General features: G+C 61.8%; 36 protein-coding genes and 2 pseudogenes (1 of these 38 cut by a window edge). 22 read left to right on the top strand and 16 right to left on the bottom strand.

The genetic code is table 11. From position 1 onward, the window contains the following. The 6 genes and pseudogenes from AACY45_RS12565 to AACY45_RS12540 form a co-directional block, all read right to left on the bottom strand. Positions 1 to 133, bottom strand: a pseudogene (locus tag AACY45_RS12565) (peptide ABC transporter permease); the annotation flags it as partial. A 72-nt stretch (positions 134 to 205) separates the two neighbouring features. Beyond that, positions 206 to 1,801, bottom strand: a complete 1,596-nt coding sequence (locus AACY45_RS12560; protein ID WP_339545773.1) for an ABC transporter substrate-binding protein — start codon at positions 1,799 to 1,801, stop codon at positions 206 to 208. A 76-nt stretch (positions 1,802 to 1,877) separates the two neighbouring features. After that, positions 1,878 to 3,293 (bottom strand): OprD family porin, encoded by a 1,416-nt coding sequence (locus AACY45_RS12555; protein ID WP_339545772.1) that lies wholly within the window; start codon positions 3,291 to 3,293, stop codon positions 1,878 to 1,880. Between the two features lie 170 nt (positions 3,294 to 3,463). Continuing rightward, positions 3,464 to 5,065, bottom strand: coding sequence for an ABC transporter substrate-binding protein (locus AACY45_RS12550; protein WP_339545771.1), 1,602 nt, complete (start codon positions 5,063 to 5,065; stop codon positions 3,464 to 3,466). A gap of 302 nt (positions 5,066 to 5,367) precedes the next feature. Continuing rightward, complete coding sequence (locus tag AACY45_RS12545; RefSeq protein WP_339545770.1) at positions 5,368 to 6,993, bottom strand: ABC transporter substrate-binding protein; 1,626 nt, start codon at positions 6,991 to 6,993, stop codon at positions 5,368 to 5,370. 378 nt (positions 6,994 to 7,371) lie between these two features. Next, entirely contained in the window at positions 7,372 to 8,088 is a 717-nt protein-coding gene (locus AACY45_RS12540) for an SIMPL domain-containing protein (protein WP_339545769.1), read from the bottom strand. A 228-nt stretch (positions 8,089 to 8,316) separates the two neighbouring features. Between AACY45_RS12540 and AACY45_RS12535 the strand changes: the two genes are divergently transcribed. The 8 genes and pseudogenes from AACY45_RS12535 to AACY45_RS12500 all read left to right on the top strand — a co-directional run bounded on the left by AACY45_RS12535 (position 8,317) and on the right by AACY45_RS12500 (position 16,815). Next, the gene (locus AACY45_RS12535) at positions 8,317 to 9,579 is read left to right on the top strand and encodes an ATP-binding protein (RefSeq protein ID WP_339545768.1); all 1,263 of its coding nucleotides are present in this window, start codon (positions 8,317 to 8,319) and stop codon (positions 9,577 to 9,579) included. Continuing rightward, entirely contained in the window at positions 9,572 to 10,132 is a 561-nt protein-coding gene (locus AACY45_RS12530) for a response regulator transcription factor (RefSeq protein ID WP_339545766.1), read from the top strand. The genes AACY45_RS12535 and AACY45_RS12530 overlap by 8 nt, the downstream gene beginning before the upstream one ends. 96 nt (positions 10,133 to 10,228) lie before the next feature. Next, positions 10,229 to 11,956 carry an ABC transporter ATP-binding protein/permease gene (locus AACY45_RS12525; protein WP_339545765.1) on the top strand — a complete coding sequence of 576 codons (1,728 nt, stop codon included), beginning with the start codon at positions 10,229 to 10,231 and terminating at the stop codon, positions 11,954 to 11,956. A gap of 89 nt (positions 11,957 to 12,045) precedes the next feature. Next, the gene (locus AACY45_RS12520; RefSeq protein ID WP_095169322.1) at positions 12,046 to 12,795 is read left to right on the top strand and encodes a FadR/GntR family transcriptional regulator; all 750 of its coding nucleotides are present in this window, start codon (positions 12,046 to 12,048) and stop codon (positions 12,793 to 12,795) included. A 320-nt stretch (positions 12,796 to 13,115) separates the two neighbouring features. Then, positions 13,116 to 14,027 (top strand): 5-dehydro-4-deoxyglucarate dehydratase, encoded by a 912-nt coding sequence (gene kdgD, locus AACY45_RS12515; protein WP_339545764.1) that lies wholly within the window; start codon positions 13,116 to 13,118, stop codon positions 14,025 to 14,027. Between the two features lie 58 nt (positions 14,028 to 14,085). Next, positions 14,086 to 15,531: an aldehyde dehydrogenase family protein gene (locus AACY45_RS12510; RefSeq protein WP_339545763.1), complete on the top strand. Its 1,446-nt coding sequence runs from the start codon at positions 14,086 to 14,088 to the stop codon at positions 15,529 to 15,531. A 46-nt stretch (positions 15,532 to 15,577) separates the two neighbouring features. Continuing rightward, a pseudogene (locus AACY45_RS12505) lies at positions 15,578 to 15,763 on the top strand (hypothetical protein); the annotation flags it as partial. Between the two features lie 110 nt (positions 15,764 to 15,873). Continuing rightward, the gene (locus AACY45_RS12500) at positions 15,874 to 16,815 is read left to right on the top strand and encodes an AEC family transporter (RefSeq protein WP_339545762.1); all 942 of its coding nucleotides are present in this window, start codon (positions 15,874 to 15,876) and stop codon (positions 16,813 to 16,815) included. A gap of 28 nt (positions 16,816 to 16,843) precedes the next feature. Here the strand turns inward: AACY45_RS12500 and AACY45_RS12495 are convergent, their stop codons facing one another. The 6 genes from AACY45_RS12495 to gatC all read right to left on the bottom strand — a co-directional run bounded on the left by AACY45_RS12495 (position 16,844) and on the right by gatC (position 22,075). Beyond that, positions 16,844 to 17,236, bottom strand: coding sequence for a carboxymuconolactone decarboxylase family protein (locus tag AACY45_RS12495; protein ID WP_339545761.1), 393 nt, complete (start codon positions 17,234 to 17,236; stop codon positions 16,844 to 16,846). After that, a complete protein-coding gene (locus AACY45_RS12490; RefSeq protein ID WP_339545760.1) occupies positions 17,233 to 18,294 on the bottom strand; it encodes a calcium/sodium antiporter in 1,062 nt (353 codons plus the stop codon). Before AACY45_RS12490 ends, AACY45_RS12495 begins: the two co-directional genes overlap by 4 nt. Positions 18,295 to 18,342: 48 nt before the next feature. Continuing rightward, complete coding sequence (locus AACY45_RS12485; protein ID WP_339545759.1) at positions 18,343 to 18,714, bottom strand: septal ring lytic transglycosylase RlpA family protein; 372 nt, start codon at positions 18,712 to 18,714, stop codon at positions 18,343 to 18,345. A 149-nt stretch (positions 18,715 to 18,863) separates the two neighbouring features. Continuing rightward, positions 18,864 to 20,309, bottom strand: coding sequence for an Asp-tRNA(Asn)/Glu-tRNA(Gln) amidotransferase subunit GatB (gene gatB / locus AACY45_RS12480; protein ID WP_339545758.1), 1,446 nt, complete (start codon positions 20,307 to 20,309; stop codon positions 18,864 to 18,866). A 10-nt stretch (positions 20,310 to 20,319) separates the two neighbouring features. Then, a complete protein-coding gene (gatA, locus tag AACY45_RS12475; RefSeq protein ID WP_339545757.1) occupies positions 20,320 to 21,771 on the bottom strand; it encodes an Asp-tRNA(Asn)/Glu-tRNA(Gln) amidotransferase subunit GatA in 1,452 nt (483 codons plus the stop codon). A gap of 16 nt (positions 21,772 to 21,787) precedes the next feature. After that, positions 21,788 to 22,075, bottom strand: a complete 288-nt coding sequence (gene gatC / locus AACY45_RS12470; protein WP_020297123.1) for an Asp-tRNA(Asn)/Glu-tRNA(Gln) amidotransferase subunit GatC — start codon at positions 22,073 to 22,075, stop codon at positions 21,788 to 21,790. A 210-nt stretch (positions 22,076 to 22,285) separates the two neighbouring features. Between gatC and mreB the strand changes: the two genes are divergently transcribed. From mreB to tldD, 8 genes are all read left to right on the top strand, one after another. Beyond that, complete coding sequence (gene mreB / locus AACY45_RS12465; protein WP_002555108.1) at positions 22,286 to 23,323, top strand: rod shape-determining protein MreB; 1,038 nt, start codon at positions 22,286 to 22,288, stop codon at positions 23,321 to 23,323. Between the two features lie 142 nt (positions 23,324 to 23,465). After that, the gene (gene mreC, locus AACY45_RS12460) at positions 23,466 to 24,503 is read left to right on the top strand and encodes a rod shape-determining protein MreC (protein ID WP_339545775.1); all 1,038 of its coding nucleotides are present in this window, start codon (positions 23,466 to 23,468) and stop codon (positions 24,501 to 24,503) included. Beyond that, positions 24,503 to 24,985, top strand: a complete 483-nt coding sequence (gene mreD / locus AACY45_RS12455; protein WP_339545756.1) for a rod shape-determining protein MreD — start codon at positions 24,503 to 24,505, stop codon at positions 24,983 to 24,985. Before mreC ends, mreD begins: the two co-directional genes overlap by 1 nt. Before the next feature lie 43 nt (positions 24,986 to 25,028). Then, positions 25,029 to 25,646, top strand: a complete 618-nt coding sequence (locus AACY45_RS12450; protein ID WP_339545755.1) for a Maf family protein — start codon at positions 25,029 to 25,031, stop codon at positions 25,644 to 25,646. A gap of 45 nt (positions 25,647 to 25,691) precedes the next feature. Then, positions 25,692 to 27,149, top strand: coding sequence for a ribonuclease G (gene rng / locus AACY45_RS12445; protein WP_095169337.1), 1,458 nt, complete (start codon positions 25,692 to 25,694; stop codon positions 27,147 to 27,149). 69 nt (positions 27,150 to 27,218) lie between these two features. Continuing rightward, positions 27,219 to 31,022 (top strand): YhdP family protein, encoded by a 3,804-nt coding sequence (locus tag AACY45_RS12440; RefSeq protein ID WP_339545754.1) that lies wholly within the window; start codon positions 27,219 to 27,221, stop codon positions 31,020 to 31,022. A gap of 70 nt (positions 31,023 to 31,092) precedes the next feature. Next, positions 31,093 to 31,941 carry a carbon-nitrogen hydrolase family protein gene (locus AACY45_RS12435; RefSeq protein ID WP_339545753.1) on the top strand — a complete coding sequence of 283 codons (849 nt, stop codon included), beginning with the start codon at positions 31,093 to 31,095 and terminating at the stop codon, positions 31,939 to 31,941. Between the two features lie 16 nt (positions 31,942 to 31,957). Continuing rightward, the gene (gene tldD / locus AACY45_RS12430) at positions 31,958 to 33,400 is read left to right on the top strand and encodes a metalloprotease TldD (RefSeq protein WP_095169340.1); all 1,443 of its coding nucleotides are present in this window, start codon (positions 31,958 to 31,960) and stop codon (positions 33,398 to 33,400) included. Positions 33,401 to 33,448: 48 nt separating this feature from the next. Here tldD and yjgA read toward each other — a convergent pair whose 3' ends face one another. After that, on the bottom strand, positions 33,449 to 33,973 hold the full coding sequence (gene yjgA, locus AACY45_RS12425) for a ribosome biogenesis factor YjgA (protein WP_095169341.1): 525 nt from the start codon (positions 33,971 to 33,973) through the stop codon (positions 33,449 to 33,451). 108 nt (positions 33,974 to 34,081) lie between these two features. Here yjgA and pmbA point away from each other — a divergent pair, with 108 nt between their 5' ends. From pmbA to AACY45_RS12395, 6 genes are all read left to right on the top strand, one after another. Beyond that, complete coding sequence (gene pmbA, locus AACY45_RS12420) at positions 34,082 to 35,428, top strand: metalloprotease PmbA (RefSeq protein WP_339545751.1); 1,347 nt, start codon at positions 34,082 to 34,084, stop codon at positions 35,426 to 35,428. Positions 35,429 to 35,581: 153 nt separating this feature from the next. Beyond that, positions 35,582 to 35,977: a FagA protein gene (locus AACY45_RS12415; protein WP_339545750.1), complete on the top strand. Its 396-nt coding sequence runs from the start codon at positions 35,582 to 35,584 to the stop codon at positions 35,975 to 35,977. Continuing rightward, the gene (locus AACY45_RS12410; RefSeq protein WP_339545749.1) at positions 35,970 to 37,346 is read left to right on the top strand and encodes a class II fumarate hydratase; all 1,377 of its coding nucleotides are present in this window, start codon (positions 35,970 to 35,972) and stop codon (positions 37,344 to 37,346) included. The genes AACY45_RS12415 and AACY45_RS12410 overlap by 8 nt, the downstream gene beginning before the upstream one ends. Before the next feature lie 27 nt (positions 37,347 to 37,373). Further along, the gene (locus AACY45_RS12405) at positions 37,374 to 37,811 is read left to right on the top strand and encodes a hypothetical protein (protein WP_339545748.1); all 438 of its coding nucleotides are present in this window, start codon (positions 37,374 to 37,376) and stop codon (positions 37,809 to 37,811) included. Between the two features lies 1 nt (position 37,812). Then, complete coding sequence (locus tag AACY45_RS12400; RefSeq protein WP_339545747.1) at positions 37,813 to 38,424, top strand: superoxide dismutase; 612 nt, start codon at positions 37,813 to 37,815, stop codon at positions 38,422 to 38,424. A 31-nt stretch (positions 38,425 to 38,455) separates the two neighbouring features. Beyond that, complete coding sequence (locus tag AACY45_RS12395) at positions 38,456 to 39,352, top strand: ZIP family metal transporter (protein WP_339545746.1); 897 nt, start codon at positions 38,456 to 38,458, stop codon at positions 39,350 to 39,352. Between the two features lie 47 nt (positions 39,353 to 39,399). On the opposite strand, the gene AACY45_RS12390 is transcribed toward AACY45_RS12395, so the two are convergent. The 3 genes in view from AACY45_RS12390 to ptsN are tightly spaced (at most 15 nt apart) and all read right to left on the bottom strand, a layout consistent with a single transcriptional unit that may run on beyond the window. Continuing rightward, positions 39,400 to 39,672 carry an HPr family phosphocarrier protein gene (locus AACY45_RS12390; protein ID WP_339545745.1) on the bottom strand — a complete coding sequence of 91 codons (273 nt, stop codon included), beginning with the start codon at positions 39,670 to 39,672 and terminating at the stop codon, positions 39,400 to 39,402. Positions 39,673 to 39,687: 15 nt separating this feature from the next. Then, positions 39,688 to 40,545, bottom strand: a complete 858-nt coding sequence (gene rapZ, locus AACY45_RS12385) for an RNase adapter RapZ (RefSeq protein WP_339545744.1) — start codon at positions 40,543 to 40,545, stop codon at positions 39,688 to 39,690. A 2-nt stretch (positions 40,546 to 40,547) separates the two neighbouring features. Continuing rightward, a protein-coding gene (gene ptsN, locus AACY45_RS12380) for a PTS IIA-like nitrogen regulatory protein PtsN (RefSeq protein WP_339545743.1) crosses the window boundary here: on the bottom strand, positions 40,548 to 40,722 show its 3' end. The gene runs 290 nt beyond the window's last position; 175 of the gene's 465 nt are visible here — the last part of the coding sequence; the start codon falls outside the window, past its right edge; it ends in the stop codon at positions 40,548 to 40,550.

Genomic DNA, 40,722 nt, shown 5'->3' with positions numbered 1-40,722 from the left:
CGACCCGGCGTTCTCCCATCATGACTTCCACAGGGTCGCCGGGAATCATGCGAATCAACGCGAAAGTCAGCAGGGTGATGCCGAAGAACGTGGGGATCAACAACCCCAATCGGCGGGCAATAAAACTAAACATCTTGTGGTGTACCTCATCAGCCGGTTAGGCGTACCGGTCAGCCCAGAATCAGGCTGTGGCCGGCGTTTTTTTCTACTTCACCTGGGTGGTGGCGAAGTTATTGGTGGTCAGCGGGTTCATGTAATAACCGTCTACGTTCTTGCGCAGGGCGGTAAACATCTTGGGATGAGCCTGATCAACCCACACCACTTCGTCGTGCAGGATAGTCAGGGCTTTTTCATAGAGGGCGGCGCGTTCGGCGGTACCGGTCGTGGCCCGGGCCTGGGTGATCAGCGCCTGGAATTGCGGGTTGCACCAGCGGCTGTAGTTTTCGCCGTTCTTGGCAGCTTCGCAACTCAACAGCGGACCGAGGAAGTTATCCGGGTCACCGTTGTCGCCGCTCCAGCCGGCAGATACCAGGTCGTGTTCGCCTTTCTTCGCACGCTTGAGCATTTCGGCCCACTCCATGACACGAATGTCGATGGTGAGACCGACCTTGGCCAGGTCCGCCTGGATCAACTGGGCGCCCAGTTGCGGGTTGGGGTTGGTTGGGCCACCGGCGTTGCGGGTGTACAGGGTGAACACGGTGCCGGGTGGAACGCCGGCTTCCTTGAGCAGGGCGCGTGCCTGGTCGAGGTCCTGGGGTGGGTTCTTCAGCGTGGTGTTATAGCCCAGTAGCGCCGGCGGGTAGGGGTTGACCGCGGCAATCGCGTTGCCTTTGCCGTACAGGGTGTCGACGTAGGTCTGTTTGTCCAGGGCCAGCTCGATGGCCCGGCGCACCCGTACATCGCTCAGGTATTTGTGGCTGGTATTGATCGCGGTATAGCCGGTGGACATGGCCGCGATGCTGGCGACCTGCAGGGCCGGGTCGGCCTGGATGCTCGGGACGTCATCGGGTTTGGGGTAGAGCGCTACCTGGCATTCATTGGCCTTGAGCTTCTGCAGGCGGGTGTTGTTGTCCGGGGTGATGGCAAAGATCAGCGGGTCTGCCGGCGGCTTGCCACGGAAGTAGTGCGGGTTGGCCTTGTAGCGGACCTGCGCATCCTTGGCGTAGCGCTGGAAGATGAACGGACCGGTGCCGATCGGCTTGCTGTTGAGGTCGGCCATCTTGTCGGCCTTTTGCAGTAACGCGGCGTACTCGGCCGAGTGAATCGAGGTGAACGCCATGCCCAGGTCAAGCAGGAAGGGGGCTTCAGGTCGATTCAGGGTGAACCTGACGGTTAACTCGTCGACTCTTTCGACGCGCTTGAGCAGGTTCTGGAAGTCCATGCTTTCAAAGTAGGGAAAGCCGACAGCCGATTGCTTGTGCCACGGGTGGTTGGGGTCCAGTTGACGCTGGAAGCTCCAGACCACGTCGTCGGCATTGAGCGTGCGCGTCGGTTTGAAGTAGTCGGTCGTGTGGAACGCGACGCCTGGGCGCAGGTGGAAGGTGTATTGCAGGCCGTCCGGGGTGATGTCCCAGCTTTCGGCCAGGGCCGGCTGGATCTGCGCGGTACCGGGCTTGAAGTCCACCAGGCGGTTGAACAGGGTCTCTGCTGCTGCGTCGGCCGTTACGGCAGTGGTGTAGAGCACCGGGTCGAAACCTTCCGGGCTGGCTTCGGTGCAGACCACCAAGGGGTTGGCCGAAGCACCGATGGCTGTCATCAGCACGGTGGCTGCGACAACTGCGCGCAAGGGAAGCATCTTCATATTAACCCTCCGTATTCCATGAGCCAGATTAGTCGTTGGGACCGATTCGTCGAATCGGCCCCGCGGTTGTCACGTCTTAGAGGACGTTGAACGGAATGGTGGTGACCAGGCGGAACTCGTTGATGCTGCCGTCAGCCTGGTTTTCGCTCGCCCGGTGCGCGGTGTAGGTGGCGCGAACGGTGGTGGCTTTCAGCGGACCGCTTTGAATGGCGTAAGTGCTGCCGATGCCATATTCATAGTGGTGTTCACCGTCTTGCGACTGGATGCCGTCGTAGCCGGTGCCGGTGTAGTGGGTGCCGTCGATGCCCCAGCCGCGTGCCTGGTAGATGTTGAACTTGAGACCCGGTACGCCGTACTCGGCCATGTTCAGGCCGTAGGAAACCTGGAAGGATTTCTCGTTCGGGCCGTTGAAGTCCGACAGCAGGGAGTTGGCCAGGTAGATGCCGTTGGTTTCGTGCAAGTAGTCGAAGTATTCGTTCCCGTTCACTTGCTGGTAGGAGAAGGTCAGGGTGTGAGCCTGGTGGGTCAGGCCCAGCGACAGGGAGTAGGTGTCGTTGTCGATGTTGCCCAGCTTGGCTTTGCCTTCTTCCTGGGTCTTGTAGTAGTTCAGGCCGGTGGTCAGGCTCAGCACCGAGCTGTCGCCCAGCACGTGGGTGGCGCCGAAGTAGTACTGGTTCCAGATGTCTTCGGCCTGGGTGGCCCAGAGGCTGGTGGTCAGGCTGGCGAACGGCGAGTAGCTGATGCCGGCGGTGTTGACGTGATCGGCTTCGGCATCGATGGCGCCGTATTCGGAGCGGAATTTGCTCAGGCTCTCTTCGGTACGCGGTGAGTTGCGATCGAAGGTGGCGACGTCGAAGGCCAGGTTGCTCAGCTCTTCACTGTGCAAGGCCACACCCTGGAAACTCGAAGGCAGGGCACGGTTGCCGATGACATCGACTTGCGGGCTGCTGAAGTTCATGCGCCCGGCAGTCAGGGTGGTATTGGAGATGCGAGCCTTGACGTTGGCCAGGCCCAGCTTGCTCCATTGGCCCTGGGCGTCGCCGCCTTCTTTGGTCAGGGTCCGGTTGTTGCCTGCGCCAGGGCGAGTGCCCGGAGCGCCGCCGTTGTTGGAGGCCAGGTTTTCCCGATCACGTTCCAGTGCGACAGCGTTGTAGGCCGCCAGCTCGGTGCTGAAGCCCACGGTGCCCTGGGTGAATCCGGAGTTGTACTTGACGATGGTGCCCTGGACCCAGTTGATCCGGCGATCGGTGGGGGTCGAGACGCCGTCTTTTTTGTAGGCGAACTTGCCGCCGCGCTTGAGTTGTTCGTTGGCGTACCAGTTACGGGTACTGCCGTCGATCTTCTGGCCTTCGATGAAACCGGTGGCCTCGGATTGGGCATTGCTGGTGTTGACCGTCACCGGGGTGAACGCCTGGCTCTGGGGTTCGGCATAGGCGGTCGCGGTGATGCTGCTGATGGCCAGGGCCAATAGGGCGGAGTTGCTCAGTTTCATCAGTGAAGCTCCTTTTTTTCTCTTGTTATTGCCGGTCTCTTGCAACAAGCCGGCTACTTAGGGTGGAACTCATTCAAGGCATCGCAAACGTTTGCATGGGGCGATAACGCCGAATTCAGGCAACAGTCTGGCGTGAGGGCGAAAATCGCCCCCAGGTTGTGGCTAATCAGTTATTGGTCGATCCCGACACCGGAGAACACGTTACGACCGAAGGGACTGACTCTAAATCCCTCGACTTTGGCGCTTAATGGCTGGTTGACCGTGGAGTGGGCGACTGGGGTAATTGGCACCTGCTGCTTGAGCAACTGCTGGGCCTGTTTGTAGAGCGCCGTGCGCTGCTCGCGGTCGGTCACGATCTTGGCCTGCTTGATCAGCTTGTCGTAGTGCGGGTCGCACCACATGGAGTAGTTATTGCCGCCAATCGCATCGCAGCTGTACAGGGTGCCCAGCCAGTTGTCCGGGTCGCCATTGTCGCCGGTCCAGCCGATCAGGCTGATGTCGTGCTCGCCGTTCTTGGTGCGCTTGATGTACTCGCCCCATTCGTAGCTGACGATCTTCACTTTCAGGCCGATTTTCGCCCAGTCTGCTTGGAGCATTTCGGCCATCAGCTTGGCGTTCGGGTTGTACGGGCGTTGCACCGGCATGGCCCACAGAGTGATTTCGGTGCCTTCCTTGACGCCGGCCGTCTTGAGCAGCGCCTTGGCTTTTTCCGGGTCATAGGCAGCATCCTTGATGCTGTCGTCGTAGGACCACTGGGTCGGCGGCATAGCGTTCACCGCCAGTTGCCCGGCGCCCTGGTACACGGCGTTGAGGATGCCTTGCTTGTTCACGGCCATGTCCAGCGCCTGGCGTACTTCGAGCTGGTCGAAGGGTTTGTGCTGGACGTTGTAGGCGATGTAGCCGAGGTTGAACCCGGGTTTTTCGATCAGTTGCAGCTTCGGGTCTTTTTTCAGCGCCTCGACATCGGCCGGGCGTGGATGCAGGGTGACCTGGCACTCGCCGGCCTTGAGTTTCTGCACCCGTACCGAGGCATCGGTGTTGATCGCAAAAATCAGTTGGTCAAGTTTGACCCGGCTCGGGTCCCAGTACTGTTTATTGCCCGCATAACGGATCTGCGAGTCTTTCTGGTAGCGCTGGAACACGAACGGCCCGGTGCCGACCGGCTTCTGGTTGATCTCGCTGGGTTTGCCCGAGGCCAGCAACTGGTCGGCGTATTCGGCGGAGAGAATCGCGGCGAAGCTCATGGCGATGTTCTGGATGAACGCGGCGTCGACCGAGTTCAGGGTCATGACCACGGTCAGGGGCCCGGTTTTTTCAACCTTGGCGATGTTCTTGTTCAGGCTCATCCCGTTGAAGTACGGGAACTCGGTGGGGTAGGCCTTGCGGAAGGGGTGTTCGGGATCGAGCATGCGGTTGAAGGTGAACAGCACGTCGTCGGCGTTGAAATCCCGGCTCGGGGTGAAGTACTTGGTGGTGTGGAATTTCACCCCTTCGCGCAGGTGGAAGGTGTAGGTGAGGCCGTCGTCGGAAATATCCCAGCGGGTTGCCAGGCCCGGTACGACGCTGGTGGCGCCTTTCTCGAACTCGGCCAGCCGGTTGTACAGGGGCTCGGCGGCATCGTTGTCGGTGGCGGTGGTGTATTGCGCAGTGTCGAAGCCCGCCGGGCTGCCTTCGGAGCAAAACACCAGGCTGTTGCCGGCGGCCTGGCTGATGGAGGTGGCGGCCAACAGGCCGGTGCCCAGCAGGGCGGAGATAACCAAGGTATGGCGCATGACACTCCCTCTCTTATTGGAAATAAACCATGAGCCCTCGTCCCGTCCGGGGACGTGCGGGCATCACGGGTGCAGAACCACGGGCTTCAGCGATTGCCGTTCCAGGCGCAGTACGGTCGGACCCTCGACGTTAGTGAGTCGAATGTCGGGCGGTAAATGCGAAAGGCCTTAAATACAGGTAAGAAAAGGCGATACGTCCCAAACCTGTGGCAGTAGGCCGCAGTGATTTGGGATGTAGGTCAATTCCGCTGTCTTGGCAGATAGAGCCGCGGCGACGTCAGCGACGTCGCCGCGGCAATACCTTATTTGCTGACGCTGACGCCGTAGAAGGAGTTCAATCCAAACGGGCTGATCTTGAAGTCCTGCACGGTATTGCGCATGGGTTGATACACCGTCGAGTGCGCGATAGGTGTCATCGGGACTGCATCTTTGAGGAGGTGTTGCGCCTGCTTGTACAGCTCGGTGCGTTTGGCGACGTCGGTGGTGGCCTTGGCTTCCTTGATGATGGTGTCGTACGGCTTGTCGCACCATTTCGAGAAGTTGTTGCCGCTCAGGGAGTCGCAGCCGAACAGTACGTTCAACCAGTTGTCCGGGTCACCATTGTCACCGCTCCAGCCAATGATCATGGCCTGGTTCTCGCCACCTTTGGAACGCTTGATGTACTCGCCCCATTCGTAGCTGACGATGTTGACTTTCAGGCCGATTTTCGCCCAGTCCGACTGCAGCATTTCTGCCATCAGCTTGGCATTCGGGTTGTACGGACGCTGGACCGGCATGGCCCACAGGGTGATTTCGGTGCCCGGCTTGATGTCTGCCTTTTTCAGCAGTTCCTTGGCCTTTTCAGGATCGTACTTGGCGTCCTTGATGGTGTCGTCATAGGACCACTGGGTCGGCGGCATGGCGTTGACGGCCAGTTGGCCAGCGCCCTGGTAGACCGAGTCGATGATTTGCTGCTTGTTCACCGCCATGTCCAGCGCCTGGCGCACTTCCAGCTTGGCCAGTGGGTTGGCGTCGGTACGGCCCTTGAGGACCGGCATCACGTTGTAGGCGATGTAGCCGAGGTTGAAACCGGCCTGGTGCGGCAGTTTCAGGTTCTTGTCTTCACCCAGGGCCTTGAGGTCGGCCGGACGTGGGAAGAGGGTGACCTGGCATTCGTTTTTCTTCAGCTTCTGGATACGCACCGACGGGTCGGTGGTGATGGCGAAGATCAGGTTGTCGATCTTGACGTCTTCAGGCTTCCAGTAGTCCTTGTTGCCGGTGTAACGGATGTTGGAGTCTTTCTGGTAGCTCTTGAACACGAACGGGCCAGTGCCGATTGGCTTCTGGTTGATGTCGCCCGGCTTGCCTTCCTTCAACAGTTTGTCGGCGTATTCGGCAGACTGGATCGAGGCAAAGCTCATGGCCAGGTTCTGGATGAATGCGGCGTCTACCGTGCCCAGGGTGAACTTGACGGTCTTGTCGTCGATTTTTTCGATGTGCTTGATGTTGGTGTCCATCCCCATGTCCGTGAAGTACGGGAACTCGGTGGGGTAGGCTTTGCGGAACGGCAGGTCCTTGTCGATCATGCGGTTGAAGGTAAACAGCACGTCGTCGGCGTTGAATTCACGGGTCGGCTTGAAGTACGGCGTGGTGTGGAACTTGACCCCTTCGCGCAGATGGAAGGTGTAGGTCAGGCCATCCGGGGACACGTCCCAACTGGTGGCCAGGCCAGGAACAACGGCGGTGCCGCCACGTTCGAACTGGCTCAGGCGGTTGAACATGGTCTCTGCCGAGGCGTCGAAGTCGGTTCCGGTGGTGTACTGGCCAGGATCAAAACCAGCCGGGCTCCCTTCGGAGCAGAACACCAGGTTAGTCGCAGCGGAGGCGAAAGGTGCGCTAGCGAGCAAGCTGGCGCCGACTAAAAACGGAATGACCGCGTGTTTAAGCATGGTGGCCTCATGATTTGTTGTCATTTTTGGAATTAGAGGACGACCTCGTGAGTCGACCTGCGGATACTTATGCAGGGCCTATACCCAATGCAAGATCCAGAGCGGCTACAAGTCTTAAACAGTGGTACGAACGTACCTTAATGTCGCATTCTTATAAACTTTGACGCATTTGATCGTTTGCGTAGGGTTTTTTCGGTGCGATAGGTGCACCAAATGGGTGCTGAAGGCACAGTGGGCGCACTTTGACGGAGCGAGGTGTTACCGAACCATACGTACAGCCTAGTCGGAGATTTCGAGATGGCGAGGGGGGAGGGGGAGGGGAAATCTGTAGGAGCTGGCCGGGCGGCGTTCCGCTTTCCCGGCCAGCTCCTACAAGCGTTACGGCATCAACACTTCAATAGAGCCGTCGGCCGACATGCTGACCTGGCTGGTGCCGGCTTCTACTTGCGGGGTCACCGGGGCGGAATCCATGGCGGCGGCTTTCATCATCATTGGCGCGCGCAGGTAAGGCTGTGGATAACCATTGCTGTTGAGGTTCAGGTTGACGATTTTGTAACCTTTGCCGCCCAGGGCTTCGGTGGTCAGTTGGGCGCGAGCCTTGAAGGCGTTGACCGCTTCCTTGAGCAGCGCATCCTCGCTGGCCTTGCGGGTCGGGGTGGCGATGGCGAAGTCCATGCCGGCCATCTTCAGGTCGCCCAGCAGTTCGCCGGTGAGTTTGGACAGGGCGGCGAAGTCCGAGCTTTCCAGGCGCAGTTCGGCACGCTCACGCCAGCCGGTGATCTTCTGGCCCTTGTCGTCGTAGATCGGGTAGCTGTTGCGGCTGCCCTGGCGCAAGGTCACGTCCTTGACCTGCCTGGCCTGGCTCAGCGCCTTGTTCATCGCGGTGCTCACCACGGCCGCCAGCTTGGCCGGGTCGGCATTCTGCTCTTCGGTATAGAGGGTCACGATCATCAAGTCGCGGGCCACTTCCTGGCTGACTTCGGCGCGCAGGGAAATCTGGTTGTAGTGCAGCTCGTCCGCGGCCAGGGCCGGGAGGCTGGCCAGGGTGCCGGCACTGAGGGCGAGAAGGGCGGCGCTGCGGCGAAATGTATTCATGAAAGCTCCTTGGATGATGCGCAGGGGTAACGGTGCGAGCCTGCGTAGAACCATCAGACTCTAGCTTCTATTGTCCGGTTCAGCCGGTTACAACTTCTATACAGATAGCGCGCAGGTGCTTGCTGTGCGATCAATTGCCCTGTGTCGCTTTGCCGCAGTTTTGCCTGCCAGGCCCCCTGCTTGGTTATACTCGACGCGATCCGCCTGGAGCGCTCATCAGGAGAGCTCATGCTCGCCCCCGTACAACTACTTTCCGCGACTCGCCAGAACCTCTGGCGACTGACGTTCATCCGCACCCTGGTGCTGGCCGCCCAGGCCGGTTCGGTAGGGCTCGCCTATTGGTTCGACCTGCTGCCGCTGCCCTGGCTGGAACTGGCCGCGACCCTCGGTTGCTCGATGCTGCTGTGTGCCTTTACCGCCATACGGCTGCGCACCTCGTGGCCGGTGACCGAGCTCGAGTACGCCGTGCAACTGGCCTGCGACTTGTTTATCCACAGTGCGCTGCTGTATTTCTCGGGCGGGTCCACCAACCCGTTCGTCTCTTATTACCTGGTGCCCCTGACCATCGCTGCCGTGACCTTGCCGTGGCGCTATTCGGTGATCCTGTCGGGCATTGCGCTGACCATGTACACCTTGCTGCTGGCGCAGTTCTACCCCCTGGAAACCTTCCCGATGTACCGGGAAAAGATGCAGATCTACGGCATGTGGCTGAGTTTTGCCCTGGCGGCGGCGGTCATCACCTTCTTTGCCGCGCGCATGGCCGAAGAGTTGCGTCGCCAGGAAGAATTGCGGGCGATCCGCCGTGAAGAGGGCTTGCGCGATCAGCAACTGCTGGCCGTGGCCACCCAGGCCGCCGGCGCTGCCCATGAATTGGGCACGCCACTGGCGACCATGAGCGTGCTGATCAACGAGATGTTGCAAGACCATCATGACCCACTGCTGCGCGAGGATTTGAGCGTGCTGCAGGATCAGGTGAAGCTCTGCAAGCAGACCTTGCAGCAGTTGGTGCGCGCCGCCGAGAACAATCGCCGCTTGGCCGTGGACATGCAGGACGTCAGCGTCTGGCTCAACGAAGCGCTCGACCGCTGGCACCTGATGCGTCCGGAAGCCACTTACCGCCTGCAGCGGCGGGGGGAGGGCAGTGAGCCGCGCCTGGCGCCGCCGCCGGACCTGACCCAGGCCTTGCTCAACCTACTGAACAATGCCGCCGACGCCTGCCCGGAAGGGCTGGAAGTGACGCTGGACTGGGACGCCATCGAGCTGACCATCAGTATTCGCGACCACGGTGCCGGTGTGCCGCTGGCCATTGCCGAGCAGATCGGCAAGCCATTTTTTACCACCAAGGGCAAAGGTTTCGGCCTGGGCCTGTTTTTGAGCAAGGCCAGCGTGACACGCGCCGGCGGCTCAGTGAAACTCTATAGTCATGAGGAAGGCGGTACGCTCACCGAGCTGCGCCTGCCCCGTGCCGCACGAGGAGACGACCATGAGTGACGAGATCCAAGTCGAAGGCGAAGACCTGCCGCATTTATTGCTGGTAGACGACGACGCTACTTTCACCCGCGTCATGGCCCGCGCCATGAGCCGCCGCGGTTTTCGCGTCAGCACCGCCGGTTCCGCCGAGGAAGGCCTGGTCATTGCTCAGCAGGACCTGCCGGATTTCGCCGCGCTGGACCTGAAAATGGATGGCGATTCCGGGCTGGTGCTGCTGCCCAAGCTGCTGGAACTCGACCCGGAAATGCGCGTGGTGATCCTGACCGGTTACTCGAGCATTGCCACCGCCGTCGAGGCGATCAAGCGCGGCGCCTGCAATTACCTGTGCAAACCAGCCGATGCCGATGATGTGCTGGCCGCCTTGCTGTCCGAGCACGCCGACCTCGATACCCTGGTGCCGGAAAACCCGATGTCGGTGGACCGCCTGCAGTGGGAGCACATCCAGCGCGTCCTCACCGAGCACGAAGGCAACATCTCCGCCACGGCCCGCGCCCTGGGCATGCACCGGCGCACCCTGCAGCGCAAACTGCAGAAGCGTCCGGTTCGCCGCTGAACCGTCGCTGAACGAAAATCGCCAGCCTCCGGGACAAAATGAACCGATCACCTATGATCGGTTCCTACGTCCTGTGTTTTCTACCGAGCCTGAACCATGAATCAGAACGCTGAATATTCCGCGGTCAACGATGCGGTGCGCGGTCAGTTTTTCCGCCGTGTCTGGCAGATGATCACGCCTTATTGGCGCAGTGAAGAGAAGGGCAAGGCCTGGCTGCTGTTGATTGCGGTGATTGGCCTGTCGCTGTTCAGCGTGGCGATCTCAGTGTGGATCAACAGCTGGTACAAGGATTTCTACAACGCCCTGCAAAAGAAAGACGATGCCGCGTTCTGGAGCCTGATCCTGTATTTTTGTGGGATTGCCGCGGTGGCGATCCTGGGGGCGGTCTACCGGTTGTACCTGACCCAGATGCTGACCATCCGCTGGCGCGCCTGGCTCACCGAAAAACACTTCGCCCGCTGGCTCGGGCACAAGAACTACTACCAGCTGGAGCAGGGCGGTTACACCGACAACCCGGACCAGCGAATCTCCGAAGACCTCAACAGTTTCACCAACAATACCCTGGGCCTGGGCCTGGGGCTGATTCGCACGGTGGTCAGCCTGGTGTCGTTCTCGATCATTCTGTGGGGCGTTTCCGGCAGTATCGAGGTATTTGGCTACACCATTCCCGGCTACATGTTCTGGTGCGCCCTGCTCTACGCACTGGTGGGTAGTTGGATCACCCACTTGATCGGTCGCCGCTTGATCGGCCTGAACAACCAGCAACAACGCTTTGAAGCCGACCTGCGGTTCTCCATGGTGCGGGTCCGGGAGAATGCCGAGAGCATTGCCCTGTACAACGGCGAAGCGAATGAAAACCAGCGCTTGAGTACGCGGTTCGGCAAGGTCTGGCACAACTTCTGGGACATCATGAAAGTGTCCAAGCGCCTGACTTTCTTCACCGCCGGTTACGGGCAGATCGCGATCATCTTCCCGTTCATCGTGGCGGCGCCGCGGTATTTCTCCGGCAAGATCGAGCTGGGCGAACTGATGCAGATCAACTCGGCCTTCGGCAACGTCCAGGAGAACTTCAGCTGGTTCATCAGTGCCTACGCCGACCTGGCCGCCTGGCGTGCCACTTGTGACCGGTTGCTGAGTTTCCGCCAGGCGATGAGCGAAAACGAAGCGCGTGTGCCGGCCATCGACGTTCAACAAGAAGGCGCCGAGTTGCAGGTGCAGGAGGTGGGCCTGGACCTGGCGGATGGTCGTCATCTGCTGACCAGTGCCGACATGACCGTGGAGCAGGGCGACAGGCTGATGCTCAGCGGTCGCTCCGGCAGCGGCAAAAGTACTCTGCTGCGGGCCATGGGCGGCTTATGGCCGGCCGGACATGGGGCTATTCGCTTGCCGAATGCGCGGTACCTGTTTCTGCCGCAGAAACCTTACCTGCCGATTGGCACCCTGCGTGAAGCCTTGAGTTATCCACAGTCTGGCGATACCTACCCGCACGAGCGCTATGTACAGGTGCTGGAAACCTGTCGTTTGCCCCACCTGGTGCCACGCCTGGATGAAGCCAACCACTGGCAGCGCATGCTGTCGCCGGGTGAACAGCAGCGTCTGGCGTTCGCCCGTGCGCTGCTTTATGCACCGCAATGGCTGTACATGGATGAAGCCACTTCGGCGATGGACGAAGAAGACGAGGCCACGCTGTACCAGGCGCTGATCGATCAACTGCCGGGCTTGAGCATCGTCAGCGTCGGTCATCGCAGCAGCCTGAAGCGGTTCCATCCGCGCCATGTGCGGATCGACAACGGCCACCTGCTGGAGCAGACCGTGCCGGCCTGATCCCACTGAAAATGTAGGTCAACAGTGATCGTACAACCGCCCTGCGCTATGATGTGCGTATCACTGCTTGCCTGAGATTGATCTTGACCATGGAAAACCCGATCGACGTCCCTCGTCTGCCCCGCAAGCGCCGTAGCCTCGCCCAGGAACTGGTGACGGTGCTGTCCGAGCAGATTCGCGACGGCTTGCTCAAGCGTGGCGACAAGTTACCCACCGAGTCGGCGATCATGGAGGCCCATGGCGTCAGCCGCACCGTGGTCCGTGAAGCGATCTCGCGCCTGCAGGCGGCGGGGCAGGTGGAAACCCGCCACGGGATCGGCACCTTTGTGCTCGACACACCGAGCCCCAGTGGATTTCGCATCGACCCGGCCACCGTGGTCACCCTGCGTGACGTGCTGGCGGTACTGGAGTTGCGCATCAGCCTGGAGGTCGAGTCTGCCGGGTTGGCCGCGCAACGCCGCAGCCCCGAGCAACTGGCCCTGATGCGGGCGGCGCTGGATGCGCTGAATGAAAGCGCCGCCCATGCCGGTGACGCCGTGGCCTCGGACTTCCAGTTCCACCTGCAGATTGCCCTGGCCACCGGCAATCGCTACTTCACCGACATCATGACCCACCTGGGCACCAGCATCATCCCGCGTACCCGTCTCAATTCGGCACGCCTGGCCCACGATGACCACCAGCACTACATGAGCCGCCTGGCCCGTGAGCACGATGAAATCTATGACGCCATCGCGCGCCAGGATTCGGATGCAGCCCGTGCCGCCATGCGCCTGCACCTGACCAACAGCCGGGAGCGGCTGCGCCATGCCCACGAAGAGGCCCAGGCCCAGCGCGGCTAGGCAGCACGGCACGACCCGCAGTGGGCGCAACGCCCACTGTTGCGAGGCCAGCACCGGCATGACCGATGTTGGCCGTAAGACATCCTATAACAGAAAACGCCGGCGCGCTGACTAGCTGCGCCGGGGATGTTTTTTGCTTTTTCATTTATCAGATTTAAATCAATGACTTAGTAATAAATCTAGACCTCCTGAAGGGCTGGCTTGGCCTATGGAGGATGAAATGCAGTTGACGGTTACATTTTAAGTTGTACGATGACATACAACATCAGCATGACGCTGAGCGGCTTTCATCACAACGTGCTACTTAGGGTGTTCGAATAATGAATCCACAAGAACTGAAGTCCATCCTCTCTTCCGGCCTGCTGTCTTTCCCGGTGACTGACTTTAATGCCCAGGGCGACTTCAACCGCGCTGGCTACATCAAGCGCCTGGAATGGCTGGCCCCGTATGGCGCCTCGGCCCTGTTCGCCGCCGGTGGCACCGGCGAGTTTTTCTCCCTGGCCGCCAGCGAATACTCGGAAATCATCAAGACTGCGGTCGACACCTGTGAAACCAGCGTGCCGATCCTGGCGGGCGTCGGTGGTTCCACCCGCCAGGCCATCGAATACGCTCAAGAAGCCGAGCGCCTGGGCGCCAAGGGCTTGTTGCTGCTGCCGCACTACCTGACGGAAGCCAGCCAGGACGGCGTTGCCGCCCACGTTGAAGCCGTGTGCAAATCGGTGAAGATCGGTGTGGTGGTCTACAACCGTAACGTTTGCCGCCTGACCGCGCCGCTGCTCGAGCGCCTGGCCGAACGCTGCCCGAACCTGATCGGCTACAAGGACGGCCTGGGTGATATCGAGTTGATGGTGTCGATCCGTCGCCGCCTCGGTGATCGCTTCAGCTACCTCGGCGGCCTGCCGACCGCAGAAGTCTACGCCGCAGCCTACAAGGCCCTGGGTGTACCGGTGTATTCGTCGGCGGTGTTCAACTTCATCCCGAAAACGGCGATGGACTTCTACCGCGCCGTTGCCCGTGAAGATCACGCCACCGTCGGCAAAATCATCGATGACTTCTTCCTGCCGTACCTGGATATCCGTAACCGCAAGGCCGGTTACGCCGTGAGCATCGTCAAGGCCGGCGCGAAAATCTCCGGGTACGACGCAGGTCCTGTGCGTGCCCCGCTGACCGATCTGCTGCCAGAAGAATACGAAGCCTTGGCCGCCTTGATCGACAAGCAAGGTGCCCAGTAACACATCGATTAAACCAGGCCGCTGAGTAATCAGCGGCCTTTTGCGTAAGGAGATTGCCGTGGCAGACGTAAAACGATTCGACAACTACATCGCTGGCCAATGGGTTGCCGGTGCTGACTATTCAGCCAACATCAACCCCTCGGACCTGTCCGATGTGGTGGGCGAATACGCCAAGGCCGACCTGGCCCAAGTGAACGCCGCCATCGATGCCGCACGCGCTGCATTCCCGGCCTGGTCGACTTCAGGTATCCAGGCCCGCAGCGATGCGCTGGACAAAGTCGGTAGCGAAATCCTCGCGCGTCGCGAAGAACTCGGCACCCTGCTGGCGCGCGAAGAGGGCAAGACCCTGCCCGAGGCCATTGGCGAGGTGTCCCGCGCGGGCAACATCTTCAAGTTTTTTGCCGGTGAATGCCTGCGTCTGTCCGGCGACTACCTGCCGTCCGTCCGCCCGGGGGTCAACGTTGAAGTCACCCGCGAAGCCCTTGGCGTGGTCGGCCTGATCACCCCGTGGAACTTCCCGATTGCCATCCCGGCGTGGAAAATCGCCCCAGCCCTGGCTTATGGCAACTGTGTGGTGCTCAAGCCGGCCGACCTGGTCCCGGGTTGCGCCTGGGCGCTGGCGGAAATCATTGCCCGTGCCGGTTTCCCGGCCGGGGTGTTCAACCTGGTGATGGGCAGCGGTCGTGTGGTGGGCGAGGCGCTGGTCAACAGCCCGAAAGTCGACGGCATCAGCTTTACCGGCTCGGTGGGTGTAGGCCGGCAGATCGCGCTCAACTGTGTTTCGCGCCAGGCCAAGGTGCAGCTGGAAATGGGGGGCAAGAACCCGCAGGTCATTCTCGATGACGCCGACTTGCAGCAGGCGGTCGAGTTGTCGGTGCAGAGCGCGTTCTACTCCACCGGCCAGCGCTGCACGGCTTCGAGCCGGTTGATTGTCACTGCCGGGATTCACGACCGGTTCGTCGCGGCCATGGCTGAGCGGATGCAGTCGATCAAGGTCGGCCACGCGCTGCAGTCCGGCACCGACATGGGCCCGGTGGTGTCCCAGGCCCAGCTTGAACAGGACTTGAAATACATCGACATCGGCCAGTCCGAAGGTGCGCGCCTGGTCAGCGGCGGAGCGCTGGTGACCTGCGACACCGAAGGCTACTTCCTTGCCCCGACGCTGTTTGCCGACAGCGAAGCGGGCATGCGCATCAGCCGTGAAGAAATCTTCGGCCCGGTGGCCAACATCGTGCGGGTCACCGATTACGAGGCGGCGCTGGCCATGGCCAACGACACCGAGTTCGGCTTGTCGGCAGGTATCTGCACCACCTCGCTGAAGCACGCCAACCACTTCAAACGCCACTCCCAGGCTGGGATGGTGATGGTCAACCTGCCGACCGCCGGCGTGGATTACCACGTTCCGTTTGGTGGGCGAAAAGGTTCATCCTATGGATCTCGTGAGCAAGGTCGCTATGCACAAGAGTTTTACACGGTCGTAAAAACTTCTTACATCGGATCGTAACCCGCTGCACCGCGGTATCCGGGTCCACCGGATACCGCACTGACAGATTCACCCGCGCATAAAAATAATCAGTGGCAGTACACGTACAGGCAAGCGACCAAGCCGGGCCACTATCGCCATCGCAGGCTTCAGCCTGCAGAAAGACCACGGCATCGACCCGGTCACCCTCGGTTATATCTTTTCCGCATTCGGTTGTGCCTACGTGGCCGGGCAAATTCCTGGTGGCTGGCTGAAGGTGATCTACAGCCCGCGCCAGCATCCGATGAGCCTGCTCGCGAAGACGCCGAAGTCTTCTGTGGCTTATCATTAGGCCCCTAACGACGCCCTCAAGGTTCACCCGGCATGCTGGCCATCTTTCTCGAAACCCTGAACATCACCGCGCCGGTGTTTGCCATGCTGTTTCTGGGTGTGCTGCTCAAGCGCATCCGCTGGATCGACGACAACTTTATCCACGTCGCTTCGTCGCTGGTGTTCAACGTCACCATGCCGGCGCTGTTGTTCCTCGGGATCCTGCACGCCGACCTGCACGCCGCATTAAAACCGGCGCTGCTGATCTACTTCGCCCTCGCCACCCTGGCCAGCTTTGCCCTGGCCTGGGGCTGGGCGATTGTTCGTTGCCCCCGTGAAGACCGGGGGATCTACACCCAAGGGGCGTTTCGCGGCAACAACGGGGTCATCGGCCTGGCGTTGGCCGCGAGCATGTATGGCGACTACGGCATCTCCCTGGGCGCGATCCTCGCGGCGTTGGTGATCCTGCTCTACAACACCCTGTCGACCATCGTGCTGGCGGTGTACAGCCCGGTGATCAAGTCGGACCCCTGGAGCATCTGCAAAAGTGTGTTCAGCAACCCGCTGATCATCAGCGTGATCAGCGCGGCACCCTTTGCCTACTTCCAGATTGGCTTGCCCGGCTGGCTGGAGACGTCCGGCAGTTACCTGGCGCAGATGACCCTGCCGCTGGCCTTGATCTGCATTGGCGGCACGCTCTCGATGGCAGCGCTGCGCAAAAGCGGAAACATGGCCTTGAGCTCAAGCCTGGTGAAGATGATCGGCCTGCCGGTCCTGGCCACGCTGGGTGCCTGGCTGTGGGGCTTTCGCGGCGCGGAATTGGGGATTTTGTTCCTGTATTTTGGCAGCCCGACCGCCGCCGCCAGTTTTGTCATGGCCCGGGCGGCCAATGGCAATCATGAGCTGGCGGCGGCGATCATTGTCATCACTACCGTGATGGCGGCGGTGACCACTAACGTCGGGATCTTCCTGCTGCAGTGGGGCGGCTGGATCTGAAGCGCAGGTTCACTTCAATGCAGCAGGGTCATTCAGGCTTCTGGTAGCTGTCGATCACTTCCTGCGCGGCGCGGAAGGCTTCCATCACCGCCGGCACGCCGGCGTAGACCGCGCAATGCATCAGGGTTTCGCGAATCTCGTCCACCGTGCAACCGTTGTTCAGCGCCCCGCGTACGTGTCCCTTGAGTTCCTGTGGGCACTTGAGCGAGGTGAGGGCGGCGAGGGTGATCAGGCTGCGGGTTTTCAACTCCAGGCCGCCACGGTTCCACACCGCCCCCCAGGCGTGTTCATTGACGAACTCCTGGAACGGTCGGGTCAGGTCGGTGGCATTGCCCATGGAGCGGTCGACGAAGGCGTCGCCCATGACCTGGCGGCGGACTTCGATACCGGTAGGTTTGCTGGAGTTTGCGGAGTCGGTCATGGCGATTCTCTTTTGTTGTGTTGGCGGCGCCAGGCGCGCACCGATGTGAACAGTAAAAAAGCCAGCAGGGCCGGCAAGACGAAAACCAGCATCAGTTGTTCCAGCTTGCCGGCCAGCGGCATGCCGGTGGTGAACGACACCACATGCAGCCCGTATGCCAGGTACAGGGCAAGGAACAACAGGCCCTCGGCGCGGGTGATGCGGTAGCCGGAATAGAACACGGGCAAGCACAGCAGGGTGACACCGAGCATCACCGGCAGATCGAAATCCAGGGCATTGGGTGAGACCGACAGCGGCGCCGGCGCCACCAGGGCGGTGATCCCCAGGACCCCCAGCAGGTTGAACAGGTTGCCGCCGATCACGTTGCCCACGGCGATGTCTCGCTGGCCGCGCAGCGCGGCAATCAGCGAGGTGGCGAACTGGGGCAGGGAGGTGCTGACGGCGACGATGGTCAGACCAATGATGCGCTCGGACAAGCCCAGTTCACTGGCCAATGCCACCGTCGCGCCGAGCAGCAAGTGGCCGGCGAACACCAGCAGGCCCAGTCCGGCGAGCATCAGCAGGGCGCTGCTCAACCAGGGCGCGCGCGCCGCGTCGGTTGTCGGCCGAGGCGGGCCGCCGGTGGGCCGCGACTGGCGCCACAGCAGACCCAGGTACAGCGCCAGCGCAGCCAGCAGCACACCCCCATCGAGGGCGCTCAGTTGTTCGTTCCAGGCCAGGGCGAGCAGCAGCAGGCTGGCACCGATCAGCAATGGGATGTCGAGGCGTACCAGTTGCCGGGCAACCCGCAAGGGGATGATCAGCGCCGACAGGCCGAGGGTCACCAGGATGTTGAAGATGTTGCTGCCGATCACGCTGCCGACGGCGATGTCGGTGCTGTGTCCGAGGGCGGCTTGCAGGCTCACGGCCATCTGCGGCGCGCTGCTGCCGAACGCGACCATGCTCAGGCCGATGATCAGCGGCCGGACCCTGAGGTGAGCCGCCAGGCGCACGGCCGCGCGCACCAGCAACTCGGCACCGGCGATCAGCAAGAGCAGGGCGCAGAGCAGTTGCAGCACGTTCGGCAGGGGTAATTGGGCTAATCCGGAAATGGTCGCGGCTCCCGGTCAGTTGTTCAAGGCTTGCACGCGAACCCGTGCAGTGCCGCTGCGCAGCATGCCCAGCTTGTCGGCGGCACCGCGTGACACGTCGATCAGGCGGCCACGGATATGGGGGCCGCGGTCATTGATACGGACCACCACACTCTTGTCGTTTTTCAGGTTGGTGACCTTCACCCGTGTGCCGAAGGGCAACCGGCGGTGGGCGGCGGTCATGGCGTACTGGTCAAACGGTTCGCCGCTGGCGGTGCGTTTGCCGTGGTGTTTGGCGCCGTAGTAGGACGCGGTTCCGGTTTCGTCGTAGCCCCGGGGGTCTACGTCGTGGCTGGCACAGCCGGCCAGCAGGGAGAGCAGGGCGCAGGCGCTAAGCAGACGTTTCATTTAAAGGAACCCTGCAACAAGTGTGGGAGCTGCGTCTGCTCGCGATGGCGATTGGGCAGTCAACGCAAGGTTGAATGCCCAATCGCCATCGCGAGCAAGCTCGCTCCCACAGGGAGGGGAGCCAGTTTTGACTGCTGGCTCCATTGTTATCAGCCTTCGAGTTTGCTTTTCAGCAGTTCGTTGACCTGTTGCGGGTTGGCCTTGCCTTTGGAGGCTTTCATGGCCTGGCCGACGAAGAAGCCGAACATCTTGCCGCGTTTGGCTTCGTCTGCCGCGCGGTACTGTTCAACCTGCTCGGCATTGGCCGCGAGCATTTCATCGAGCACGGCCGAGATCGCGCCGCTGTCGGTGACTTGCTTGAGGCCGCGCTTGTCGATGATCTCGTCGCTGCTGCCTTCACCGTTGGCCATGGCTTCGAACACAGTCTTGGCGATCTTGCCGGAGATGGTGTTGTCCTTGATCCGCAACAGCATGCCGCCCAGTTGCTCGGCCGATACCGGTGCTGCGTCGATTTCCAGGCCTTGCTTGTTCAGCAGGCTGCCCAGTTCAACCATGACCCAGTTGGCCGCCAGTTTGGCGTCTCCGGCAATGCTCACCACTTTTTCGAAGTAGTCGGCTTGTTCGCGGCTCGACGCCAGGACGCTGGCATCGTAGACCGACAGGCCGAACTGCTCCTGGAAGCGCTCGCGTTTTTGCGGCGGCAATTCAGGCAGGGTGGCGCGGATATCGTTGAGGTACGCGTCCTCGAGCACCACCGGCAACAGGTCCGGATCGGGGAAGTAACGGTAGTCGTTGGCTTCCTCTTTGCTGCGCATGGCGCGGGTTTCGTCTTTGTTCGGATCGTACAGGCGCGTCTGCTGGATCACCTTGCCGCCGTCTTCGATCAGTTCGATCTGGCGACGCACTTCGGTGTTGATCGCCTTCTCGATGAAACGGAACGAGTTGACGTTCTTGATCTCGCAGCGGGTGCCGTACTCGACCTGGCCTTTGGGCCGCACCGACACGTTGCAGTCGCAACGCAGCGAGCCTTCGGCCATGTTGCCGTCGCAGATGCCCAGGTAACGGACCAGCGCATGGATCGTCTTGACGTAGGCCACGGCTTCCTTGGCGCTGCGCATGTCCGGCTCGGAAACGATCTCCAGCAGCGGGGTGCCGGCACGGTTCAGGTCGATGCCGGTGGCACCGTTGAATTCTTCGTGCAGGCTCTTGCCAGCATCTTCTTCCAGGTGCGCGCGGGTCACGCCGACACGTTTGATGGTGCCGTCTTCCAGAGGGATATCCAGGTAGCCCTTGCCGACGATCGGCAACTCCATCTGGCTGATCTGGTAGCCCTTGGGCAGGTCCGGGTAGAAGTAGTTCTTGCGGGCGAACACGCTGTGCTGGCCGATTTCGGCGTCAATCGCCAGGCCGAACATCACCGCCATGCGCACCGCTTCCTGGTTCAGCACCGGCAGTACGCCGGGCATGCCCAGGTCTACCAGGCTGGCCTGGGTGTTCGGTTCGGAACCGAAGGTGGTGGCGCTGCCGGAGAAAATCTTCGATTGGGTGGCGAGCTGGGTATGAATCTCCAGCCCGATCACAACTTCCCATTGCATGTGTTTCTCCTCAGAAGCCTGTCGGGGTGCGGGTGTGCCAGTCAGTGTTCAACTGATACTGGTGCGCAACGTTGAGCAAGCGGCCTTCCTGGAAATACGGGGCGAGCAGTTGCACGCCGACCGGCAAGCCATCGACAAAACCGGCGGGCATCGACAGGCCAGGCAGGCCCGCGAGGTTGGCGGTGATGGTGTAGACGTCTTCCAGGTACGCAGCGACCGGGTCGCTGTTCTTGGCGCCGAGTTTCCAGGCCGGGTTGGGCGTGGTGGGGCCGAGGATGATGTCGACCTCATTGAAGGCGGCCATGAAGTCGTTCTTGACCAGGCGACGGATCTTTTGCGCCTTCAGGTAGTAGGCGTCGTAGTAACCGGCGGACAGGGCATAGGCACCGACCATGATCCGGCGCTGGACTTCGGCACCAAAACCTTCGCCGCGCGAACGTTTGTACAGGTCGGTCAGGTCTTTCGGGTCTTCGCAGCGGTAGCCGAACCGCACGCCGTCGAAACGCGACAGGTTGGACGAGGCTTCGGCGGGGGCGATCACGTAGTACGCCGCAATGGCGGGCTGCATGTTCGGCAGGCTGATTTCCTTGACCACTGCGCCGAGCTTTTGCAGCTCCTTGACGCTGTTGTGGATCAGTTCGGCGATGCGCGGGTCGAGACCTTCGCTGAAGTACTCCTTCGGCACGCCGATGCGCAGGCCCTGCAGCGAGCCGTTGAGGCTGGCGCTGTAGTCCGGCACGGGTTCGTCGATGCTGGTGGAGTCGTTCGCATCGAAGCCGGCCATACCTTGCAACAAAATTGCGCAGTCTTCAGCGGTGCGGGCCAACGGGCCACCCTGATCGAGGCTGGAGGCGTAGGCGATCATGCCCCAGCGCGAAACACGACCGTACGTCGGCTTCAGCCCGGTGAGGTTGGTGAAGGCTGCCGGCTGTCGGATAGATCCACCGGTGTCGGTGGCGGTGGCCGCTGGCAGCAGGCGGGCGGCAACGGCGGCGGCCGAACCACCGGAAGAGCCGCCTGGCACGTGCTCCAGGTTCCACGGGTTCTTCACGGCGCCGTAGTAGCTCGACTCGTTGGCCGAGCCCATGGCGAATTCGTCCATGTTGGTCTTGCCCAGGGTCACGGCGCCGGCGGCGGCCAGCTTGGCGACCACGGTGGCGTCGTACGGGGCCTTGAAGTTGTCGAGCATCTTCGAGCCGCAGCTGGTGCGGATACCCTGGGTGCAGAACAGGTCCTTGTGGGCGATCGGCGCGCCCAACAAGGCCCCGGTCTCACCCTTGGCGCGGCGTGCGTCGGCGGCTTGCGCCTGCTGCAGCGCCAGCTCTTCGGTGAGGCTGATGAAACTGTTGAGCTGCGGGTCCAGTTGGGCGATACGCGCCAGCAGGACACGGGTCAGCTCTTCGGAGGAAAACTTCTTGTCGGCGAGTCCGCGGGCGATCTCGGCCAGAGTCAATTGATGCATTGCAGGCTCTTTCCCTTTAGTCGATGACTTTCGGAACCAGGTACAGGCCGTTTTCGACCGCTGGTGCGATGGACTGATAGGCCTCGCGGTGATTGGACTCGGTGACAACGTCTGCACGCAGGCGCTGGCTGGCTTCCAGGGGGTGGGCCAGCGGTTCGATACCGTCGGTATCGACCGCCTGCATTTCGTCGACCAGCCCGAGAATGCTGTTCAGGGCCGAAGTGATATGTGGAAGATCGGCTTCATTGAGGCCAAGACAGGCCAAATGAGCGATTTTTTCCACGTCGGAGCGTTCAAGCGCCATGGGATTCTCCAGTGGAAAACAAAACGGAGGTCGTCCGTGTGTTAGATTGTCGGAACACTACCGCATTTCTACGGTCATAAGGCCGCGATTGTGGGGGTTGGTGCACGGAAAAGCTGCCAATTTAACATATTGGCGCCTTGCCCAAAATCCCTGTCGTTGTTAGAGTTTGCCGCACTTTTTTACCCACGCGTTGCCTAGGGTCCCTTCCCCATGTTCAAGAAACTGCGTGGCATGTTTTCCAGCGATCTTTCCATTGACCTGGGCACTGCCAACACCCTTATTTACGTGCGCGAGCGCGGTATCGTCCTGAATGAGCCATCGGTTGTGGCCATTCGGACGCACGGTAACCAGAAAAGTGTTGTTGCTGTCGGCACCGAGGCCAAGCGCATGCTGGGTCGTACGCCGGGCAACATTGCTGCCATTCGTCCGATGAAAGACGGCGTAATCGCCGACTTCAGCGTCTGCGAAAAGATGCTGCAGTACTTTATCAACAAGGTTCACGAAAACAGCTTTTTGCAGCCAAGTCCTCGTGTGTTGATCTGCGTTCCTTGCAAATCCACCCAGGTTGAGCGTCGTGCCATCCGTGAGTCGGCCCTGGGGGCTGGTGCCCGTGAAGTATTCCTGATCGAAGAGCCAATGGCGGCTGCGATCGGTGCCGGCCTGCCGGTTGAAGAAGCGCGCGGTTCGATGGTGGTCGATATCGGTGGCGGTACCACTGAAATCGCGCTGATCTCCCTCAATGGTGTGGTCTACGCCGAATCCGTACGGGTTGGTGGCGACCGCTTCGACGAAGCCATCATCACCTACGTGCGCCGCAACTACGGCAGCCTGATCGGTGAATCCACCGCTGAGCGCATCAAGCAGGAAATCGGGACTGCCTACCCGGGCGGTGAAGTACGCGAAGTCGATGTTCGCGGCCGTAACCTGGCTGAAGGCGTTCCACGTGCCTTTACCCTGAACTCCAATGAAGTGCTCGAAGCCCTGCAAGAGTCCCTGGCGACTATCGTGCAGGCGGTCAAGAGCGCGCTGGAGCAATCGCCGCCAGAGCTGGCGTCCGATATCGCCGAGCGTGGCCTGGTGCTGACCGGTGGTGGCGCCTTGCTGCGTGACCTCGACAAGCTGCTGGCCCAGGAAACCGGCCTGCCGGTGATCGTCGCCGAAGACCCGCTGACCTGTGTTGCTCGCGGCGGTGGCCGTGCATTGGAAATGATGGATAAGCACACCATGGATCTGCTCTCCAGCGAGTAAGTTCGCCGGACGCCTCTATGCTGTTCACGCACAGGCAGCACTTTGCAGTGCTGCCTGTTGGCGTTTATCTTCTGTCAGTCTGCATCCAGGCCGGTTTGATGCCGTATGAATAAACAGAACATTTGCCTGGGAGGAGCGGCTTATTAAACCGCTTTTCACCAAGGGCCCCTCATTGGGCGTGCGCTTTCTGGTGCTGGCTGTGCTATCGGTCGCCTTGATGGTGGTGGATGCCCGTTTTGACGTTCTCAAGCCTGCGCGCAGTCAGATGTCGCGGGTCTTGATGGACGCCTATTGGGTCACCGACCTGCCTGAGCGTTTATGGCAAGGCGTGAGCAGTCAGTTTGGCAGCCGCACCGAGCTGGTCGCCGAAAACGAGAAACTCAAGACCGAAAACCTGCTGTTGCAGGGGCGCATGCAGAAGCTGGCGGCCCTGACCGAGCAGAACGTTCGGCTGCGCGAGTTGCTCAACTCCTCCGCACTGGTCAATGAAAAGGTCGAAGTGGCCGAGTTGATCGGCGTCGACCCCAACCCGTTCACCCATCGCATCATCATTAACAAAGGTGAGCGTGACGGCGTGGTGCTGGGGCAGCCAGTGCTCGATGCCCGGGGCCTGATGGGCCAGGTGGTGGAGCTGATGCCCTACACCTCGCGGGTGTTGCTGCTGACCGACACCACCCACAGCATTCCGGTGCAGGTCAACCGTAACGGCTTGCGCGCCATCGCCAGCGGTACCGGCAACCCAGAGCGTCTGGAGTTGCGGCACGTGGCGGACACCGCGGACATCAAGGAAGGCGACCTGCTGGTCAGCTCTGGCCTGGGCCAGCGTTTCCCGGCGGGCTACCCGGTGGCCACGGTCAAGGAAGTGATCCACGACTCGGGCCAGCCGTTCGCCATTGTGCGGGCCGTGCCGACGGCGGCGCTCAATCGCAGCCGCTACATGCTGCTGGTCTTCAGCGACGGTCGTACCCCGGAAGAGCGTGCCAACGAAGCCGCGCAAGCCCAGGATGTGCAGGATCAGCATGCCGGCAGTGCCGTCGTCGTACCGGCGCCAGCACCTGCGGCTGCACCGCCGGTGGCGGCACCCGCGGCACCGGTCGCAGCTCCCGTGACTGCGCCCAAGCCAGTCGCCCCCAAGCCGCCCGCGGCCACACCCGCAGCCACGACCCGGGGTAGAGAATAATGACCAGTACCCGCTCCCGTAATGGCTGGATCATCTGGCTGACATTCGCCATCGGCTTGCTGCTCAGCGTCGTGCCCTTTCCCCATGTCGAGATCTTGCGTCCGATGTTCCTCGCCTTGCCACTGGCCTACTGGGCCTTGGAAATGCCGCAGAAAGTCGGGATGCTCAGTGCCTTCTGCCTGGGGATCGCCCAGGACGTACTGTTTGGCACGTTGCTGGGGCACAACGCGTTGATCCTGACCCTGATCACCTTTTTGATCCTGACCCTGCAACAGCGGGTGCGGATGTTCCCGATGTGGCAGCAGAGCCTGGTGATCATGGTGATCCTGGGGCTCGCGCAGTTACTGCAACTGTGGCTCAGCGCCCTGACCGGTAACCGGCAGACGCTGGCGGTGCTCTTGCCGGCGTTGATCAGCGCGTTGCTCTGGCCCTGGGTCAGCTTCGGATTGCGTGGGTTGAGCCGCCGCTTCAAAATCAATTAATTCGGTCAGGCATTTGCCCGCACCTCGACAGGGAGATGTCTTGATGATTGCGCTCTACCTTGCCTCAGGTTCGCCACGCCGCCGTGAGCTGCTGACGCAGATCGGCGTGCCGTTTACCGCCATCAGCGCGGACATCGATGAAACCCCTCTGACTGACGAGTCCCCTGCGGCCTATGTCGAGCGCCTGGCGCGCGGCAAGGCCCGGGCGGGTTACGCCGCGCTCACGGTCGAGCAATCTGCCGGCCCGGCATGTGTGCTGGGTGCCGACACCGCCGTGGTGCTCGATGGCCGGATTCTTGGCAAACCACGGGATCAAGCCGAGGCGCAGGCGATGTTGCTGGGCCTGGCCGGGCGCGAGCATGAAGTGCTGACCGCCATTGCCCTGCTCGATGGCCAGCGTTGCGAGTCGCGCGTGGTGCGCAGCCTGGTGCGCTTTCGTCCCATCGACCAGGCCGAGGCCAGCGCCTACTGGGCCAGCGGCGAACCCCTGGACAAGGCTGGTGGCTACGGTATTCAAGGGCTCGGGGCGGTCTTCGTCAGCGGGCTCAATGGCAGCTACTCCGCCGTGGTTGGCCTGCCCCTGTGCGAAACCTGCGAGCTGCTCGGCCATTTCGGCATACCCTGTTGGCAAACCCTTATCGCGCGCTCTGCGCCGTACTGACTTGATGCGGCCATAATCGTGAACATGCCTGAACGAGATCCTGCCATGAGTGAAGAGATTCTGATCAACATCACGCCGATGGAATCCCGCGTGGCGGTGGTCGAAAACGGTGTCCTGCAAGAGGTGCACGTCGAGCGTACCCAGAAGCGCGGCATCGTCGGCAACATTTACAAAGGCAAGGTCGTGCGGGTTCTGCCGGGGATGCAGGCGGCGTTCGTCGATATCGGGTTGGATCGCGCCGCGTTCATCCACGCCTCGGAAATCTCCCTGCGCGAGGGGCCGGCGGTCGAGAGCATCAGCGCCCTGGTGCATGAAGGCCAGAGCCTGGTGGTGCAGGTCACCAAGGACCCGATCGGCTCCAAAGGTGCACGCCTGACCACCCAACTGTCGATTCCTTCGCGCTACCTGGTGTACATGCCGCGCACCGCCCATGTCGGTATTTCGCTGAAGATCGAGGACGAAGCCGAGCGCGAGCGCCTCAAGCAGGTGGTCACCGATTGCGTGGCCAAGGAAGGCATCAAGGAAGCCGGCGGCTTCATCCTGCGCACCGCTGCCGAAGGCGCGGGTGGCGACGAGATCCTCATGGATATCCGCTACCTGCGGCGCCTGTGGGACCAGATCGGCGCGCAGATCAAGACCGTCGGTGCGCCTAACGTGATCTACGAAGACCTCGGCCTGGCCCTGCGTACCCTGCGCGACCTGGTCAGCCCGAAGATCGAGAAGATCCGCATCGACTCGCGGGAAACCTTCCAGAAGACCACGCAGTTCGTCGCCGAATTGATGCCGGAAATTGCCGACCGCCTCGAGCACTACCCCGGCGAGCGGCCGATCTTTGACCTGTATGGCGTCGAAGACGAAATCCAGAAAGCCCTGGAGCGCAAGGTGCCGCTCAAGTCCGGCGGCTACCTGGTGGTCGACCCGGCAGAGGCGATGAGCACCATCGACGTCAACACCGGTGCATTCGTCGGGCACCGCAACCTCGAAGAGACTATCTTCAAGACTAACCTGGAAGCGGCGACCGCGATTGCCCGGCAACTGCGCCTGCGCAACCTGGGCGGGATCATCATCATCGACTTCATCGACATGGAAGATGAAGAGCACCAGCGCCAGGTGCTGCGCACGCTGGAGAAGCAACTGGAGCGTGATCACGCCAAGACCAACATCATCGGGATCACCGAGTTGGGCCTGGTGCAGATGACGCGCAAGCGCACCCGTGAAAGCCTCGAGCAGGTCCTGTGCGAGCCCTGCAGCAGTTGCCAGGGCCGGGGCAAGCTCAAGACGCCAGAAACCGTGTGCTATGAGATCTTCCGCGAGATCCTGCGCGAAGCCCGGGCCTATCAGGCCGAAGGTTATCGGGTGCTGGCCAACCAGAAAGTGGTCGACCGGCTGCTGGACGAAGAGTCGGGCAACGTCGCCGAGCTGGAAGGGTTTATCGGGCGCACCATCCGGTTCCAGGTAGAGACCATGTACTCCCAGGAACAATACGACGTGGTGTTGCTCTGAATCGCTGCGTAGTGCGGCTGATGGCAGGTCTGCACTCGCGAAACCTGTTTTCCATGGGAACCCACTGACATGGAACGTCTGATCCGCATTCTGGGCACGCTGACCCGCTGGGGGCTGGGGCTTTGCGCGTTGCTGCTGGTGCTGGTCGCGCTCTACGTCAACCTGGGGCGGGAATTGTTTCCGCTGGTGGCCGAGTATCGGACCGAGGTCGAGACCAAAGCCCGTGAAGCGCTCGGCATGCCCCTGCAGATCGGCAGCCTGGAAGGGCGCTGGAGCGGCATGTCGCCGGTCCTGTTGGCCCACGATGTAACGGTCGGGGAGGGCGTCAATGCCCTGCACCTGGACCAGGTGCGGGTGGTGCCCAATGTCTGGGACAGCCTGCTGTCGCAGGCGGTGCGCATCCAGCACCTGGAACTCAATGGCCTGAAGATCAGCCTCAAGGAAGGTGCCGACGGCCAATGGTCGCTCGAAGGCCTGCCGGTGCAGCAAGACAAGCCGCTGGACCCCGAGCAACTGCTCAACCAGATGCAGAGGGTTGCCCAGCTGTCGGTGCTCGACAGCCAGATCACTCTGCAGCCACTGGACCAGCCGCCGCTGGCCCTGACCTACGTTGGCCTGAACCTCAAGACGGGCAGCAGCCGGCAGCGCCTCGACGCGCGGTTGACCTTGCCCGACGGCCAACCGCTGGCCATGAGCCTGCGCAGCCGGATTCGCGCCAGCCAATGGAAAGACGCCGAGGTCGACGCCTACCTGAGCCTGCCGCAAAGTGATTGGGCGCGCTGGCTGCCAGCGAGAATCACCCAGCAATGGCAGTTTTCCCAGATCAGGGCTGGGGGCGAGTTGTGGGCAACCTGGGGCAAGGGCGCCTTGCAAAGGGCCGCGGTCCGCCTCAATGCCCCGCAATTCAAGGGCGCCTACGCCGAGCGCAAGCCGGTGCAGATCAACAATCTGGCGCTCAATGGCTATTTCCAGCGCAGCGCCGAAGGTTTCAGGCTGAGCCTGGACTCGTTGGCCCTGAACCTGGGTGAAACCCGCTGGGAAACCCGCCTGCAATTGCAGCAGACCGCCAGCACGGATAAAGCCCAGGAACTCTGGCACCTGGAGGCCGATCGCCTCGACCTGACCCCCATCACCCCGATCCTCAATGCCCTGGGGCCACTGCCCGAAGGGGTTGCCACGGCGGTGGAGCGACTCAAGGTCACCGGTACCTTGCGCAACGTATTGCTCGATATCCGCCCCGAAGCCACCGACGACAGCAAATTCAGCTTCGCCGCCAATCTGCAGCAGGTCGGCTTTGATGCCTATCACGGTGCGCCCGCGGCCCGTAACGTGTCCGGGAGCATCAGCGGCGACCTCGGGCAGGGCGAGCTGCGCATGGACAGCAAGGATTTCTCCCTGCACCTGGACCCGATCTTCGCCAAGCCATGGCAGTACATCCAGGCCAACGCGCGGTTGACCTGGAAGCTCGACAAGCAAGGCTTCACCTTGATTGCGCCGTACCTGAAGGTGCTGGGAGAAGAGGGCAAGATTGCCGGTGATTTCCTGATCCGCCTGCACTTCGATCCCGCCCAGGAAGACTACATGGACCTGCGGGTCGGCCTGCTGGAGGGAGACGGGCGCTACACCGCCAAGTACTTGCCCACGGTCCTCAGTCCCGGCTTGGACGAATGGCTGCGCACCGCCATTCTCAAGGGCGCGGTCGATGAGGGGTTCTTCCAGTACCAGGGGGCGCTGAATCACGATGCGGTCGAGGCGGCACGCAGCATCAGCCTGTTCTTCAGGGTGCACGACGCGGAACTGGCATTCCAGCCGGGCTGGCCGCACCTGAGCAAGATCAGTGGCGATGTGTTCGTCGAGGACAGTGGCGTGCGGATCCTGGCCAGCAAAGGGCAATTGCTCGATACCCAGGTGCGCGATGTGTTCGTCAATATTCCCCACGTGCCTACTGGCATGAACAGCCACCTGTACATCGATGGTGACTTTGCCGGTGGCCTGGGTGATGGCCTGAAAATTCTCCAGGAAGCGCCGATCGGCACCGGTCCGACCTTCGCCGGTTGGCAGGGCGAGGGTGACCTGCAAGGCAAACTGAAGATCGATATCCCGCTGGAGCAGGGCGAGGAGCCGAAGATCCTGGTGGACTTCAAGACCGCCAAGGCTCGCCTCAAGCTCAGCGAGCCGGAACTGGAACTGACCCAGCTCAAGGGCGATTTCCGCTTTGACAGCAGCAAAGGCCTGAGTGGCCAGGGCATTACCGCGCGGGCCTTCGACCGGCCAGTGAGCGCGCGGATTTTTGCCGATGGCAAGGGTGGCAAGCTCAATACCCGAGTCACCGCGTCCGGCCAGGTCACGGTAAACAAGCTCACGGAGTGGCTCAAGGTTACCCAGCCGCTGCCGGTTACCGGCAATATCCCGTATCAGTTGCAGCTCAATCTTGACGGAGCCGACAGCCAGTTGATGGTCAGCTCCAGCCTCAAGGGCGTCGCCGTTGATTTGCCAGCCCCCTTTGGCATGCCGGCGGCACAAGGCCGCGACACGGTGTTTCGCATGACCCTGCAAGGCGCGGAGCGGCGTTACTGGCTCGACTACGGCGACCTCGCGGACTTCACCTTCGCCGCGCCAGCGAGCAATTTCGCCGAGGGTCGCGGTGAGTTGTTCCTCGGCAGCGGCAGCGCGGTGTTGCCGGGTGCCAAGGGCCTGCGTATCCGTGGTGTGCTCTCGGAGCTGGATGTGGAGCCCTGGAAGGCCCTGGTCGATCGTTATGCTGGGCAGGATCCGGGCGGCAGTGCGAAACAGTTGCTCAGCGGCGCCGATTTCCGGGTCGGTAAGCTCACGGGGTTCGGCACGACCCTGGATCAGGCGCGGGTACAACTGGATCGCAAGCCGGCGGCCTGGGGGCTGCAACTCGATAGCCAGCAGGTCAAGGGCACGGTCGGGCTGCCCGATGCCAAGGGCGCACCGATTGCCGTGAACCTGCAGTACGTGCGCCTGCCGGCGCCGGACCCTGCGGTGCAGGCCGACGAAAACGCCCCGGACCCGCTGGCCTCGGTCGACCCGACCAAGGTCCCGGCCCTGGACATCTATATTGCTCAGCTGTTTCAGGGCAAGGACCTGGTAGGTGCCTGGTCCCTGAAAGTGCGGCCGATTGCCAAGGGGCTGGCGTTTAACAGCATGAACCTGGGCCTCAAAGGCATGCAGTTGCAGGGGGCGGGCGGCTGGGAAGGCGTGCCGGGCGCCACCAGCAGTTGGTACAAAGGCCGGCTTGAAGGCAAGAACCTCGCGGATGTGCTCAAGGGCTGGGGGTTTGCGCCGACGGTAACCAGTAACAACTTCCATCTGGATATCGACGGGCGGTGGCCCGGTTCACCGGCCTGGGTTGGGGTAAAACGCTACTCCGGCAGCCTGGATGCCACGCTGAACAAGGGGCAGATGGTCGAAGTCGAGGGTGGTGCACAGGCGCTGCGGGTGTTCGGCCTGCTCAACTTCAACTCGATTGGCCGACGTTTGCGCCTGGACTTCTCCGACCTGTTCGACAAGGGCTTGAGCTACGACCGGGTCAAGGGGCTGCTGGTCGCCAGCAACGGGGTGTATGTCACCCGCGAGCCGATCACCCTGACCGGTCCCTCAAGCAACCTGGAACTCAACGGCACCCTGGACATGGTCGCTGACCGGATCGATGCCAATCTGTTGGTCACCCTGCCGTTGACCAACAACCTGCCGATTGCCGCGCTGATCGTCGGCGCGCCGGCCGTGGGCGGCGCGTTGTTCCTGATCGATAAACTGATCGGTGATCGTGTGGCCCGATTTGCCAGCGTCAAGTACACCGTCAAGGGCCCGGTGAAAGAGCCGAAGATCACCTTTGAAAAACCTTTTTGAGGCGCTTTTTCCGAACGCACGCCAAGGGCCTATGGAGTAGCATGGCCGCATACCTGAAACGGAGTGCGCCATGTCTCTTGCGGTGATTCAAATGGTTAGCCAGAGCGATGTCCTGGCCAACCTTGCCCAGGCCCGTAAGTTGCTCGAACAGGCCGCCGAAGGTGGTGCACGCCTGGCCGTGTTGCCGGAAAACTTTGCCGCCATGGGCCGACGCGACGTTGCTGATCTTGGCCGTGCCGAGGCGCTGGGCGATGGCCCGATCCTGCCCTGGTTGAAACAGACCGCCCGCGACCTCAAGTTATGGATAGTGGCCGGCACCCTGCCGTTGCCGCCGCGGGATCAACCCCAGGCTAAGGCCAATGCGTGTTCATTGTTGATCGATGAGCAGGGCGAAACCGTAGCGCGATACGACAAACTGCATCTGTTTGATGTCGATGTGGCGGACAATCGGGGGCGCTACCGTGAATCCGATGACTATGCTCATGGCAGTGCGGTGGTGGTTGCCCAGACGCCGGTGGGCCGGGTTGGCCTGACGGTGTGCTACGACTTGCGCTTCCCCGAGCTGTACAGCGAATTGCGCGCCGCCGGGGCTGAGCTGATTACCGCCCCCGCAGCGTTTACCGCGGTGACCGGCGCGGCCCACTGGGAGGTGCTGATCCGGGCGCGGGCCATCGAGACCCAGTGTTATGTGCTGGCGGCCGCACAGGGTGGTACACACCCGGGACCGCGCGAGACCTTTGGTCACGCCGCGATTGTCGACCCCTGGGGTCGCGTGCTGGCCCAGCAGGACCAAGGCGAGGCCGTGCTGCTGGCCGAACGTGATAGCAGCGAACAGGCGTCCATCCGGGCGCGGATGCCGGTGTCCAGTCACCGGCGCTTTTTCTCGCAGGGCGCACAGCGACCTGCCTCAGAACGTTGAATTAAGGCGTAAACCTATGAGCGAGTTGTTGTCCTCAGTCAGTGAACATCTGCTAGCGCCAGGCGGCGTGACCATCGAGAACCTGCAAAGCGTGCTGGGTGACCTGGCGGGGCCGGGCATCGATGCCGCCGACTTGTATTTCCAGGGACAGATCTCCGAGTCCTGGGCGCTGGAAGACGGCATCGTCAAGGAAGGCAGCTTCAATCTGGATCAGGGCGTGGGGGTGCGGGCGCAATCGGGTGAAAAGACCGGTTTTGCCTACAGCAACGCCATCACCTTGGAAGCCCTGGGCCTGGCGGCTCGTGCGGCCCGTTCGATTTCCCGCGCCGGTCAGAACGGCACAGTACAGGCCTTTACCACCCAGGACGTCGCCCAGCTGTACGCCCCGGATAACCCATTGGAAGTGCTGAGCCGCGCGGAAAAAGTCGAACTGCTCAAGCGCATCGACGTGGCCACGCGCGCGCTCGATCCGCGCATCCAGCAAGTCACCGTGAGCATGGCCGGGGTCTGGGAGCGGATCCTGGTGGCCTCCACCGACGGTGGCCTGGCGGCGGATGTGCGGCCCCTGGTGCGCTTCAACGTCAGCGTGATCGTCGAACAGAACGGCCGTCGTGAACGAGGTGGCCACGGCGGCGGCGGGCGCACCGACTACCGCTACTTCCTGGCCGAAGACCGCGCCATGGGCTACGCCCGCGAGGCCTTGCGCCAGGCGCTGGTGAACCTGGAAGCGATTCCGGCGCCGGCCGGCACCTTGCCAGTCGTGCTGGGCTCGGGCTGGTCCGGGGTGTTGCTGCACGAAGCGGTGGGCCACGGCCTGGAAGGCGACTTCAACCGCAAGGGCAGTTCGGCCTACAGCGGCCGCATGGGCGAGATGGTCGCCTCGAAGCTATGCACCATTGTCGACGACGGCACCCTGGCCGGTCGCCGTGGCTCGTTGAGCGTCGATGACGAAGGCACGCCGACCGAGTGCACCACCCTGATCGAGAACGGCGTGCTCAAAGGCTACATGCAGGACAAGCTCAATGCGCGCCTGATGGGCGTGGCACGTACCGGCAACGGTCGTCGTGAATCCTATGCGCACCTGCCGATGCCCCGCATGACCAATACCTACATGCTCGGTGGCGAAAGCGATCCGGCAGAAATCATCGCTTCGGTGAAGAAAGGCATCTATTGCGCCAACCTCGGCGGTGGCCAGGTCGACATCACCAGCGGCAAGTTCGTGTTTTCCACCAGCGAGGCGTACCTGATCGAGGACGGCAAGATTACCGCGCCGGTCAAGGGCGCAACCCTGATCGGGAACGGGCCGGAAGCCATGAGTCGGGTGTCGATGGTCGGTAACGACCTGTCGCTGGACAGTGGAGTAGGGACATGTGGCAAAGATGGACAGTCGGTGCCGGTGGGTGTCGGCCAGCCAACGTTGAAAATCGACGCGATCACCGTGGGTGGCACGGGCGCGTAAGGGATGGAGCTGCGGATGGGTTGCCAGGCAACCCCTCCGCGACGAGGTTCAACGCAGGCCGCGTTGTGTCTCGTCCAGCTCGCGGATGTATTTGAAGATTTTACGGCTGGAAGCAGGAGGTTTGTTTTGCGCAACCTCGTGCTGAGCCTGACGGATCAAGGAGCGCAATTGCTGGCGGTCCGCGTCCGGGTACTCGATGACGAATTTTTCCAGGACCGCGTCGTCGCCGGCGATCAAGCGATCACGCCAGCGTTCCAGACCGTGGAAACGTTCGTTGTATTGGCGAGTGGAGGCGTCGAGTTGGTCCAGCAGTACCAGGATGGCACTGGTGTCCTGATCGCGCATCAGCTTGCCAATGAACTGCAGGTGCCGTTTACGCGCGATATTCGCGGTGTGCTTGGGCGCATCGGCCAGAGCCCGGCGCAAGGCGTCGGTCAAAGGCAGTTTTGCCAGCAAGTCAGGCTTGAGTGTTGTAAGGCGCTCGCCAAGGTCAACCAGAGCATGCAGCTCACGTTTGACCTGGGATTTGCTTTTTTCTCCCGTATCGAGGGAGTCGTCGTAAGAATCAACCATGGTGGCCGTCCGCAAAGAAACGCCGCCATGATAACCAGTCGGGGGCCGCTTGTCCGGCCCGGTCGCTCGATGGCCTTAACCGAAAGCAGAATTTGAGTGGAGAACAGCATGAGTGCAGTTGAAAGCGTCGGCCCACAAGCGTTGCCGGCACTGCAAGAGCAAGTCGAGCAGATCATTGCCGAAGCCAAGCGCCAGGGTGCCAGTGCCTGCGAAGTGGCTGTGTCTCTGGAGCAGGGCCTGTCGACGTCGGTGCGCCAGCGGGAAGTCGAAACGGTCGAGTTCAACCGCGACCAGGGCTTTGGCATCACCCTGTATGTCGGCCAGCGCAAAGGCTCGGCCAGTACCTCGGCCAGTGGTCCCGAAGCGATTCGCGAAACCGTCGCCGCGGCGCTGGCGATCGCCAAGCACACCTCTGAAGACGAACACTCGGGCCTGGCCGATGCCGCACTGATGGCCAAGGACCTGCCGGACTTCGACCTGTTCCACGCCTGGGACATCACCCCTGAGCAGGCGATCGAAAAAGCCCTGGCGTGCGAAGCCGCCGCCTTTGCCGCCGACAGCCGGATCAAGAATGCCGATGGCACTACCCTGAGCACGCACCAGGGTTGCCGGGTGTATGGCAACAGCCATGGCTTCATCGGTGGTTATGCGTCGACCCGCCACAGCCTCAGTTGCGTGATGATCGCCGAGGCGGACGGCCAGATGCAGCGTGACTACTGGTATGACGTCAATCGCCAGGGCAGCCTGCTGGCCGATCCACTGAGCATCGGCCAGCGCGCTGCGCAGCGGGCTGCCAGCCGGCTGGGCGCGCGGCCGGTGCCGACCTGTGAAGTGCCGGTGCTGTTCTCCGCCGAACTGGCGGGCGGCCTGTTTGGCAGTTTCCTGGGGGCGATCTCCGGCGGCAACCTGTACCGCAAGTCGTCGTTCCTCGAAGGCGCACTGGGGCAAAAACTGTTTCCTGAGTGGCTGACCATCGATGAGCGCCCGCACTTGATGCGCGCCATGGGCAGTTCGGCGTTCGACGGAGATGGCCTGGCTACCTATGCCAAGCCATTCGTCGAAAACGGCGAGTTGGTGTCCTATGTGCTGGGTACCTATTCCGGCCGCAAGTTGGGCATGCCGAGCACCGCCAACGCCGGTGGTGTACACAACCTGTTCGTCACCCATGGTGATGAAGACCAGGCAGCGCTGTTGCGGCGCATGGGTCGCGGCCTGCTGGTGACCGAGTTGATGGGCCATGGCCTGAACATGGTGACCGGTGACTACTCCCGGGGTGCGGCGGGGTTCTGGGTCGAGAACGGCGAAATCCAGTTCGCGGTCCAGGAGGTGACGATTGCCGGCAACATGCGCGACATGTTCAAGCAGATCGTGGCGGTGGGTAACGACCTGGAATTGCGCAGCAATATTCGCACCGGCTCGGTACTGATCGAGCGGATGACGGTAGCGGGCAGCTAAACCTCAGCGTTTCACAAAAGGCGCGCCATCCCATCGGATGGCGCGCCTTTTTTATGCGCCCGACTTCCACAATGAGTTCTGCGTCAGTCACGGGGTTGTTTTGGTTCTCATTATCATCTAATAATAAATCTCATTATCGAATGAGCCTGGGTCATGAGTTCTGCCTTGCACGAGCAGCCTTACCTCGAAAGCTGGCGCTGGATGAGTCGTCAGATCCGTTGCGCGCTGGATCCTGACGAACCGCGCCTGATCGAACACTACTTGGCCGAAGGCCGGTATCTGTCCTGTTGTACGGCCACTTCGGCCTGGACCGTCGCTGAAACCTCATTTCGATTGCTGCTCGACACCGCTGCCGATGTCGCCTTGCCCTGGCATTGGCGCAGCCTCTGCCTGGACCAGGCCTGGCGACCGCTGCGGGACCTGGAGCGCCTGTCTTTGTGCAAGTGCCGGCTCAAGCGCTGGCAACGCTACACCTGGCAACTGGCGACCTGCGAGTTGTTGCCCTCCATTCCCCTCATTGAACTGGTGCAAGGATTTCCCGATGAGTAATACCCGTATCGAACGTGACAGCATGGGTGAGTTGCAAGTCCCGGTAGGCGCGTTGTATGGCGCACAGACCCAGCGCGCGGTGGACAACTTTCCCATCAGCGGCCAGCGCATGCCGGCGCAGTTCATTCGCGCGCTGATCCTCGCCAAGGCGGCCGCCGCCAAGGCCAACGTGGAACTCCAGCAGTTGAGCGAAGCCCAGGGCAAGGCGATTGTCGATGCGGCCCAGGGTCTGCTCGAAGGGGATTTCATGCCGCACTTCCCGGTGGATATTTTCCAGACCGGCTCCGGCACCAGTTCCAACATGAACGCCAATGAAGTATTGGCCACCCTGGCCAGTCGCCTGCTGGGCGAGCCGATCAACCCCAATGACCACGTCAATTGCGGCCAGAGCAGCAATGACATCATTCCGACCACCATCCACGTCAGCGCCGCGCTGGCGCTGCATGAACAACTGCTGCCGGCGCTTGACCACCTGGTGCAGGTGATCGAGCGCAAGGCTGAGCAGGTTCACCCGTTCATCAAGACCGGGCGTACCCACCTGATGGACGCCATGCCCGTGCGCATGAGCCAGGTGCTCAACGGTTGGGCGCAGCAGCTCAAGGCCAACATCGGGCATTTGCACAACCTGTTGCCGGCCCTGCAATCCCTCGCCCAGGGCGGCACGGCGGTGGGTACCGGGATCAATGCGCACCCGCAGTTCGCGGCACGTTTCAGTCAGCAACTGAGCACCCTGACCAACGTACCGTTCACCCCGGGCAAGGACCTGTTTGCGCTGATCGGCTCCCAGGACACTGCCGTGGCGGTGTCCGGGCAGCTCAAGGCGACCGCTGTATCGCTGATGAAGATCGCCAACGACCTGCGCTGGATGAACTCGGGCCCGTTGGCCGGTCTCGGTGAAATCGAGCTCGAAGGGTTGCAGCCGGGTTCATCGATCATGCCCGGCAAAGTCAATCCGGTGATTCCGGAGGCGACCGCGATGGTGGCCGCGCAGGTGATCGGCAATGACAGCGTGATCACGGTGGCCGGGCAGTCGGGCAACTTTGAACTGAACGTGATGCTGCCGATCATTGCCCAGAACCTGCTGAGCAGCATCGAGCTGTTGGCCAACTCCAGTCGCCTGCTGGCGGACAAGGCGATAACCAGCTTCAAGGTCAACGAGGCCAAGCTCAAGGAAGCCCTGTCGCGCAATCCGATCCTGGTCACTGCGCTCAACCCGATCATTGGTTACCAGAAGGCCGCCGAAATCGCCAAGACCGCTTACCAGCAAGGTCGCCCGGTGATCGATGTAGCCCTTGAACACACTGACCTGTCGCGAAGCCAACTGGAAGAGCTGCTCAATCCGGAAAAGCTCACCGCAGGCGGCGTGTAATCACTGTCACCGCATAGGAGGCTCACCATGGAGCATTGGAAACGCACGATCGAAAGGGCCAACCGCTGCTTCATGCTGGGCGAGTTGGTCGATGCTCGCGAAGCCTATCTGCAGGCCCTGGCCCTGGCGCAGGTGCTGTTCGCTCGTTGGGCGGACGCGGACGAAGCGGTCGCCGCCTGCGTGATCTCCCATCACAACCTTGCCGACCTGCACTTGCGCCTGAACCAGCCGGAGGAAAGCGCCGAATACCTGTGCGCCATCCATCAATTGCTGTTGCAGACCCTGCAGGACCCGCGGCAGGCGCCGGCCTTGCGTGAGGCGGCACTGCGTCAAAGCAGCAAGACCTATGTCGAGCTGCTCACGTTCATCGGCGAGTACGGCGAATATCCACGTACTCACCGCTTGCTGCACATCGACACCGCCGCGCAGCCCAATGCCGCGCGCGCTCATTATGGAGCTCATTAAAATGGCCTTTACCTTGCCGGCCCTGCCTTACGCCTACGATGCCCTGGAACCGCATATCGATGCGCAGACCATGGAGATTCACTACACCAAGCATCACCAGACCTACATCAACAACCTCAATGCCGCAGTGGAGGGTACCGAGTTTGCCGAGTGGCCGGTGGAGCGCCTGGTGGCCAGTGTCCAGCAATTGCCGGAAAAGCTGCGCGCCGCGGTGATCAATCAGGGGGGCGGGCATGCCAACCATTCATTGTTCTGGGCGGTCATGGTGCCCAACGGGGGTGGTCTGCCAGCAGGCGAGCTGGCCAAGGCGATCGATGCTCAATTGGGTGGTTTCGACCGTTTCAAGGAGGCCTTCACCAAGGCTGCGCTGAGCCGTTTCGGCAGTGGCTGGGCGTGGTTGAGTGTCACCCCGCAAAAGACCCTGGTGGTGGAAAGCAGCGGTAACCAGGACAGTCCATTGATGAGTGGCAATACGCCAATCCTCGGTCTGGATGTCTGGGAGCACGCCTATTACCTGCGCTATCAGAACCGTCGCCCGGAATACATCAATGCGTTTTACAACGTGATCCATTGGCCGGAAGTGGCGCAGCGTTACCAGGCTGCGCTGGCTTGAGCCCTCCCTATATAAAGATCTAAGGCCACTTATGGGCACTGAAACACTGACGATCAGCAGCAGTGGGCGAATGTTTCGTTATGCGCTGGGCTCGCTCCTGTTGCTGGCAGGGACTGCCTTGCTGGTCGTCCATGGCCTGGCGTGGCTTGACCTCGAACCCAAGTTGATGCGTGCCCTGCAGGGCGGGGCAATCTGCGCGCTGGGCACGGCCCTGGGCGCGGTGCCGGTGCTGGTGATCAGGCGGATGCCGGTGGCGCTCAGTGATACCTTGCTGGGATTTGGCGCCGGGGTGATGCTGGCGGCGACGGCCTTTTCGCTGATCGTGCCGGGAATCGCCGCCGCTGAAAGCCTGGGGCTGTCACCCTGGGCCGCCGGCGGCCTGATCTGCTGCGGCATCATGCTGGGGGCGTTCGGGCTGTTTGTGGTGGATCGGCAGATGTCCGGTGCTACTCCCGAGATGCTGGTGGGCACCCAGGAGCGCCCGGTCATCCCGCCCCGCATCTGGTTGTTCGTGTTCGCCATCATTGCCCACAACATTCCTGAAGGCATGGCGGTGGGAGTCTCGGCCGGTGGTGGCATGGCGGACGCAGACAGCCTGGCCATGGGCATTGCCTTGCAGGATGTGCCGGAAGGGCTGGTAATCGCGTTGGTGCTGGCCGGGGCCGGGATGTCGCGGCTCAAGGCCTTCCTGATCGGCGCCGCATCAGGGCTGGTCGAGCCTGTGTTTGCGCTGCTGTGTGCCTGGCTGGTGAGCCTGGCGGAGGTCGTCCTGCCGTTGGGCCTGGCCCTGGCCGCAGGGGCAATGCTGCTGGTGGTGACTCATGAGGTGATCCCCGAATCGCGCCGCAATGGCCACGAGAAACTCGCCAGTCTGGGCTTGCTGATCGGGTTTTGCCTGATGATGGTGATGGATACGGCGTTGGGGTAGGGGGGGGGCAGGCGTTGTGGCGTTGTGGATAGGTAGCGGCTACACGCTTATTCGCCTTCGTCGAAGTAGTTGTTGATCAGTGCCGCCAGTGCGTCCAGCGCTTCCTGTCCCTGCTCGCCTTCGGTGCTCAGGTGGATGCGGGTGCCTTTACCTGCGGCCAGCATCATCATGGCCATGATGCTCTTGCCGTCGACCATCGACTCCGGGGTGCGTCCTGCACGGATCTGGCAAGGGTACTGACCTGCTACGCCGACGAACTTGGCTGAAGCGCGGGCGTGCAGGCCCAGTTTGTTGATGATTTCAATTTCCAGAGCAGGCATCGCGGTGTGAATCCTTTAGCTAAGGTCGCGGTGGCGAACCTGGACGTTCTTCAGGGATTTTTGCAGGACCTGGCCCAGGCGTTCAGTCAGGTAGACGGAGCGGTGATGCCCGCCTGTGCAGCCTATGGCAATGGTGACGTAGGCCCGGTTACTGGCGGCAAAGCGCGGCAGCCATTTGAGCAGGTAGCTGGAGATGTCATCAAACATTTCTTCGACATCCGGCTGAGCGGCCAGGTACTCGGCAACCGGCTGGTCCAGACCGGATTGGGCGCGCAGCTCTGGCTTCCAGTAAGGATTGGGCAGGCAGCGCACATCGAATACCAGGTCGGCATCCACGGGCATGCCGCGCTTGAAGCCGAACGACTCGACCAGGAATGCCGTACCCGGCTCCGGTTGATTGAGCAGGCGCAACTTGATGGTGTCACGCAACTGGTAGAGGTTCAGATCGGTGGTGTTGAGCTTGAGGTCGGCCAGGTCGGCAATCGGCTCCAGCAGGCTGGCCTCGTCCTTGATGGCTTCGGCCAGCGAGCGCTGCGAGCTACTCAGCGGGTGGCGTCGACGGGTTTCCGAGAAGCGCTTGAGCAGGGTTTCTTCATCGGCATCGAGGAACAGCACATCACATTGGATGTGGCGGCTGCGCACTTCTTCGAGCAATTCAGGGAAGCGTGACAAATGGCTCGGCAGGTTGCGCGCATCGATCGACACGGCCACCAACGGCTGGACCAGCTCGTTGTGAATCAGGGCGCGTTCGGCCAACTCCGGCAGCAGCCCGGCGGGCAGGTTGTCGATGCAGTAGTAGCCGTTGTCCTCCAGTACATTGAGGGCCGTGCTTTTACCGGAGCCGGAGCGGCCGCTGACGATGATCAAGCGCATGATTAGTGACCGTTTTGCTCGTCCAGGACGACCTGGTACAGGGCTTCACTGCTGTTGGCGCTGCGCAGGCGGTCGCGTACTTCCTTGCGATCCAGCATGCTGGCGATCTGGCGCAGCAGCTCCAGGTGGGCATCGGTGGCGGCCTGTGGGACCAGCAGAACAAACAGCAGGTCGACT

This window comes from Pseudomonas sp. RA_35y_Pfl2_P32, assembly GCF_963970735.1.
In the GTDB taxonomy this organism is placed as follows: domain Bacteria; phylum Pseudomonadota; class Gammaproteobacteria; order Pseudomonadales; family Pseudomonadaceae; genus Aquipseudomonas.
The sequence above is the reverse complement of the archived record's forward strand: the minus strand, read 5'-3'. Positions and strand labels throughout refer to the sequence as shown.

Coding starts and splice junctions, on each gene's coding strand:
- AACY45_RS12415 (WP_339545750.1), top strand. CDS start 35,582: ATGAGTTCTGCCTTGCACGAGCAGCCTTACCTCGAAAGCTGGCGCTGG.
- mreD (WP_339545756.1), top strand. CDS start 24,503: ATGACCAGTACCCGCTCCCGTAATGGCTGGATCATCTGGCTGACATTC.
- AACY45_RS12485 (WP_339545759.1), bottom strand. CDS start 18,714: ATGAAACGTCTGCTTAGCGCCTGCGCCCTGCTCTCCCTGCTGGCCGGC.
- tldD (WP_095169340.1), top strand. CDS start 31,958: ATGAGCGAGTTGTTGTCCTCAGTCAGTGAACATCTGCTAGCGCCAGGC.
- AACY45_RS12535 (WP_339545768.1), top strand. CDS start 8,317: ATGCTCGCCCCCGTACAACTACTTTCCGCGACTCGCCAGAACCTCTGG.
- AACY45_RS12390 (WP_339545745.1), bottom strand. CDS start 39,672: ATGCCTGCTCTGGAAATTGAAATCATCAACAAACTGGGCCTGCACGCC.
- AACY45_RS12555 (WP_339545772.1), bottom strand. CDS start 3,293: ATGAAACTGAGCAACTCCGCCCTATTGGCCCTGGCCATCAGCAGCATC.
- rng (WP_095169337.1), top strand. CDS start 25,692: ATGAGTGAAGAGATTCTGATCAACATCACGCCGATGGAATCCCGCGTG.
- AACY45_RS12520 (WP_095169322.1), top strand. CDS start 12,046: ATGGAAAACCCGATCGACGTCCCTCGTCTGCCCCGCAAGCGCCGTAGC.
- AACY45_RS12450 (WP_339545755.1), top strand. CDS start 25,029: ATGATTGCGCTCTACCTTGCCTCAGGTTCGCCACGCCGCCGTGAGCTG.
- AACY45_RS12410 (WP_339545749.1), top strand. CDS start 35,970: ATGAGTAATACCCGTATCGAACGTGACAGCATGGGTGAGTTGCAAGTC.
- yjgA (WP_095169341.1), bottom strand. CDS start 33,973: ATGGTTGATTCTTACGACGACTCCCTCGATACGGGAGAAAAAAGCAAA.
- gatB (WP_339545758.1), bottom strand. CDS start 20,309: ATGCAATGGGAAGTTGTGATCGGGCTGGAGATTCATACCCAGCTCGCC.
- gatC (WP_020297123.1), bottom strand. CDS start 22,075: ATGGCGCTTGAACGCTCCGACGTGGAAAAAATCGCTCATTTGGCCTGT.
- AACY45_RS12435 (WP_339545753.1), top strand. CDS start 31,093: ATGTCTCTTGCGGTGATTCAAATGGTTAGCCAGAGCGATGTCCTGGCC.
- AACY45_RS12405 (WP_339545748.1), top strand. CDS start 37,374: ATGGAGCATTGGAAACGCACGATCGAAAGGGCCAACCGCTGCTTCATG.
- AACY45_RS12440 (WP_339545754.1), top strand. CDS start 27,219: ATGGAACGTCTGATCCGCATTCTGGGCACGCTGACCCGCTGGGGGCTG.
- pmbA (WP_339545751.1), top strand. CDS start 34,082: ATGAGTGCAGTTGAAAGCGTCGGCCCACAAGCGTTGCCGGCACTGCAA.
- AACY45_RS12560 (WP_339545773.1), bottom strand. CDS start 1,801: ATGAAGATGCTTCCCTTGCGCGCAGTTGTCGCAGCCACCGTGCTGATG.
- AACY45_RS12540 (WP_339545769.1), bottom strand. CDS start 8,088: ATGAATACATTTCGCCGCAGCGCCGCCCTTCTCGCCCTCAGTGCCGGC.
- AACY45_RS12500 (WP_339545762.1), top strand. CDS start 15,874: ATGCTGGCCATCTTTCTCGAAACCCTGAACATCACCGCGCCGGTGTTT.
- AACY45_RS12530 (WP_339545766.1), top strand. CDS start 9,572: ATGAGTGACGAGATCCAAGTCGAAGGCGAAGACCTGCCGCATTTATTG.
- mreB (WP_002555108.1), top strand. CDS start 22,286: ATGTTCAAGAAACTGCGTGGCATGTTTTCCAGCGATCTTTCCATTGAC.
- kdgD (WP_339545764.1), top strand. CDS start 13,116: ATGAATCCACAAGAACTGAAGTCCATCCTCTCTTCCGGCCTGCTGTCT.
- AACY45_RS12550 (WP_339545771.1), bottom strand. CDS start 5,065: ATGCGCCATACCTTGGTTATCTCCGCCCTGCTGGGCACCGGCCTGTTG.
- AACY45_RS12525 (WP_339545765.1), top strand. CDS start 10,229: ATGAATCAGAACGCTGAATATTCCGCGGTCAACGATGCGGTGCGCGGT.
- gatA (WP_339545757.1), bottom strand. CDS start 21,771: ATGCATCAATTGACTCTGGCCGAGATCGCCCGCGGACTCGCCGACAAG.
- AACY45_RS12395 (WP_339545746.1), top strand. CDS start 38,456: ATGGGCACTGAAACACTGACGATCAGCAGCAGTGGGCGAATGTTTCGT.
- AACY45_RS12545 (WP_339545770.1), bottom strand. CDS start 6,993: ATGCTTAAACACGCGGTCATTCCGTTTTTAGTCGGCGCCAGCTTGCTC.
- AACY45_RS12495 (WP_339545761.1), bottom strand. CDS start 17,236: ATGACCGACTCCGCAAACTCCAGCAAACCTACCGGTATCGAAGTCCGC.
- rapZ (WP_339545744.1), bottom strand. CDS start 40,545: ATGCGCTTGATCATCGTCAGCGGCCGCTCCGGCTCCGGTAAAAGCACG.
- AACY45_RS12400 (WP_339545747.1), top strand. CDS start 37,813: ATGGCCTTTACCTTGCCGGCCCTGCCTTACGCCTACGATGCCCTGGAA.